This is a genomic window from Blastocatellia bacterium (assembly GCA_035573895.1).
In the GTDB taxonomy this organism is placed as follows: Bacteria; Acidobacteriota; Blastocatellia; order HR10; family HR10; genus DATLZR01.
Map to the genome: position 1 here is coordinate 57,672 of DATLZR010000105.1, position 40,870 is coordinate 98,541.

The following is a 40,870-nucleotide window of genomic DNA, read 5'->3' on the forward strand; positions in this document are numbered from 1 at the left end:
CAGCGACCGAATGCCTTCGGATTCAATGACCGGCCGAAGCGCCTCCAGAGATGGGTCGCTCAAGGCATCAGCCACATGAACCGGTTCGGGGACGACGGACGGATCGAGGTTCCAGGGTGAAAAATGACCCACGGCCTCGAGAAAAGAAGGGGATAGTCCCATCGCATAGGCGCAGACGGAGCGATTCCCCTGGGCGGACAGGAGAAAGATGCTCGTGCGCTGAGCCCCGAACAGGGTGCGGCTGGCTTCACTGACGCTTTCGAAGATATGCGTGAGGTCGAGCGCCGCCGTCAGATCTTGGTTGACCTTTTCCAGCGCTGCGAGTTGTCTGAGGTGTTGCTCAGAGATCCAGTAGAGAGCACGATATCGTTCTTCCGCTTCGCGCGTCAGCTCATACAGTCGCGCGTTCGAGATCGCGGTGGCCGTTGTGGCGGCGATGGCTCCGGCCAGAGCCACCTCTTCCGGAGCGAAGCAATGTGGCTGGCGCGTATAAACGATGAAAAGCGCCGCCCGCAGCCGCCCCCGATCCCAGAGCGGCACCGCCATGTAGGAGCGAATACTCAACTGCCTGACAAGATCCGCGGGGAGGAATTCGTGCTCCTGCGGATCCTCGACGACCAGCGGTTGGTCTGATGCCACGAGAAGCCGGCCGATCGTCAAACTGCGGATTTCAGTCCCGACGAGCGACTCGATCAGGCGCCTGGCTTCTTCACTCGCTCCGTGATTGACGATCCGAACGACGCGCTCGCCCTCATCATCCATGAGGTAAATGGAGCAGCGATCGGCACCGAAAAATTCCGCAACCTTCCTGACGATCAAATGAAGCAGGGCCTCCACGTCAAGCACCGTCCCGCAGGCCTGAGCCATTTCCAGCAGAAACTGCGTCTGCCTTTGGATCACTCGCTCGCGTTCTTCAGTGCGTTTGCGCTCGGTGATGTCGCGGGCCACGACGACCATTCCCGTGAAATGCTGCTCTTGATCTCTCATCGGTTCAAAACTGAGAAGCAGGTAACGGTCTCCGTACATTAATTCCTGCTCGTACCGACGATTGAGGGAGCGAAGCGCCGCGATGGAGACGTCTGGCATTCCGAGAAGCCCCAGGATCTCCTCGGCGGGGCTTCCGATGAGTGATTTCAATTCACGCCCGAGCAGAGCCGCTCCCGCTCGATTCACTCTCTTGAGTCGTCCGGTGAGATCGAACAGGAAGATACCATCGGACATGGCGTCAAACGTCGTGCGCCATTCGAAGCTGGCCCGTGCTGCCCGCTGATAGAGTCGTGCCTGGGTGATGGCCAGCGCCGATTCGTGCGCAATGGTCGCGAGCAATTCGATCTCATCGGGCGAAAACTTATGGGGGGCATGATAGTAGTCAACGATCATAACCCCAAGCGGCTCCCCGTCGGATGATCGCAGGAGCGCCAATCCCACCGACTGGGCGCCGTAACGGGTCACCAGATCCCGGGGCAACAGAGGGTTCTCCCCCGCCCGATCAAATGTGATGACGCCCCGATCAAACAACTGAGACTGCAATTCGAGAACCTGCTCCAGGGGGATCACCGCATCCCGGCGAAAAGCCTCCCATAATTGCCGATCACCAACATCAGAGATGGTGATGGTTGGAATAAGATAACGACGTTGCTCGTCAAACAGAAGGATGTTGCAGCGATCCGCACCGATGGCATCTACAGTGGCCTGGGCGATCCGTTTGAGGACCTCTTTAAACTCAATCTCCGAGTTAATGGTGCGAACGATCTCCAGCAGGGTGGAAGCATGCCGCGCACGTTGACGTTCTCCTTCGATCAGCCTGGCTTTCTGTATCTCCGCACCGACCCATTGAGCCGTGATCTGCAACAGATCGAGGTCGCGGTCAGAGAGTTTCCGAGGCCGATCACTCATGATGCTGACAATAGCGTGAACCGCACCCTCCGGATCAAACGCCGGTGCTCCTGCATAAACGCGAATGCCGCGCTGACGAAGATACTCGTCCCCGGGAAACTCCTCCTGGGACCGAACGGTCAGGTAGGATCTCTTCTCGCGCAAAATGACCTCTGCGGGCGTCCCTTGAAGCGACTCCCTTCTCTCGCTGAAGATCTGTCCGCGGTCGTAACAGGCGCGGCAAAGGATTCCCTGTCCGCTGATCTCGTCAACTCGTGCGATAGGAACACCAAATTGCTCGGCCAAAATCTCAACTACAGCACAGCAGATGGCATTCACATCAACACCAGGCGTCGCTCCCACCTGAGAGAGGCGCTCGAACAATGTGTCTCTCCTTCGCGCGCGACGTTTCCCTGATTTTTCCATACTACACCCTCATCCATAGCGTGACAGTTTTCGGGTAAATCAGAGTGAACGAACTCCCTCCTGCAAGGTCTTCTCCTTCGGATCCTTGTTCGATAAACGCAACCTTCACTTACTGACCCTCTCCGACCGAGCATAGGAGTAACGCCTTTGAGGATTCCTTAGCCAGAACTTTATTCCGGCATATCCTACCCGCGACGACCTGTATCACCACTGCTCAACCCCCCTTTATTCTTTCGCCTCACACTATTAACACATGCGAGAGGATAAATCAACTCTATCTTTCGCTCGTGGCATGCGATCATTGCTGGCTCACCGTTGAGAGAAAAAGGGCTTCAGTCGGCCTCAGAATACTGATATTTGGCGTGAATTTGCTTCCCGACCGATACGCCGGGATCAAGGGAGTCTTACGCTCACCTGATAATCAAATGACGGCCCCCCGAGTCCCTCTGTCTCCGTCACACGGATAAAATATCGCCCGCCAAAAGGAGCAATGAAGACAATCAACGGATCGCGTGAGAGAAATGAGCCGTCGCTTTCCGCCAGCTTCACATTGAGGAAAAAGAGTTCAATTTTGATCGCCGCCGGAGACGGGGGCGAGAGTGACTGGGCATCTACGTCAACCGTGATGAATTGCCCCGCCTGAGCCTCGAACGAGAAAACATCCACATCGCCAGCAGGGTTGATCGTCGCCGAAATCGTCGTCTCGGGATCAATGTCATTGGCTGAGGCGAAGGTATCGTTCGGTTCCGATTCAACAGAGGTTCCGGCAGTCCCCATCAGAGTCACGTCCATCTCGTAGACGAAGGATTTTCCGCCCCGGTTAAAGACATCGCGCAAGGAGACGAAAAACGTTCCGGTTGAGGGGAGCGTAGCTTCGAGGAAGGAATCGCGAGTTCCGCCGCGCGGATCGTCATTATTGGTAGCCAGTTGGCGTCCCCCTGCATCGAGCACGCTCACGACGGTGTCAGCAGGAGACGGAGGCGCCAGCCGATCCGCCCGCGTGACGATCGTCACTCGCTGACCCGCGCGGCCGCTGAAGCTGAAAACGTCAGTGTCTCCGAACTGGCCGAAGCTGCCACTGATGGTGACATTCGGGGTGATGGTATTCGCTTGCTGAATGGTGTTATTTGGTTCTTGCTCGGTCACGGGGAGTCGCCCTCCACCAGGTTCGGTCAAGGTCACAACGGCATTATAGGTGTACGCTGGACCTCCTTTCTGATCAAAATGGCGAATGCGAATGAGGTAGCGTCCCGTCGAGGGAAGGGTGACTTGAAGGCGCGAGTCGAGCGACCCGTCAGCATCGTCGTTCTCCGCCAGTTGATTCCCCCGACTGTCCATGAGCGTCACGACGGAATCGAGCGACGACGGAGGCGTGAGGGTTTGCGCATCAATGTCCACCAAAAGCTGCTGGCCTCGACGACCATCGAAGACAAAGAAATCTACATCTCCGGCGGGATTGATCGTTCCTCGAACTGTCACCGGCGGCGTGATGGGATTGGCCTGCGCCGTTGAATTGTTCGGTTCGCTTTCGGTGTTGATCTGCGGTGGAGGGATAACACCCCGACGGGTGATGACAGCTTCGTACGTGTAAGTGGGGCCGCCCTTGGGGCCGAAATTGCGCACGCGAAGGAAGACTCGTCCCGAAGTGGTGGCGGAAAAATCGAGCCGCGAATCAAGTGATCCACCGAAATCATCATTTTCGGCCAGTTGATTGCCCCGGCCGTCAAACAAAGTGATGACCGTATCCGCATCCGATGCCGGTGTGAGAGATCGGGCCCGAATCTCTACTGTAATCGTCTGACCCGAAGTCACATCGAAGCCGAAGAAATCCACATCGCCGCCGGGATCGAGCGTTCCCGCAACCGTCACGTCGGGCACTACCCCATCAGCCTGAGCAATGGTATTGTTGGGTTCGGACTCGACGTGACGTCCGGGTGGACCACCGCCAGTCAAACGCACCGTGACCTGATAGGTGAAGGCGCTGCCTCCTTTATTGTTGAGATCCCGAATGCTGAAGAAGAAACGCCCGCTTTCGGTGAGAGTAACCTCCAGAAGGGAATCAAGCTGTCCCGGCGCTTCATCGTCGTTCTCGGCGATTTTCTTGCCATTGCTCCCGAAGAGTTCGATGACGGTATCGGCTGCCGAGGGGGGTGTGAGCGTCTGAGCATCCACGTCAATGCGCAGGCGTTGGCCGGCGTTAGCCGAGAAGGTGAAGAAATCCACGTCACCCGTTGGACTGAGAATCCCCCGAACGGTCACATCGGGCGAGATCGTGTTGGCTTGAGGCGGAGTGTTGTTGGGTTCAAATTCGGCATTGCCAGGAGGGGGCGGTTGTGCACCGCTCAGCACGACCTGCGCGTGATAAACGAAGTTGCGCCCTCCCCGACCGTTGAAATCCCGCACGCGGAAGACGTACCGGCCCGTCGTCGGGAGCGTTACAACCAAACGCGAATCGAGCGTACTCGGCCCGGCATCATCGTTCTCACCAATCTGCTGCCCGGTGCTCAGAAAGAGCGTCACCACCGTATCAATCCCCGTTCCGGGGCTGAGCGATTGCGCCGTGAGTGTGATCGTCGCCTGCTGACCCTGCGTCCCCGAGAAGCTGAAGAAATCGGTGTCTCCTGCGGGATCGAGCGTGGCGGTGACGGTCACCGGTGGCGTGATCGGATCGGCCTGGGTGATGCTGTTATTTGGTTCGCTTTCGGAAACAAATTGACTCATCGCGGATTCGGACGCCGTTGTGGACGCCGTCGCCCCCGCATCTTGAGGACTCTCGGTTTCCGTCGCCCCAGTTGTGAACGTGAACGTGAGTACCAAATTCGCATCGAAGATGCGGGTCAGTGGACCGCCAAGTTTGGTGACCTCGATGAGGTACGTCGTTCCCGCCATGACGTCCATCTTGACGCGGGATTTCGTCCCAACGTCATCATCGTCGTTGCACGCTACCTCTCGGAGCATCGAACAGGTGCCGGTATACACGGTGAGCACCGTATCAAATCCAAAGCTGCTGCCGTTTGTTGAAACCGTGATCGTTCCGTTTGAGGGCGGTGTGAAGCGATACCAGACGCTGTGGCTATTGAGGCGATCTTCGGCGCAGGATTGCCGGGGATCGTCTTTGTCCGTGCTGGCTTCGAAGACATTGATCCGATCGGTGAAAGAAGGCCCACTGATGATAGTAGCTTGATCGCAGCGGTCATTCGCGGGCCGAGAGACCCGTGTATTGAGGATGATGTTGATGTTGTCCACGATAGCGCCCGCCGCTACAAAAACCGTCGCTTTGCTTTGAGGCGGATCGTCGTCAGATTCGGAATCACCGCTGTAAAATTCTGGCGGTCCAGGCAACGATGCCGGAGGATCGAGCGGGCCGACGCTGGAGCCGCCGGTGAAACTTCCGTCAAGCTCCTCGATCTCAACCGTATACTCCCCCGGCGGGAGGCCACGAATCTCATAGAAGCCGAGAAGGTCAGGGTTGTCTGATCCGCGATACCTCAGATCCCATTCTTTGTCACTGATCGTCCCGATGTGCTGAAAACCGGATACCGATGAGACCGCAATCCTCTGGGGATCGTCAACCTTACGGGCGATGACGTTAGCGCCCATGAAACCGACACCATCGGGGTAGAGAATTCGCCCGCGGATCGTTCCTGTAGTTCGAGCAAACGACGTCGTCGGATAGAGGCTAGATATTGCGGCAATGTCATCAATTTTCGGCGTAGCCCAGGTCTCGACACGAAAGCTGGAGGTGAAGACCGGGATCATGGTGGGGACGGTGTCGTCGTTACCTGGGTTGCCATCGAAGACCGCATCGAGATTGATCTGGGTATGGTCAAGACCGGCGAAGTGACCGACCTCATGCACCATGATTCCCCGGAGCCGATCCTGCTGGTTCGCAAATAACCCGTTGATGGTAACCGTTCCCTGAAGGATGCGCAGCGATGACAGGACGCGAGGCCCAGCGAACCCGGCGACCCTCCGCCGGGAACCGATCCCGAGAAGGGCATCGGTCACGCTTCCATCGCTATCGAAGATGACAGGATTGACACACCCCCGCCCGGCCCGACAATCCTCGACCAGATCATCGAGAACCGACATGACATTGCTTCCGGTCACATCCGTCGTCAGGAGCTGGCCCGAAGGTTGAAATCGAATGGTAGTTGTCGGGATGCTCGCCCAGATCGAGAAAATTTCCTGGGTGAGCGCAACGGCCTGATCATTGGTCAGGGGGCCCAGCGGGCCTTGGTCAGGTGTGTATGCAATGGGGCGGGAGACATTCCAGACAAAGGCGCGCCCGGTGCGCGTCGTCAGCAAAGGTCCCCCCGCGCGCACGAACCGATCGTCCGGAGAGGACAGGCTGGCGAGACTGAGGATCGCCAGCACAAAACCAGAAGGACGGTAAATTCTCATCGTATTGAACTCTCCTTCCCCGTCATCGAGCCAACGAGTTTTCTCACCAGTGAGGCGAAGACTTCGTAAGAAATGGCGCCGCGCATCTGAGCGGCAGCGGCGCGCTCCGTCCGGGACAGACTGAGGTGCTCCGAATCCAGCCCCCGCAGGAGATTCCAGTTGTTAATGCCATTGACCACCTGACGGGCGCCGGTCTGGCGATCACGCTCGATGATGAACTTTCCCTGTCCTCCGGCAACCGGGCTCGTGAAGCCATACTGACTTTCGGGGTAGAGAAAGAGAACGACCTCCTCTCCCGGCCGGTAATGGGGAAGATCATGGACCGGGAGCGTGCGCGGATTTCCGAACTGCATAAACGTGAGTCGTGATGGACCCGGGGGATTTAACCGAGTAGGACCTGTTGCTTTGAACATCTCAGCAACTTCAAGCGTCACGAATGTCACCACGATATTGTGATACTGCGGGTGCCGCCCTTCTCGGACCTCGACGACGCGGCCGGCGATGATGGTTCCGGCCTCCGCGACAAGCTCAGCAAGCGTCGCCTGTGTCATCTGAGCCTCCGCGTTTGGGCCAACGAGGATAATGCCGAGGGCGAGTCCAAGCGCGATCCGTCGCTTCATGGCTGTGCGCCTCCTCATGCCTGGATCAGTGGATTGCGTCTCTCTCTGTCTCATAACCACCCCTGATGCTATCGAAGTCATCGAGCGTCAGCAAGCAGAGGAAAAAGAGAGCCTCACGTCAAGCGGGTCGTGTCCTCGTCACGTAGCACCCAGAGATGGCGGTGATCGTCACTGTCGGATGTCTTGAGAGAGAAAGGCTCTCCTGAGTCGGAGAGGTCTCACGGCGCAGTGCCGTCGGCCTCTTCGGATCGAGGCCGACCCTTCGCGATCCGTTCCTCTACTAGGGAGAGGTTCTTGAACCGGTAGGTGAGGATTTGGTATAAAGTCCGCTTGGCGATTGGTTCGAGGGACGATAGCAATGGCGCTCATCAACGTACTCAAAGCGAGCAACGGCGAGCGAGTTTTCACCGTTGAGATCAGTCCGCCGGTAAACTATACGACGATGGTGAAAATGAGCGAGGTCGTTGAACAGCTCAAAGACCTGGACATTGACGGCATTGCCGTGACCAACAGTACCGGCGGTAGCTTTCGTCTCAATCCGCTGGCGGTGGTGGATACGATTCGCGCCTGGTTGCGAGACATTCCCATCATCATTCATCTGACCTCACGAGATGAGGGATCGGTGCGAAGTCTCTACACGCACATTGGCGAGATGGGACAGAAACGCGTCTCAGATGTACTCGTCCTTCGGGGGGATCCGACGCCGGGGAACTCGACGGCCGTTGACTCGTACAAGTTTTCGACGGTGGAGCTGGTTGGTCTTATTGCCGACTACTGCCGTCAGAACGGGCAAGCGATAGATATATTCGTTGCCGGGCATCCCGAATATCCGGAGTCATCGCTAGCCAAGCACCTCGCCTATCAGAAACGTAAGATTGACCAGGGCGCGCAGGGGATCATCGCCAACATTGTCACCGATCCCGAACGGTATGTTCGGTACGTCGCCGCGTCTCACCGGGCCGGCGTAACGGTTCCCATCGTCCCGTCCCTCATCCCCTTGACGAGCCTGCGGCGGTGCCTCTTTCTCGAAAGTCGGCTCCACATCCCTGTGCCCGAGGCGATCAAGCGCAGACTGGACGGAGCGAGCCCCGATGATGCGCGAAAACGAGGCGTTGAGATGTCTATTGAAATTGCCCACCGCCTTGTAGCTCATGGTGCTCCCGGGATCAATTTCAACATCATCTTCCCCCAGGATGTGACATCGGTTGCCGAAATTCTCCGCGCCGTGCGGGGTCATGCGACAATCTGGGAAAAATATCGGATCGAGGACCCCGAGGAGATTGACTATTACAACGGATTGCGAAGCTGGCGATCATAGCAACGATCACGCACTCATTCCAAGGTGACCTCAGACGGCCAGATCCATGCGGAAAGACCACTGGCGCAAAGACCCATCAGTGCTTATCTTGAGCTGAGCCAGTCGGAGATGAATCTTTCACCGTCCTTGAGGCAAAAGATGTGCCCGGAGCGCCCCGGTTCGTAATCCCCGGCCTGGGCCGAGCGCCTGTGCCAGGTATTGTCAGAGGAGAGCGATGGCTTCATCAGGTCATGGGCCTCTGTTTTTGGGGGAACGAGTGCTGACCATTGTCCTCGCACTCAATCCTGGAGCGCGGTTGTTTCCCCTGACAGCGGATCGAGCAAAGGCAGCTCTTCCGTTTGTCGGGAAATATCGGTTGATTGATTTCCCGCTGAGCGCTTGTTTGAATGCGGGACTGCGACGGATTTACGTGCTGACGCAGTTCAACTCTGCCTCCCTCAATCGCCATATCATGGAGGGGTATCGCTTCAGCTCATTTGCCGAACCGGCAGAGTTCGTTGAGGTGCTGGCAGCCGAGCAAACCTTCGAGAGCACGGAGTGGCTTCAGAGCCCACCGGATGCGATTCGTCGCGCCTGGCGATATTTCGATCAATGGAAGGCGACGGACTACCTCGTCATTGCCGGTGATGAGATCTGGGACCTGGATCTGGGGGACCTGGTGTGGAGACACTGGGAATCGGGAGCGGAGATCACATTGCCGGTGGTGCCTGTTGACGAAACGCGTGCCCCACACTGTGGACTGGTGCAAACAGATTCGAGCGGACGGGTGATCCGCTTCGAGGAACAACCCAAGGGGCCCGTGCTCGAACTCATGCGTTGGTGCGGAGCGAGCCTGGAGTTTCGCCAGCACAATGGTCCCACGGGAACTAAAGAATCTCCGGCAACGGATGCTGGACGCTCGCCGTCGGCCCAATCCTATCTGGCGTCTCCAGGAGTGTACCTGTTCAAGCGGGAGGTCTTGCGCACATTGTTGGAGGCCGCCCCGATGGCTTTTGATTTCGGCATGGAAATACTCCCCCAGGCCGTCACGTCGTATTATGTGATGGCCTATCTCCATCGGGGAGTGTGGGACGATCTTGCGACGATCGGGGCTTATTACCACGCGTCTATGCGACTTCTTGATCCGCTTCCCCGGATGAATCTCTACGACCCTCAGAGGCCAATCTACGCGCGACCGACCCATCTGCCGCCCGCGAAAGTTCGGGAGTGCTGCATTCGTGATTCGCTGGTTGGCGACGGTTCGATCTTAGCCGAAGCCGAGGTGAGCCACTCGATCCTTGGCTTGAGAACGCGCGTGGGCGTCAACACCCGGCTGGAGGACGTGATCACCTTCGGCGCCAGCTATATCCAGTCCCCTGAGGAGATCGCCGAGGATCGAACACGGGGAGTGCCGGCCATTGGCATCGGAGACAACACGATCATCCGTCGCGCTATTATTGATCGCGATGCGCGCATCGGGTCGCGGGTGAAAATCCTCAATGAAGCGGGAGTTCTCTATGCCAATGGCACAAACTACTATATTCGCGACGGTCTCATTGTCATTCCCCGTGACGCCGTGATCCCCGATGACACGGTGATCTGATCCAGGCAGCGCACATGTGCTCTCCGCTACACAGGGCTTTTGCCCCCGTGTCGGCTCATAGGATCACTCCCGAATCAGTGTGCGAGCACGTTCGGTCGCTCTGACCACCGCTTTGATGAGCGTGACGCGCAATCCTCCCTCTTCGAGTTCGAGGATGCCGTCAATCGTACACCCGGCGGGCGTCGTCACCGCATCCTTCAATTTGGCCGGATGCTCCTTTGTTTCCAGCACCATGAGTGCCGCGCCGAGCGTCGTTTGCGCCGCCAGTTCCGTCGCCACTTCGCGAGCGAGCCCGACTTTGACGCCGGCTTCAGCGAGAGATTCGATGATGATGTAGATGAACGCCGGCCCGCTCGCGCTTAATCCCGTGACGGCGTCCAGATCCCGTTCGTCGAGAACGATCGTTCGTCCCACAGCCCCGAACAATGTTTCGGCCAGTCGAAGATGTTCCCGTGTGGCGTATTGGCCCGCGCAGAGCCCCGTCATGCCCGCGCCAATGATGCAGGGCGTATTGGGCATGGCGCGGATAACCGGCACAGGGCCGTTGAGCGTCTTTTCGATAAAAGATGTGCTCACCGAGGCAGCCACTGAGATCAGCAGATGATGGGACAGCAGACGCAGACGAATTTCCTCCAGTACCTCCGCTACCGTTTGAGGTTTCACGCTGAGGATGATCAGGTCGGACCGATCCACCGCCTGTCCGTTATCGAGAGTCGTACTGATCCCATACTGTTCGGCCAGATAGTCCAATCGGCTGGGCCGTCGTGCGGTCGCGATCAGATTTTCTGGCGAGACAATTCCCGCCGTCAGCATCCCTCGAATGAGCGCCTCGCCGATTTTTCCCGCGCCGATGATGGCAATTTTTCTCTGTCGTAGCATTTTCTCACCTCCGATGACACGAATCGTGCGCGGCGACCTCCCATCCACGAGAAGATCCACCGCACGAAGGGAAGGATCACAGGCTCAAATTAAGGAAAAGGAGAAAAGCGGGAAGGGAAGTGATCCGACGACCGCGTTCCTCCCGGGCCGAGGATTAGCCCCGCAAGAGGCGTGCGCCTCTTCGGGGCCAGCGCGGCCTGGGCGGGTTCACCTCAAAGCTCCACCGACGGATGCGCGATGCGTTCTGGTTCATCATGAGTCTTCATCGTAAAGGACCCGGCGGATAGCGTCAAGACGAGCGTCCACCTCGCGTGGAGAATTTACCAAGCGCCCCACAACAAGCTGACCCGTGAGTTCGTCGGTCAATGTCCTTGTGTGATAGGCAACCGTGTACTCGACATCCTTGAGCGGATGGCCGGTGAGAAGGGCGACGATGGATTCATCAGGACTGATTTTTCCCTGTCGCCGCAATTTGCGAATCCCCGCGAGGGTGGCTGCCGAAGCCGGTTCACACCCAATTCCATCCCGGCCGATGGCAGCTTTGGCATCGGCGATTTCAGTATCGTCAACGACTTCGCAAAATCCTCCCGTCGTTTCGATCACGCGAAGAGCGCGTTTCCAGTTCACCGGATGGCCGATGCGGATGGCCGTTGCCCGCGTTCGTGGCGCGGAGACAGGGCAGATCGTCGGACTGCCGCTCAGAATCGTCTGATAGAGTGGACTCGCACCAGCAGCTTGTACGATCGTCACCCTGGGATAACGGGAAATAAGTCCGAGATGCCGCAGTTCCTCCAGAGCCCGACCGAGCGCTGCCGCATTGCCGAGATTCCCTCCAGGTAAGACGATGTGGTCGGGAATTTCCCACTGCCGTTGATCAAGCAGTTCGATGAGGATGGCCTTCTGTCCCTCGATACGAAAGGGATTGAGCGAGTTAAGCAGATAGATCTCGGGTAACTCCGCGAGCTGACGCACCAGGCGCAAGACGTCATCGAACGAAGCTCCCTTGACCTGGAGTGTGATCGCCCCAAATTCAAGCGCCTGGGCCAGTTTCCCCATCGCCACGTGTCCTTGAGGAATAAGCACGACGGCTTTGATTCCCGCGCGTGCTGCATAGGCGGCCACCGAAGCCGAGGTATTTCCCGTCGAGGCACAGATGACGATGTGGGCTCCGAGAGCTTTCGCGTGGCTCAGCGCCACCGTCATCCCGTAGTCCTTGAAGGAGCCGGTCGGATTCAAACCCAGATGCTTCAGCGTTAGATCCGCCACGCCGGCATAGTCTGCTGCGTATCTCGCTCGATACAGGGGCGTGTTGCCTTCGCGAAGCGTCACGATATCGCTCCGCTTGAGCGGAGGCATCAGCTCGCGAAATCGCCAGACGCCGCTTTGATCAAGGGGATCATCGGAGAACCGACGGGCCCGCCAGAGCGAAATGAAATACGTCGGCGGTAGCGTCTCCGGAGAATACTCCACTGCCACGAGATCACCGCAATAGCGGCAGGCAAACAGTTTGGCATCGAGCGGATATGTTTGCCGACACTCCGGGTTGCTGCACTGTATAAACGCCTCGCGCCAGAACCGGCTCGGCCAGGGCGGCTGGTGTGTTGCTTCGGTCATGTTGTCGTTCTCGCACGTTCGTTGAAGATCGTCCAGCCTAAACATATCACTGCCCGGTGAATCAGAGCAATCGGTGATCCCGAAGATCGTGCCTTTTACCGAACGCGCCTGTGACATCGTGCCAGGCTGATTGGTCGAACGGGATCTCCATCCTCAAATCATCACCGGTTGGGAGGTCCGCCGGCACGAACCCGGCAAAGAAGGAGTCCTCCGATCACGTAAAAAGCAATGACCGAGAGAATCGAGAGCCGTTGATTCCCACCGGTGTGACTGGAGAGCATTCCGAAGACGAGAGGTCCCATAATCGAAGCCGTCTTGCCGCACAGCGCATAGAGCCCGAAGAACTCGCCTTCTCTTCCTGGAGGGATGAGCGAGGCCATGAACGCTCGTGATGCGGCCTGAACCGCTCCCAGGCCTGATCCCGCCAGAACGGCGATGGCGAAAAAGTGCGTCTTCGTCTCTACGAAATAGGCCAGCGTCACAACTGCCGCCCATTGCACGAGCATGATCAGAACAACCCGTTTCGGACCGAGCACGTCCGTTGGCTTAGCCCAGAGCCAGGCTCCAATGAGGGCGCTCAGTTGGACCGTCGCAAAAAGACCGATCAGTTCCGCGAACTGAAAGCCGAGCGTCGTGGCGGCAAAAACGGCAGCCGTGTTGATCACCGTATTGACGCCGTCTTCATAGAAGAAATACGCCAGGAGAAATCGCCGAACCTGTGGAAGATAGCGGAGAGACCGAAGAGTCTCTCGCGTCATGCGCCAGCCCGCACCCGCAACCCCTAGGATGCTCTGGTAATTTGGCCGATCCGCCGGCAACCAGAGAAATGCCGGAAGAGCGAAGACGAGGAATCCCGTGCCCACCAGGAGAAACGCCGGTGCCAGATGACCACCCTGAATGAGCGGAAGTACCATGAGAAGGGCCATCATCGAACCGGCGTAGCCGACGGCAAATCCCCAGCCTGATACGCGGCCCCGGCGATCGGGCGGCGCGATCTCCGGCAAATACGCATTGTAAAAGATTTGTCCCCCCTCAGTCCCGATATAAGAAATCACCGAGAGGATAAATCCGAGAAAGACCATCCCCGCTTCAACGGTCGAAAGCAAACAGGTCGCCGTGACCGCAATAAGCGTGTAGGCGATCAGGAGTCGCTTCCGAATCCCGATAACATCGGCGATCGCACCCATGATAGGGGAAGTCACTGCGATCACCAGCATGGATGTAGAGATCACCCGCCCCCACCAGAGGTCTCCCTGTCCCGATTCGTTGCCGACGATTACCGTGGCGTAGTAGGCCGACCAGATCGTCGCTGGAATGACGGCGTAGTAGATCGAGTTGGCGAAATCGAACAGGCACCAGGCGGCGATGGTTTGCTTGTTCATTGAGCCTCCGGTGAGGTATCGCTTGACGCCTGACGTCCGACCCGCGCCTCCAGGGCATCAATCAGGGTGATGATTTGCTGACGTAATCGGGCCAGATAATCCTCCGCTCGTCGGGCCGTCCGCCCGCTGCGCCGATGAGCAAAAGTTGTCGGCATCGCTTCACCCTTATACCTTTCAAAAAACAATAGCGTGAAACGGGAAACACCATACGCGGTTCGGCCACGGAGACGCTCGGACAGGGGCATCAATGTCTGGTGTCGAAAGGACCCCGCCTGAAAGGCGTAGTGCTGAAGTGACTGAGCGATCGCCAACGTCAGTTCACGGACGGCCTTGTCACGCGCGTGTTGATACCGAATACATTGCGCCTGAGCATCAATCAGTGGGGTGATGGAGATCAGGACGGGCGACCGAGGAATGGCTCCCTGCTCGCCGTTCAACCCCACAGGAATGTTTAGCGTATCCATCCCTCGTTGACAGGGGAGGGAGAAGAGTCGGGCGGCTCCCGTTGACAATAAGGTCATTGCCGGATGAAGAAGCAAACGGCCCTCGGGAAATATGACGACTACGTTACCCGGGGCGGTCGCTTCAACGCATACTGCGAAGAATGTTTGGTAGTCTTCCGGAAGATTGGCGTTTGAACGTCGCATGACCGGACCCCGGAATCCTCCTGACATAAAGCCTAGAACCGGAACGGAAAAAAGCGACGCTTTAGCGACAAATTGCAGACGATAGAGCATGGGAAAAAGAGGAGGACCAGTAGGCCAAGTAACGAGTTGAGATGATTTGCTGCCAGAATCGCTGGACCCCGGGTCGGCAGGTGATGACTCCCCTGGGTCACGATTTCTCGGAAGGAACTCGGCACGAGGATGCGGCAAAAGTCGGTGAGCACGGTGTAATTGCTCCAGGTGAAAAAGAAAATGGCGCGCCCGACTGGATTCGAACCAGCGACCTTCGGCTCCGGAGGCCGACGCTCTCTCCAACTGAGCTACGGGCGCACCCGTCAACTCGCAGCAAGGATAGCACCACACGGGCGCCTCTGTCTAGAACTTCCCTTGGCTGACCTTCCCTGGGGGCTCTCTCGTGTCGCTGGTTCACACCGATTTTCACGCTCGGCGCTCAACGCAACACGTTCCTTCCCGACGAAGGACGCTCTCCATCTCTTCCCCGCCGGTGAGCCGTCAGGGTTTAGTCGCATCGAGCCGAATTTGATTCAACGCATAGGTTTCACGTGGAAGCTCCCGTGATCCCGCCGGGAATTTGTTCACGCTGAGCATATAGGCGAGAATCTCGATCTTTTGCTGCCGGCTCAATCGGTCGGGTTGGTCCGGCGGCATACTGATGCGGAGTCGTTCGAACAGGTCGCCCAGCGTCAAACCATTCCAGTTCGAGAGAAAATCTGCTCCCGCCAGGGGAGGCGCCGATTCTCCGCCGGTCAATGTCGCCAGATGACAGAGTGCACATTCCTGTTGATAGAGCGCCTCGCCGCGTTTGGCTTGCTCTTCAGTATAGACACCGTCCCATACAGAGCGAGATGGTTGCCCTTCTTGCCGAAGGCCAGATGATGCATGAGCGACGAACACGAAATGACGTTGTGCTCTCTTCCGCTCGTTCCTCAGGCAAGAGGACGGAACGGGTGCACTGGGAAGGAACTGCTGCCCGACAGGCTGGGGCTGCATGTCACAGCACCAGTTTGCAGCGAATGCGACCAGTGGCAGAATCAGGCCCGTCTGGAGGATGAGTCTCAACACTTTTCGGTCTCTTTGTCTCATCGTCTGGCAGTCGCTGTCGGTCGGGTCTCCGCATCCGGGAGCCGAAAGGCGATATATTCGCCTGAGTAGGAACCTCCGCTGATAGCAACAACGATGTACTGCTTGCCGTTGTGCATATACGTCATGGGAGAGCCACTTTGAGGGGCGGGCATATAGATAGCACCCACCTCCTTGCCCGTCAGCTTGTCATAGGCTCGCAGCATCGCGCCGCGCGGTCTCGTGGGCGTCGTGGTGAACTGTCCATCACCGGCAATAACCAGCGTCTTTGTCACCAATGGTCCAATGGTATAAACCGCCTGTCCTGTGCGTGGAATGTCGAGTCCTTTCAGTGCCGGATGATTCCGCACGACATCGGGTGTTTCGCCATGGGGGACCTGCCAAACGATCTCACCCGTGTCAAGATTGATGGCAGTGAGCGTGCCATAGGGCGGTTTAAGAAGCGGCAGACCTTGAACGCTCAGGCCCCCGCCTCCTCCCGCCGGACGCTGGGGGGGTGGCGGCGCATCCGCACCGGCGTACTCACCGGGTCCCGTCCTCACGCGGAAAGGTTCTCCCGCGATGCCCGCGACGTATCTGAGGTCGGAATAGCCCTCGGGCGGGGGAACAAGACCAATCGGCGTAATACACGCATTGCATGCAAACAGGTACACAATATGCGTTTCCGGATCGTAAGCTCCTCCGGGCCAGTTGGTTCCCCCGGCAGCCGTTGCCACAGTGAGCGTCGCCAGCGGCCCTTCCATCTTGCTCACGACCGGCGGCGTGTAAATGGGTCCCAGTTTGTATTTGGAGACAATCTTCAATGCTTCCGCTCGCAATTCCGGAGTGAAGTCAATCAAATCATCAACCGAAATCCCGTTGCGAGCATAAGCCGGTGGGCGCGTGGGGATCGGTTGCGTCGGAGAGTACCATTCGCCCGGAACATCGCCTTTTTCCACCGGCCGCTCGATGATCGGCCAGATCGGTTCGCCGGTCACACGATCGAAGACAAAAAGGAAAGCTTGCTTGGTCGGCAAAGCTACCACCTTACGAGGTTTCCCCTCAACCACAACATCCGCCAGAATTGGTGCTGCAGGCAGATCATGATCCCACAGCGGGTGATGCACGATCTGGAAATGCCATTTACGCTTTCCCGTTTTCAGGTCAACGCAGACGAGGCTTTCGGCAAAAAGGTTATTACCCGGTCGGTGTCCACCGTAAAAATCACTCGTCGGGGATTCCACCGGAAGGTAAGCCAGACCGAGTTCCTCATCCACCGTCATCTGGGTCCATACGCCCGTGTTGCCCGTGTACTTCCACGAGTCGTTGAGCCAGGTGTCGTTGCCAAATTCGCCCGGACGAGGGATGGTATGAAAGATCCATAGCCGCTTGCCCGTGCGTGCATCATAGGCGCGAACGCAGCCCTTGTTATTCCTGTAGGAGCGCGGCGTCATGCCTTCGCGGAACGCTGAGCCGATGAGGATGACATCACCCGCAACAACGGGAGCGGCTTGCCACCCGATCTCCCCGGTGGTCAGATCGGGTTGAATCTCATAATCCAGTTCCAGCTTGAGATCCACCACACCATCGGTTCCGAAGCTGCGGATCCGCTGACCGGTTTTGGCATCCAGGGCAATCAAGCGATAGCCGGGGGTGACGTAAAAGATTCGCTCTTCTTTTCCATCGCTCCAGTAGGCCAGACCTCGACCGGATAACTGACGGGGTGCTGCCGCACCACGTGCCCCTTCGCGTTCGCTATGAACCCACAGCAACTCGCCTGTTCCGGCATCGAGCGCAATCACAGCACGGCGGGTCCCAGCCGTCGCGTAAAGAACACCGTTGACCATGAGCGGCGTTCCTTCCAGTTTGTATTCAGGCCGCGTGCCCAGATTGTCTGTTTTGAACCGCCAGGCGATCTCCAGTTTGTTGAAGTTGCTCGCGTTAATCTGATCAAGCGGTGCGTAGCGCCAGCCTCGAAGATCTCCGGTGTAGGTTGGCCATTGACCGTTTCGGGTTCCCTCCGACACCGGATTCCTCACCGGAGTTTGCGTGGGCGGCGATCCTCCAGCCGGCAGTCGCATAAGTGCCACCACCATTATGGGACATAGGACCACGTACCACCGTGTTCTTTTCCTCATTGTTACCTCCACAATACTGCAGACTTTCGAACTAGCGCAGACTTTCCAGTCTGCAGGAGAAGTAGGGCAGTCCTTCTAGTGTGCGAAAGAAGAAATGCGAACCTTCCCATCTGCCATGTGGGCAATTTCTTCGCTGTTATCCCGGTTTCCATTGGTGACTCGGATGAAGCGGGATTTTTCGCATATTTCTTCAACCCTCGAGGGCCGACCTCAGCCCCATAGACATTCCCCCGGGTATCTGCAGCAACGCCTTCAGCCCCACTTGTGGCCAGGGCATCGGGATTGATCACTGGATCGGGAATGAAAGCCGTGACGGTGCCGTCGCGGGCGCTTCCGATCCGAATGCCGCGCTTCCATCCGGGATTGACACGAGCATTTGATTCGGAGTCGGCCACGTACAGGATGTCGTTTTTGTCAATGTACAATCCGCTTGGACGGCCGAACTGCTTCCACTCGGCGAGAAATCGCCCTTCCTGGTCAAAAATCTGAATGCGATTGTTTCCCCGATCGGCGACGAACAACCGTCCTCGTGAATCCATGGCCAGTCCATGAGGCGTCTTAAACTCGCCCGGTCCAGAGCCGAGCTTCCCCCAGGCTTTAAGGAACTTACCGTCTTTGGAGAACTTGACGATTCGAGAAATCGCATGAGGCGGTGCATTGGGATTTTGTCCGCTGTGTCCATCGGCAACGAATATGTCACCGTTGGGGGCGGTCACGACATCGCACGGCTCATTGAGAGCCTCCGGGGGATCGCCGGCCACTCCGGCGCGGCCGAGCGTCAGCAGGACCTTGCCTTCGGGGCTGAACTTGATCACTTGATGTCCTTTGCCTCTAGCCTGGGGAAATCTCTGGATCTCTTGAGCCGTCGCCGCGCGTGCATCGGTGACCCACACATTCCCCTCCCGATCAACATGAATGCCATGAGGGAAAATGAACATGCCGGCCCCGAAACTTCGGACCAGTCGGCCAGAGGGATCGAACTTCAGTACAACAGGCAGGTCGGAACCGGCGCATGAATTCGCCCCGCAACGTTCCGCCACCCAGACGGAGACCCCATCCGGATCAATGTCAACGGCGCTTGTTGCTCCCCAAACGCGACCTTCAGGCAGCCGCGCCCAATTCTCGACGACGCGATAAGGATTCGGGCGGTCGTTGATGGGTTCCACCGCGGGTTGAGTCACGGGGACCCCCGCGACGAGTAGACTCATCAGAAAAGGCGCGATTGTTCTTTGACAGGTGGCGCTCATGATTGTCGCTCTCCCTGGCATCAGCGACGCGTGAGCTAGTCCGCGTGCCTGCGAATTCTCCACCCAAGCAGCGTGGTGGAAAAAGTTCCTAGCGATCTCTCCTCAACCTCGTCTCATACCGGGTTCCCTATACCGGAGATTTGTCGGTCCCCTACAAACATCATCTCCGGATGGCCTGCCGGGATGGCAGGGGAGGGCAAAATGCCAGTGACCCCTTGAGACGATCAGGCTATGCATCTGCGGCGTCGCCACGGGCTCACGCCTCACCGATAATTTCGTACCACCTCACAGGAAGGGGGAGAATGCCACAAGAGCCCTGCTCAAGGCAAGGCCTCCTGTGGCTGGCACCAGCTTCAGGCATTGTTCAATGGCTACGTGGGCGAGCATGGCGCCCCTGAGTCATTAACGGGACGACACCGCTGATGCCGGGAGGTCTCGCCGTAGAAAATCTTTGATCGCTTTGGTCACGGCCTCGGGTTCTTCGATGGGCGAACTGTGCCCGGCACCGGGAATGACGACGAGTTGTGACCCCATAATTCGTTCGTGAATCTCTTGTGACTTCATCGGTGGCGTCGCAACATCTTGTTCTCCAGCCAGAATCAATGTGGGCACTCTGATCCTAGGCAACTGATCGGCGATGCCCTGACGAGATATGACCCCCTTGACGGCGCGGAAGATACCACGCCGGTTGTTCTTCAACAGGCGCTCTCGCCATAGTTCCTGCTCCGGGGTGCGCGCGGGATCGGTGAGGAATTTCTGACCGAAGAGAATCGGCATCACCGTGGGAGCAACGAGACCAAATCCGAACAACAGCGCAATGACGTTCAACATTCGGTAACGCCGAATATTCTCCCTCGGTTCGGGATCGGCCGAAGTGTTGAGCAAGATGAGTGACCGGATTAATTCCGGATATCGTATGGCCAGACGCATCCCGACGAACCCGCCCATTGAGAGCCCGATGAAGTGACAGGGGGCAGCATCGAGTTCGCGCACGAGTGCGGCTGCATCTTCGGTCAGTGTGTCCATGTCGTAGCCCGACGCTGTAACCTCGCTCCAACCCTGACCGCGAAAGTCGAACGTGATGCAGCGATACTCCTCCCGGAGAGCCTGTACCTGGGCTTCAAACATCCGTCCGCTTAGCAGTAGCCCATGTGCGAAGACGAGCGTCTCCGGGCCCGTGCCGTGCTCCTCGTAATAGAGAGTGGCTCCGTTGACTCGGCAGTGAGGCATAGATTCCAATGCTTCCTGGTAGTAATTCGACCTTACATCAGGTCACGACCTGCGGTGACCTTTATGCCTGCCTAACTCAATGAGCGCCGCCCGAAATCCGGCGACAAGCGCTTCAACAGGCCCACGCCCGTAGTAATGCAGGAAGATGATGCGCGGCATCTCTTCGAGCATGTGGTGGTGGAGCGCAACGATTTCCAGATTGTGCCGCCGCAGCGTCCGAATCACGGCATTCACTTCAGGCTCCAGCATGGCAATATCACCGGCAATGTGAGCACGCTCTGGCTCGCCTGCTAGCGTCGCCCATGAGTTCAATCCCATTGTCGTCGTGATCTCAGCTCCCATGGCCCGAACTGTAAGATCAGCCCTCCCCGCAGTGTATTTATATGTCGGTCCGTTGACGACTCCCCGGAAGCCAACGATTCGGTCAAGAGCGACCAGATCGAAGATTTCGTTTGCCAGGCGCTGCGGTGGGTAGGGGGTGGGTTGGTTGCCCGGAAAGAGCGGGGTCGCTTTGATCGCAGTCGCATACCTACGGGCCAGCTCACCAACCGATCCCATCCCGTGCAGATGCAGATAGAAGATACGCGGCTCTTCATAGAAGAAATGATTGTGAAGGGCGCTCACCTCAAGCCCTTGCTCCTGAGCTGACGAAATCAAGGGATTGACCTCTTCCTCGCGCAGCACGGTATCGCTCATCAAAATAGCCCGTCGCCCATCGAGGGTTTTCTTGATGGATACCCATCCAGCGAAACCAAAAGGAATGGGCAGGTCCTCCCCTTTGATGCGGACCACAAGATCATTTCGGGGAAGCGCAATGGTGTAGACCGCTTCCTCCTCAACATATCGCCCCTTTTTCCCCAAAGCTTCCTCAACGGAAGCTATCTCCGCAGGCGACAAGGGGGGCGTCCGACCTCTTCTTTGGGAAGGGCCAGTCATTGCCTCGACTCTTTGAGAGGACACGGCCCTCGATGCAGCTCCCGCCATGATTAGGCCAAGGAAGCGACGACGATTGATAGGACCGACAGCCATACCCTTTCTCCTCCTTTGAAGTCATGTAGATCCCCAAACACAGTTGTCTCTCTGCCTGTTGCTCCTGGATCCGCTCTTATTGGCCTTCGGCGACAGACAATTTTGTTGCATCAGTCGGAAAAACAAATCGCCACCAAGTCTCAAAGCCCCCTCACCGTATGATCCCTCGCCATGATGCTACCTGCGTGCGAAAGGGGGGAGACACCCGGACACCCTTACTCCGCGCGCACGGCCTACCGAAAAGGGCTTGACAGACAGACAGACGGACAGACAGTATAATGCCAGCGATAGATCACCAGCAAGGAGGGTCATTAAGATGAGTACCGCTTGGCGATCTAGCGCCCGAGGAAGTGTTCCGACAATCGGTGCCTTGCTGATCTTGGTGGCATTAATCCTCCCGCCGTTCACACGAGGGCCGCTTCCCGTGTTGGCTTGGTTCTCGACTTCCCCACCGCAAGGTGACTGCCGCTGGCCTTACTTCTACACGATCTATGCCGTGGATACACTGTGCTGTCCGACGGGCGGAACGTTTGCGGAGTTCTTGTGCGAGAATGTCTTTTGCAGTACGATTCCTTTTGGTTCCTACCGATGCTGGCAGAATCTGGCTCTTTGTGGAGTGCTCTATTGTCCGAATCAGGCGATCCAGCTCTGGAGGGAGGCAGGCTGGGCGATTCACTGTGAAGTAGGACCGATCATTACCAGCAAACCGGTGCCAAAGGAGCTTTGAAACAAAGTAGGAGGGGAATATGAAGAGGCAAGGGATCTGGAAACGCTTTGCTGCGTATCTCCTCGTTTGCTTCGGGTTCGGAGGGCAGGTGCTTCTGGCTCAGGAGCGAATCACCGTGCTGGAGCGGAAGATGCTGGATGAGGACTTCCGTCTCCACAACCTGGAGGTGGATCGCACTGGAGCCCTTTATTTCGGTTCCTTCGAGGAGATCGTGAAACTTCAGCCTGACGGTCGGCGCGTGTTCCGAATCGGCGCCGAGGATTACGGCTTAAGGAGGTTTGCCGACTTCCGCGTTGCGCCGGGTGGAGAGCTGATTGCAGCGGGTGTGGCGATGGATCCACAGCCCTCGGCTGTGATGACGCGCGTTCTTGTCCTGAGTCCCAAGGGGAAACTGCTTCGGTCCTTCGAGGTGTCGGGCGTAACCGGGGAGAAGGTCGAGCCAGGGGAGAACGGAGAGATATTCCTGCTCGGCTTCAAATCGGCTGATTCTCCGGCAAGTTCCGGCGTTCATGAGGCGATCTATCGGCTCAGCAGCAGCGGTCAGGTTCTTGCGCAGATTGGGGAGACAGAGCTCAGCGGGGCAGGGCGATCCCTCTCGCGGAATAATCGCCGGCTGGCGGTGACGGGTAGGGGGATCTTCCTGCTCGATCCAGCGAGTGCCGGCGTCCTTCTTCACCGGTTCTCGCACAGCGGGCAGAAACTCGGGGCGAAGAGTTTCATCATCACCTCGGTCAAAAGTCATGGTGAATCTGCGGTAACGCGAGGGGAGCCGGCGGCCGCCACACTCGACTATTTTTCCTCGTTCGATCCTGACCGGTTCGTTCTCTCTCAAGTGACAATGGGCGATCAGTGGCAGAGGCGGATGGTAGGACAGGGGGAGCAGCAAGCGGCGGCATATTACCGACCGTCCAGTTATACGATCTATGTGGTTTCCTGGGATGGAATGGTCCGCACGATTCCGGCGGAGAACATGGGGCTTCTCCGCGCCGTGGGGCGTGACGGCTTCCTCTATTTCGTGAAGAGCGTGAGGACGGCCGGGAAGACACGCACTGAGGTTGTGAAGGCGATTTTGAAGTAACCCCCTTGCCGCTTTGCTTGTCCGAGCGAACGAACGTGGGGTCCTGATGGCCAGTTGAAAAGGCCGTTCGCGCGTCGGAAGATTAATCTCCACGGGCAACGCGAGTGATCCACCCTCCATCTGCGGATCACTCGAATCGAAGGGATTGGCTTGTGTCGTGGCTCGTCCGAATGATGATCCCGCCGACGTACTCAAACGAGACGCATTACATTCCGGGAGGCAAGACGGCTGAAAGCTAAAACCGGCTGTATTCTCCCCCGAATGTCAGGAAAGGATCGGGGGCCCCTCTGAATAGTTTTGCCAGTTTGGGTTAGAAAAAGGCGCGAAAGATGCCTCCTGCCGTTCCATGTCATTACAAGCAGGTTGGAAAGCTCCTGTCTGATGGAAAGGGAACCCCTTGTTCCGGTGTGGTCTACTCCATTCGCCTTGTAGCGCAACCATAAGACGGCCCGCCTACGACAGCTTCCACGAAAGAGATTCTTATTGCTCCGCCTGGGAGGTGGTGATATACTCCTGTTCGTGTTGAGCGTGCAGACATGGCGAAGACCCTTCCGCCTGGTGGTCATCGCCGGGGTCTTCATGCTGCGTTTTACCCTGGGTGGCCCACTGGAGGGAGCGCCTTCCTCGGTCCGGCCAGCGGGGCTCTCTTCGAACGTTCAACCGACCCAGATCATTTTCTTTTCGGCGGTACCTGTTGAGGGGGACCAACTCGCCCTCATTCCAAAGGTAAATGATCTCACCGCCGGATCCCTCCGAGCGCCCTTTGGTCATGGGAGCGCCACGCACTCACTTGCTCCTCTGCCGGTGAGGTTCTCGTCCGCCGAGGCCGAGATTCAACCCCTGTACCGGCTGTTTCTCCCACACGTTTGGAGCGAGAGAAGCCCTCCCGTCGTTATCTCCTAGCCGTACCCCAACTGCCATTCATCCCATAACTGCGTAGATTACCAGCAGAGGTCTACGACTCCCTGCTGGTTTTGAAACGGGAGGGCGTACTATGGAACGCGCTCGACTTTTCGAGACGCTTGAGTCGGAATCTCTCGGAGTTCGACTCCTTCGAGCGCTTCGAGAGAGTTGGCGAGATTTTCGTGAAGACCCAAGAGGGTTTCTTCAGGCCCTCTTTGGTGCGGAATCCGAGCCTCTGTGGAAAAGGTTCGGATATGGTTTCCGCGATCACTGGCGGGAATTTCGAGCTGATCCGCGGAACTACCTCCGGTTCCTGCTGAGTAGCGAGGAGCCCGATCATAGACGGAAACGCGTCCTTCTCGTCAGTTGTCTTCTTTACGTGACGAGTGTCGTCGCGATTGTGTCCCTGGAGAGATTCGCGTCACGACCCATCCCGTCTCCGTTGGAACCTTCGACAATAGCCAAGTCCCCCATCACGTTTGTCGAGCCTTTGACGTCACCACGGCTTTATGCCCCTCGGCAGAAGGAACGCGCCGGAGGAGGTGGAGGAGGAGGGCGGAGAGAGCCGCGTCCTCCCTCTTTCGGACGGCTCCCGAAAGCCGAACTGAAACCGCCCATTGTTGCTCCAAGTCCACACCTGCCCGAGATCAAACAGCCTTCTCTTCCCGTCTTGCCCACGATCATGGCGCAACCGGAACTTCTCCCGAAACTCGATCTCAGTCTCCCGCTTGGAGATCCAACGAGCCGTTCATCTGTTCCCTCATCAGGGCCGGGATCGGGTGGCGGCATAGGGACCGGTCAAGGAGGTGGCGTCGGTCCCGGCCGAGGTGTCGGATATGGCCCGGGGGAAGGGTGGAATACAGGTGGAGGCGAGCCCCGAATCGGTGGCGGGGACATCGCCAGCCGTCCGATCATCACCTTCAAACCCAGGCCGGAGTGGACAGAGGAAGCTCGCCGAAATCGAATCCAGGGAGTCGTCGTCTTGAGCGCCACCTTCGCTGCTGATGGGAGGATCAAGAATGTCCGCATCGTTCGTGGCTTAGGCTATGGCCTCGACGAGAAGGCCATCGAGGCTGCCTTGAGGATCCGCTTCATTCCCGCGCGCGATGCCCGCGGAAATCCGGTGGATTGGCGAGGAACGATCCACGTCGAGTTCAATCTTCTGTGAGAGCCTAATGCCTGAGCCAGAACGTCACCAGCGGTTGAGTTCCTGGGGTGTCCTCTCGTTGCTCGTCGTGGGCGTTATCCTCTATGTCCTCGTCAGAAGCGGCGATTTCCTCCTCCTCTACGGTCTGGCGACGGGTGCCCTTTGTCTCTTTTTGCTCATCGTCGCCTTCGATATTGGCCTGGATGATCAAGAGGAGGAGCGATGAAGCATTCTCAAGAAGGGAGGGACGATGAATGACTTGCCGGTGTTGTCTCAACGGCCAAGGCTCCGACGTGAGGTCACGCTGTGGGGCTCGTTCACATGGGGATATGCAGACGTTGGAGCTGACGTCTATGTCGCCCTTGGTCTCGTCATGGCGGCAGCGCAAGGAGCTACGCCGCTAGCCTTCGCTATCGCCGGCATCGTCTATGTAATGGTCGGCTTGGCGTACACAGAGCTGGCAGCCGCATACCCGTCCGCCGGAGGTGGTCACTATTTTACCTTACGCGGACTGGGAGATTTCTGGGGCTTAGTTGCGGGCGCTGCCCTGGCGCTCGACTACACCATAGACGTTGCCCTCTTCGCCATGGCTTCAGCCGGATATATCAACTTCTTCTTCCCTCGCTTCCGCGAATTCGCAATCTCCCTTGGCCCCTTCTCTGATGTCAATCTCATTTGGTTAGCGGAGACGATCGGACTGATCGCGTTCCTGGCCGTGCTCAATATCAAGGGCATCCGCGAGTCCTCGCTCTTCAACGAAATCCTTGGAGCGCTGGACCTCATCATGGAGACCAGCATCATCGTTCTCGGTTTCACCTTCGCCTGGAGACCGGAACTCCTCGCCGATCAGTGGAGGGAAGCATTCCCCCCACCGCGTGATTTGCTCTATGGCGTCTCGATCGCTGTGATTTCGTACGTCGGTCTGGAATCAGTCTCTCAAGCTGCCCAGGAGACGATTCGTCCCGGCACGGTAATCCCCCGAACATCGCTCACACTGATAGGGGTAGTGCTCCTTTTCGCTCTTGCCTTCCCAACGGTTGCCCTCGGTGTTCTCCCCTGGTCGGAGCTGGCGGCGCGTGAAGGGGATCCGGTCGCGCTCCTGGCGAGCAAGCTTCCGCTTGTCGGGTTCCTCGCTGGCCCCATCGCGGCTGTTTTGGCGGCGACGATAGTTTTGATCTCGGCAAATACAGGGGTCATGGGAGCAAGCCGATTGGCTTTCAGTATGGCCGAGCTGGGACTGATTGGAGAGCGGTTAGCTCATGTGCATCCTCGATTTCAGACGCCCACGCGCACGATCCTTTTCTTTTCGGCAATCGCCATGGTCGAGGCTCTCTTTGCCTTCCTCAGCGGTCGCAAAGCCATGGAGACGATGGCGAACATGTACGCATTTGGAGCGATGCTGGCCTATTTCCTGAGCTGTTTGGCCCTTCTGGCTCTTCGGATCCGAGAACCCCATATTCCGCGACCCTACCGGGTTCCCTTCAATGTGCGCGTGAAAGGTGCGACGCTCCCCATCCCCGGGATCCTCGGCGTCCTGGGTACGGCAGGTATGGTGGCTCTCGTGCTCTGGACGCACGACATCGCTCGGATCGCAGGCCCCTTATGGATAGTCCTCTGGATCGCCTGCTACGTGATCTATCGTCGAGGTCAGAGGCGACCGATTTTCGGCAGCCTTCCCCGGGATTGGGAGGCCGAACATATGCGCCTTCTCGAGGAGGCTGAGGAGTGGGACCTCCTGGAATGGTTCAACGCCGAACGAAGCCGGAGGGTGAAGAGGAGAAGATGAGAATTCGAGCTGCGGCTCCACAGGGTCGGTCGAAACCTCATCTTGGTGTGCTCGAATTCCGAACAAGGAAGGCCTGTTGAGCCCACGTGACCTAAATGATCAACTTCTCAGTCACCCACCTGTCACCGGGCTCGGTGGGAGGGTTATGTTGTCGCATCAGTCTTTGCTCAAGCCATAGAGTGTTGTGACCGACTCCGGCGATCACCCATATACGATTTGGGCGCGGCCTCTATTTGGTGCTTGGTACCTACATGATGCGTCACCGAGCCCGAAGCGTGATCCGGACATTATCAATGTACCAGCCTTCGGCAGTATTCGAGAACCGATCAATTGTGTCGAAATAGAACTGGACCTGGATCGTTCGCCCGGCAAATTCCGAGATGTTGATCTCGCGGTGCTCAAAGGATGCTTCTGTAAAGGGCGGCACCGTTGGTGTGTTATTAGCCGCGATACCTTTTTGCTTCACCGTGCCGGTGGTTGTGTCCACGATCCTCACGAAGCCGCAATCGAAGGGGAGACCAAGAGCGGTGTTCCGCCTCAGGAAGTGGTCGAACTCAAGAACCAATGCACTTGTTCCCGAAAGCGACGGAAGGGCAATTGGCGGTGAGATCAGTGCGCCGAAGTTCGCTGCGCCGGTATCATAGGTGCCCGTGGCTTCTTGACCGTAATACCAAGAGGTTGATCCGCTGGCGCTGCGACGACTCGAGCGATGCCAGAGCGCCGTTTCCGGAAGGACAGTCCATCCACCCGTCGCTGACTCCATGTCGTCGGTAAAGAGAACTTGTTTCACCGGGGGCAGCGGATCGGAGGGCATGTCGAAAGCCTCAAAAATGAGCGTATCGTTGCCGTCAAACGATCTCGCCGAGAAACCCATACCGCGGGCTGCGAAAACTCTCCAGATTGTCTCGAGGTTCGCGCCTCGGTTATTCACCCGGTCCGCTAACAGAATCGCATCACGGGCTTCCAGCATGGAAGGAAAGGGGGGAGTCAACTTCAGCGCATCAGTGATGAGCTGTTCATAAGTCTGACGGCCAAGCGCTGTGCGAAGGTCCCAGAGAACCGTCGCCCAGATCTCCCCATCCCGATGAACCTCCGTCCAGAAGACTCGACCGATTCCGACCGAACCTCCACGGGCGCTGATGGTGCGCTGGCTGGAGTAACGGTTGGCAAAGTCACCGTAGGTGAGGGGGCTGCGATGGTAGGCGACCGTGCGCACGCCTGTGGCTCGATTCCCCGTTGAGTATTCGCCTGTGATCGGATCGTCGGTGAGACTGGCCGAATAGGCATCGCTCCAGCCCTCACCCATCGAGCCACCCTGGAGGGTGTTCAGAGATGCTACCAGGTGAGGTCCCCCCACAAGTCGAGTGGTGAGCCCATGTGCGTACTCGTGATAGATGACATCGGCATCAAAATCTGAATCAACACGTCGGATTGTCCAGAGGAAATAGCGCGTGCGCGGAGGAATCCCGTCTTCCGTAATGCTAAAATTGGCATTGTCAAATCCCGTCGCCTGCGCGTAACCGATCACCGGATCGCCACCGAGTCCTCCCCGACCGAAATTATCCATTTGAAAGTTTCCCGCCGCTTCGTCGAATCCCAGCCGATAGAAATAGTCGTGGGCGAAATTGAGATGGTAGAAAAGATTTGTTGCCGCGGGTTCGACTTCCACCATGGGGAACTGTTCAAAGAAGCTCTCGTCGGATCCCTTGAGCGATGGCGTTTCGCTGAAATCTACGTGCCGCACGGGGCTATTGCCAAGACCCGGGGAAAGACCCACCAAACCGTCGGTGGCCGTTACCCCGTTGAAGCTGATTTCGATGGTGCCGTCGGCCGTCAGGGTGAGTTGTACAGTGTTACTGTTGGTTGTGCTGAATTCAGGCACGGCATTCCAGGTGATGATAGCTTTTGGCGGATTCGAGCTGACAAGTTTGAGATGGAGACTGCCCATTTGGCCGAAATCGAGATCATCCCACAATGCCGCGATCCGGGGCAGGCCGAAGGCAAGACCTTCGACGGACTCCACCGAAGATGAACTGGGACCGAGGAAAGTAACATTTCCGTTCGCGTTGATGCTCAGGGCCGTATAGGTCCTTCCAAAGAATGGAAACGAGAAAGGAAGCGACAAGAAAGCCGATCCTTCATCCCGATTGCTCAGATTGGCCGTGATGTTCGTCCCCAGGTCAGTGTCGAAGCTAAATGGGACCTGGGCGAAATCATATCCATTTCCGTTTGGCGCAAAGCGCAAGGTTTTCCGGTCCAGGTCAAAAGTTTTCGCTCCCCGCAGTTCGTAGAGGTTCCGGAAGGGGAAGGCGAATTGCAGATCGTTGCTCAAAGGAGAGGGCAGAACAATCGCATTGTTCCCCACCAAGCGCACGTTCGGCGGAGGAGCGAGCCAGCCGGCGGGTGACGCTTGAGGGTCGCCCCGAAAGGCGACGAGCATCTGTGGACCGACATCGGGATTAATGGCGAAAATCAATCCCCGGGGTTCCTGCTCGAAGACATAGAGATTGAATCGGTAGAGGAGTTCGCCTGTGTGAGCATCAAGGATGAGATCATACCAGGCATCTCGCTCAGGAAGATGAAGTCGGATCCGCCAGCCGAGGCGGTCTCTGACGGGATCAGGAAAGATTGTCAGTTGAACCGTCACATCGTCGGCGAAGTCGCCCCGGTGAAACACGGTACGTCGTGCGGGCGTTAACTCGCGCGTCTTGATGAGAGGAACGAAGGGAACGTCGGGGAAGGACTCCATCACAGCACGGCGTACAGCGTCTTCAGGGGCAAGGCGGGGTTCAAGCTCAGCTTCCACGTCGGGATCGTAGTGTCCACTCACGGAGATGATCTGCCCGTCCGGCATAAGGTGCACCCGAAGATCGCTCTGAAAGACCTCGATTCCGTCCTTGACCTGTTGAAACGCCAGGTGCCGGACTCCGTTATGTTCGGTCAGGTAATTTCGCACAAGGCGAAGACGGTCAATCGCCTCGGTATCCAACCCAAAGAGGTCAGCGTTCTCCGAGAGGAACCGTCGTGCGATGCTGGCGGGTGGCTCACTACTTGGCCGGCTGAGAAATGTCGTCAGACTGAAGAGGTGTCGCACACCACCCATCCAGGGATCAAACCGAATCTCCACCGGCTGGCCAATTTGCCTCTGGAACCGCTCTGCGGCTGCACGTTGAGCCGCCGTTGGCCGGCCGCGCACCGATGCCGCCACACCAAGTCGAATGTCATAATTTTGTAGCGGAGCTGCCCACGCCTTTTTCCCCACCGCAGCGAATTGCCTTGCCGGGGGACGACCATGATTCGGCTGTGATCCAGACACAAGGGCGGTGAGTGTGAGCGCGATGACGATGACTTTGGGTTTACACCTCATTGGGTCTCCCTCCTTTGTGAATACTCGGCCTAGTCTTACATCAGGATGGGTTATACAGGCTCGATTTCCGGCAAACCGAACGGAGACGACTCCGGTTAGCCCGACGCAATATTCCGAGGCCTTTTCACCGGCCGTCCCCGGCGAAGCGGGCCGATCGGTTCAACTTTCTCAACAATAATTGCCTCACGAGGGATCGCGTGCTTCTTCAGTATGGCGTCCAATCGGGCGGGTGGATCTCCCGTCATTGTCCCGATGAGTACCCGGTTCCGCGCTTCATCCACGTCGGTCAGGACAACTCCCGGCGTGTCCAGCAGGATTGCAGTCAAGCGGTCGTGCCAGGCCTTCAAATCGAGAAATCGGTACTGTCCTCGAACGACGCGAATTCCCTCCACCGGAATGGTTTCGCGACCAAAGACGCTGACGATCGCGGCTTCCGCTTCGGCGCGTGCGTCGGGGTCGAGAAGATAGACAAAAAGATGTCCTTCCGCATCGCTGTACATCCCTCCAAAGGACGGAACGCGGCGAGCGACCTCCAACAGGAGATCATCGAAAGTTTTCTCTCGCCTGGAGGATTGAGGGGGATTTTTTTGACTCCACATGTCGAAGCACGCAAGTATGGCGGAAAGGGCTCGGGACCCGAGTGTAATGACTTCAACCCCCATCACCACGGCAAGCAGGTACGACATCAAGCGAGGGACTGTTGCAGGGCCGCTCGAACTCCCTGCCTTTGCAGCAGAGCGCACAGCGAGCATGACATCATCCTCGCCAGAGGGGGCGACCGATCAGCATAAGTGTTGATCACTCGCCCCTTGTAGGATGTAAATGATGAGCTAACGGGTATCTCAGCAGGAGCCCGACGCGCATGTCGTGAGCGAACCCAGTTCATCCGAGCGCTGGATATTAGAGATCGGGCTGTAGATAAACAACGTGCCGGACTGATTCCCACCCCAGAGAATACCCACCAGCGCGACATCGTTCCCGCTCTGGATGCGAAAGGCAGGCGATCCACTGTCGCCCGGTCCGACGATAACCGAAGATGCCTGCACGACATTCTGGCAGAGCTGAACGATATTGGTTCCCGAGACGCTCACATTGACGCAAGTATTTGTCTGGGACCCTTGTGTCCAACCGGTTGTGCGTCCGACCTTATTGATCGTTTGACCGGTGAGGCCAGAGGATTCGCTGATGATGCGAAAGCTGCCAACGATAGTCAGCGAGCCAATGCCCGATGTCTGTTCGATAAATCCGCGACTGAACTCCGTTGTTGCGAGTCGGGCAAAGGCGCTGTCACTGTATCGGCAGACACGACCTCGCAGCGTCCGGGGGCACTTCGTTCGCGTATAGACAGGATCAACCGTCTCGGTCCCGATGAAGGTGTCACCATTTTGGAGTGGCTGCCAGTAGGGGGTATTCTCTACACCTCCTTGAGTGCTCGTGCAGTGGGAATTGGTAACAAACCCGGCTATGCCCGCGCGAGTGGCGTTGAACCCGTAAGTGCAGAGGAAGCCCGGAAAGTTGATCTGCAACCCGCCCTGAAGGGGGCGCACACGATCCCTGAGCGTCGCCAGGAGAAAGATGGGCTCCATCTCTTCAACGATGACTGCTTCGGAAGGAATGCCCAGGCGAACCAACTCTTCTTCCACTCGTCGGGCTGCTTCGCTATTCTCCACGCCGATACGAAGTCGGTTGCTGGCTTCGTCTATATCGGTCAGGATTGTTCCCGGAAGGGAAAGCACGGGCCCGACAAGCCGGTCGGACCAGGTCTTCAGTTCCGCAAAGCTGAATTGAGCAGGGAGTACACGGAGAGGGATGTCACGAGCGATCCTTTGATCGCCGCGAAAAAGCTTGGGCAACAGGCGTGTCCGCGCCAGGGGAAGTTCTTCCTCTCCCCCTACGAGGTAGATCGTCAGTCGTCCCGTGTCGTCCATAAACAAACCGCCGAAGCCGGGAACATCTTCATTCAGGCGGGCCAGAGCGTCATCGAACGTCTCGCCGGGAGAGACCTCGATGTTCCACACAGGAGAAACCTTCAGACCGTGCTCGGCGTGAGATGTGCTTTGGCTGCGACCTCCCATAAAGAGGGGGAATGTGATCACAATCCCCATGACAATCATCTTGCGCATCATAGACCCTCCTTGCAGCAGTTTGGTCTCATTTGCCCTGGCGGAGGTGATCGAGGAATTCATACATGCCTTCCTCGTCTTTCTGCTCGTCCAAGCCCTTCTCTAACCAGAAGGGAAGGCAAAGGACGCCTCCTTTATACATATCTGCCGGGCCAGCGTCAAGGACAATCCAGCCCGGACTGGGGATTTTCCTTCCCGTGCGGGCGGCAGCCCGGGAACCGCTAGGGGAGGATCCGAGGGATCGCCGGCACCGGTCGGGGGGCACGCCTGACCCTTCGTGGACTGATGAAGCAAAGAGTTTTCCTCGGCCGGTTTGACAGGTGGAGGATCAATGAGTAGCATTCTCAATTTGTGAAACATTTGCCGCACATCAATCGTAAGGAGATCCGGCGGCAGAATCGCCACCACGCACGAGAAAAAATATGAAATCAGGTCGAAAGAAGGGACTGATTGCGCTGCTTGTGATCATCATCATCAGCGTCGTTGTCGGCGTCAGTCTTCGGCGGCAGGGCCAGGACCTGCCTCTGGTTCAGGTGGAGAAGATCACCCGGAGACCGGTGCTGGAGGCCAAGGTCACGGCCAACGGCGAGATTCGCCCCCGTAATTTCTTCAATCTCACGGCGGAAGTCCCCGGTCGCGTGATTGAGATTTACGTGAAGGAAGGAGACATCGTCAAAGCGGGGACCCCGTTACTCAAAATTGATCCCACGCAAATCTCCTCGGAAGTCGAGAGCAGCTCCGCTCAGATTCAAGCTGCTCAGGCCGATTATCAAAATGCTCTCGTCCAGATTGACGCTGCCCGCAACAACGTGCTCAACGTGCAGGCATCACTGGCGGCAGCCCGATACGACCTCGAGCGAGCGAAGTCGGATCTGGCCTTTGCCGAAGAGGAGTATAAGCGGCATGTGAAACTACTTGAAGAAGGAATTGCCTCGCGTTCCACCTTCGAGCGCGTACAGTCCAATTATCGAGCGGCGCAAGCCCTCGTTCAGGCGCAACAGCAAAGGGTTACACAACTGGAGGTTCAACTGCGTGACGCGCAAATTCGTGTCCGTCAGGCCGAAGCTCAGGCGCGAACGGCCGATGCCCGCATTCGTCAGCTCAGGGCAAACTACAGGAGCGCTCTCGACCGGCTGCAAAAGACCGAACAGAAAGCTCCCATTGATGGTGTTATTGCCAGCCTGCCGGTGCGTCCGGGACAGTTCGTTCTCGCCAGCTTTCAAACAACTCCCTTGCTTACTATCGCCGATATGTCGGAGATCAACGTCGAGGTTCAGGTAGATGAGACGGACATCACCGGAGTTAAGCCGGGTCAGAAAGCCAAGGTCAAGGTGGATGCCTTGAGCGACTATGAGCTTGAAGGTGTTGTCTCGGAAGTCGGGCGTGCCCCCATCCCACGACCGGGGCAGGAGCTGGCGGTGGCGTCGGGAACGGGCCAGGAGGCGAAGGATTTCAAGGTAGTGATCCGGCTGGTCAATCTCGCTCAGGACATTCGCGATCGGCTCCGACCCGGCATGTCTGCCACCGCCACGGTTACGACCGATGTACGGGAGAACGTGATCGCTGTTCCGCAGTCGGCGCTAGTGGAACGAGAGCCCGAGAACCCAGGATCGAAACAAAATCAAGCCGCCAATCCTTCGGGGAAGAAAACGGTGACGGGTGTCTTCATCGTTCGGGGCAATCAGGCTATCTTCACTCCGGTGGAAACGGGCATCGCTGGTGAGATGGACGTGGAAATCATCAGTGGCCTTGAGGAGGGCATGGAAGTCATCGTCGGCCCCTATCGCGAACTGCGCACGCTCAAGAATAACGCCCTCGTCAGGAAGGAATATGTCTCCGGTGGGAAATAAGCCGGAGCAGGTCGTCGCATCTTCGGAACGCGGGCGGAGGCCTCCGCCCAACTGCTCGACGAGGCGACCGACTCATCCTGCTGCAGGAGGTCCGAATGGCAAACCCGGTGCTCACACAGACAGTCGAAGAACGACTTGACCGCGAGATCGCGCGTCGTCCGCTCGTGGACGGACTCATCCGGATGGAGAATGTCTGGCGCACGTACAAAATGGGACAGGAGGAACTGCACGCTCTTCGGGGCATTGACCTGACCATTCAGAAGAATGACTATGTAGCCATCATCGGTCCGTCAGGCTCGGGGAAATCCACCCTGATGAACATCATCGGCTGTCTCGATACCCCCACGGCAGGGCGTTACTGGCTCAACGGTCGGCTCGTGAGCGAGATGGATGACGATGAGCTGGCCTACATTCGGAACCGAGAGATTGGGTTCGTCTTCCAGCTTTTCAACCTGCTGCCGCGCGCGACGGCCCTGCACAATGTCGAGCTGCCGCTGATCTATGCCGGAGTGCCGCCGCGAGAACGCATCGAGCGGGCCCGACGTGCCCTGGAAATCGTTGATCTTGCCCAGCGGATGCATCACCGGCCCAATGAGCTTTCCGGCGGTCAGCGACAGCGAGTCGCTATCGCTCGCGCTTTGGTCAATAATCCCTCGATTTTGCTGGCAGATGAGCCAACTGGTGCCCTCGACTCGAAAACCGGAGCCGAGATCATGGCCATTTTCGACCGGCTTCACGAACAGGGCAACACGATCATCATCGTCACTCATGAACCTGAAGTGGCCGCTCACGCGCGTCGCATCATTCATATTCGCGACGGTCGCATTGAGCGGGAGGAGTTCCGGTAGTTTCTTCTCCGCCGGCCGGGGAAGTGGGAGGCCGTCGGGCGGCGAGCTGACCACAAGCGGCATCAATATCTCGGCCCCGGGGCTGACGAATAAAGGTGAGTAGTCCCCCCTCGCGCAGGAGCGACTGAAAGCGTAAGATTCGATCCATCGGGGAGCTCCGATAAGCAAGCTCAGGGGCAGGATTGTGGGGAATTAAATTGACCTTTGCACGCAGACCCCGAAGAAGGCTCACGAGCTGTCGTGCCTGCTCGTCGCGATCATTGATTCCGTCAAGCATGACATATTCGAATGAAATCCACTCGTTTCGGCGCAGGGGATACTGACGGCAGACCTCCATGAGCTGGCCAAGCGGCCACCGCCGATTCAGAGGGATGAGCTGATTCCGGAGTTCATCCGTTGGGGCAGACAGCGAGATCGCCAGCTCCGGTCGAACCGGTTCGCGGGCAAGATCGCGAATGCGTGGCACGACGCCGACGGTGGAGAGCGTGATCCGTCGCTCGGAGATGTTGAACCCTCGCGGATCACATAACAGTTGAACTGCCCGGATGACGTTCTCATAGTTGAGCAGCGGCTCGCCCATTCCCATCAGCACGATGTTGGTTCCGCGCGCGGGACTTCCACCGACTCCATAACGGTCATTGAGGACCAGGGCGACCTGTGAGACGATCTCCCCCGCATCGAGCTGGCGTCGTAGTCCAAGCCTCCCGGTCATACAAAAGGTGCAGGCGATGGGACAACCCGCCTGCGTTGAAATGCAGATCGTGTCCGCATAATCTTCCGGAATCCACACTGTCTCGATGAATGTCGCGTCGGCCAGTCGAAGCAGATAGCGCCGCGTTCCGTCGGAGGACTCGAAGGTTTGGCTCACCTCCACGTCGGTGATGACGAAATCTCTCGCCAGCTCCTCCCGCAGACGAAGCGGTATATCCGTCATCGCCTCAATGGTAGTCACTCGCCGTCGGTAAAGCGCATGAAACACCTGCCGATGCCGATAGTCGGGGGCGTCGTACCGACGAAAGATCTCCGCCAGCTCCGCTGCGGTTTTTCCCATCAGTCGTTGTGTTGCCATTGCAAATCAATCGTTACCGACACCAAAGCTCAAACTGTTAGTATACCAATCCTCCCGGATGGGTGGACAGCACAACGCCGACAATGCAGCGGCTGGCCAAGCGCCATGACTTCCGATCCATCGGTTCGACCCGGTGGAGGGAAGCTTTCGTTCATCGGCTGAACCTCTTGCCTGACGCACGAAAGTTCTGCCATTATGCTTGTCGTGACAACACGAATCCGAGCATCATCGGCGATCTCTTTGGCACTCTGGGGAATGATCATCGGGGGGTATTTCTCTTTGACCCCGGGTACACGCGCAGGCGGCCCGATCTTCGGACGCCCTGCCGTGTGGGATACGAACCGTCCCGTGCCTTTTACGCCCGACCAGGGACCGTTGGGGAAACTGGATAACGAACAGGCGGTCGCTCTGGTTGGCGCTCTCTTCAGCGTATGGAGCGAAGTGGATACGGCTGCCATCACGTTTGCTCAGGCGGGTCAGCTCGAAGCGGATGTGACGGCGGCCAACTATCTTCAGATCCTCAACGCGCTCCCGGCAACCGTCAGCCCGGTGATCTTCGATGCGGATGGGAGCATTACCGATGCTGTCTTTGGCCAGGGGGCGCGTCATCGGGTTCTCGGTTTTGCCGGACCGCGCCTGGCGTCAGGGGACCGAATCCAGGGCGCGATGGCCGTTCTCAACGGAGCCTTCATTGACGGCAGACCGGATCCGACGGACATTCCCTTGGAGCTATTCCGCGCGGTGTTCATCCATGAGTTCGGTCACTACATTGGCCTCGACCATACGCAACTGAACCTCGATGATGCCTTCGACGCTGATCCGACCAACGACGTCTCTGTGCCCACGATGCTTCCGGTGCTGACGACGATCGAGCAAGTGACGCTTCATGCCGATGATCGTGCCGCCGTGTCATCGCTCTATCCGGGACCACGGCGCGCACTGCTAGGGACGATCCGCGGTCGTGTACTCATGTTGGGCGGGCAGGCCGGCGCATTGGGCGTCAATGTCATAGCCCGACGGGTGGATGCCCCGAAGGAGGTGGCGTTTTCAACCGTCACCGGCTATCGCTACGCGACCGATGCCACCGAGTTGCCCGGATTCTTTGAGCTTGTCGCGCTGCCGCCCGGCCGGTATACGGTTGAAGTCGAACGCATTCATCCCGTCTTTAGAAGCGGATCAAACGTCGGCCCATTCTCGCCGCCCCTTGTTCTTCTCGGCCCCCCGGAGTTTTTCAGCGGCTCTGAGGAATCCGATCATGATGATCCCGCCTCAAAGGTGGAGCTAACGGTCGTTTCCGGAGCAGTCATTGAGGGCGTTAATATTATCCTCAACTCAGTCGCCACGCCGGCGGGGAACGATTCCTGTAGCCAGGCGCGAGAGGTGCGAGAAAGCGAGTTCACCGATGTGGTGAGCGTCGCCTCCGCCACTCCCTCACCGGACGATCCGCCAAATTCCTGCTTCCTCGGCCGGGGCCAGAACGTATGGTATCGGTTCGACGCTCCCCTCAATGGAACGGTGACTGTTGACACCTATGGGAGCACCTACGATACGGTCATTGGCGTCTATCAAGGGTCGTGCGGGCGGATGATCGAAATCTCCTGCAATGATAATGCTTCGCTCACCTCACTCGGCTGGTTCACCGAATCCCAGCTCTCGTTCAATGTGAGATCCGGCCAGACCTATTATATCGAGGTGGCCAGGTCGGCAACCGATTCGCGGGAGAGCTTGCTCCGGTTTCATCTTCGATTTCACCCGGCGGTGAATGGGCCTGATCTTGCTCTCGACGATCTTCGCCTTCCTTCGACATCCGTCCGAAGAGGAAGCGAAGCCCTGCTCGGCTTCACCATCATCAATCAAGGGGATCGTCCGGCGTCCGGTGCCGTTCATGAAGTTCGCCTGGCCAATCGTAATTATCGCCTCTCGGTCAGTCCGCCCCTGGCGTCGGTCGTGACCCGTGAACTTCGTCCGGGTGAGACAGTTTTCTTTCAGGTGCCGGTGGTGATTCCTGGCGATCTCCCGCCCGGGACGTACTTCCTGGGCATCGTGCTCGACACGACCGGCGGCGCCGCTGAATCGCTTGAGGGGAACAATATCATCGCCATACCTCTGGAGGTCATTTCCGGATAATAGCGCAGACTTTTCAAGTCTGCGACGAATGCGCAGGCCGGAAAGCCCGCGCCGCTCCTGCTATTTGGGGAGGGAAAACCATGACTGGCGTGATGATCTTGAGAGGAGTAGCAATGACTGTCGCAGCACTCGTTTTCGGTGGACTGATAACGGGGAGCCCACAGGCACAAAACCCAGAAAGTGAGAGAGGATCATATGCGGGCGGATCCCTCAGCCAGGAACTTCGCAACAACCCCCTTCCCGGAGGTGGAACCATGCAAGAAAAAAGGCCGCGCGCGAGAGATCTCGGCCTCAACCCGGGAATCCTGTCCCCCGGACCTCTAAATGCCATCACCGATGTAGCCGGAGTGAAGGTGGGACATGCGACGATCATTCGAGGCGATCAGATCCGCACGGGTGTGACGGCAATTCTTCCTCATGGAGGCAATCTCTTCCGCGAGAAGGTTCCGGCGGCGATCTTCGTCGGTAACGGATTCGGGAAGCTCATGGGATCAACTCAGGTGAACGAGCTTGGAGAGATCGAGACGCCCATCCTCCTCACCAATACGCTCAGTGTGCCACAGGTGGCCGATGCGCTGGTTCAGTATATGCTCTCGCTTCCGGGCAATGAAGACGTGCGATCGGTCAATCCCGTCGTGGCCGAAACCAACGATGGGTACCTCAACGATATTCGTGGGCGACATGTGACACGGGAGGATGTTTTTCGGGCTCTCACCGAAGCTCGGCCCGGGCCTGTCGAAGAGGGGTCGGTGGGAGCCGGAACAGGGACAGTGGCATTCGGCTTCAAAGGGGGAATTGGGACGGCCTCGCGTGTGCTGCCTCAAAATCTCGGGGGCTACACAGTGGGTGTACTGGTGCAGACGAACTTCGGAGGAATCCTGACGATTCAGGGAGCACCCGTTGGTCGTGAGTTGGGCCGCTACTACTTGCGCGAGCAGCTAGAAGGTCGCTCCCACCAGTCACCCGATGGGAGCGTGGATCAGGAAGGGGGCTCGGTGATCGTCGTCGTTGCCACCGATGCTCCGCTCGACGCTCGCCAACTGCGGAGGCTGGCCGCGCGGGCCATTCTCGGTCTGGCGCGAACCGGATCCGTCATGGCCAACGGCAGCGGCGATTACATCATTGCCTTCAGCACCGCCGAGTCCGTCCGCATCCGCAGTGGAGAGGCGGGACGAGAACGATCTCCCCGAACAGTGACAAACGATGCAATGTCACCCTTGTTTCTGGCCGTTATCGAGGCGACGGAGGAAGCCGTCTACAACTCACTCTTTCGGGCGACAACAATGAAGGGACGGGACGGACGGACCATCGAGGCTCTGCCTCTGGAGCAAACGGTGGATATTCTCCGGCGTTACAATGTCCTCCCGCGCCGTGATTGAACGCGGGGTGAGAGTTCCCGTGAGCCGGGCGCATCTTGGTGATCGGCGACAGGGCGAAGCGAGGTCCGCCTCGACCCGTGTCGCCGAAATGCATTCACTCGCCCCTAGACTGAAGTCCCGAAGAAGTCCGATCAGAAGATGAAGCGAATGCCCACCTGTGCCTGGAAGGGCGTTCCCGGATTATTATTGGTGTCCAGCGTCCCATCAGGAAATCGCAGCCGACGGAACCGCGTATCCACGGGTGCGGGATTCCCCGTCGCCGGATCAATGCCGAGACCGTAGATCTGCTGCTGCGAGCCGAAGGTGATATTGTCAGCGTTGAAAAGGTTGAACAGCTCTACCGAGAACTGGATCCGCGACGTCTCACTCCAGAGCGTAAAGGCCTTGAGAATCCGCAAATCCACCGTGCTGACAGCGCGGTTGCGGAAAGAGTTGCGTTTCATCATCACGCCCGGAGCCGCCATCGGCCGATCATTGTTGGCGAAGTCCTCATTGGTGTCGCTGCCGGTTTGCGGATTGAGCGGCCTGGCCGACTGAGCCCGCACGATGCTCGACACCTCGAATCCCCAAGGGAGGCTGACCACCGAGAAGAAAGAGAAGAGATGACGCGCATCCAATCGCGCGAAGTGGAATTCCGGCCTCAGGTTGTAGACATTGACCGTGTCTTCCTGGCCCGTGGCGCTGTGCTCGTTGTCGTCATCCGAGTAGTTCCACGACAGCGTGTAGAAACCCTGCAACTGAATCCGCGAGCGGCGAAGTCCGGCGCGGAAGGTAAATCCCCGATAAAGTGAATGGGCCGTTGATTCCCGCACCCAGATGCTGCCCAGGCTGGGAATCGGTCGGGATTGTGCCCGCGAGCGCAAACCGAAAAATTCCCGGCGGCTGAGATCGTTAGCCCGAATGATGGGGAGCGGGAGATTATAGTCGCGCGTGCGCTGGAGATTGACCGTATTGACGTAGGTGAAATCCACTCCGGT

Annotated in this window: 27 protein-coding genes and 1 tRNA gene (1 of these 28 running past the window's edge); 10 read left to right on the plus strand and 18 right to left on the minus strand. The window is 57.9% G+C overall.

What is annotated here, in order from left to right; all coding sequences use genetic code 11:
* From VNM72_10205 to VNM72_10215, 3 genes are all read right to left on the minus strand, one after another.
* On the minus strand, nt 1-2,301 hold the 5' portion of the coding sequence (locus VNM72_10205) for a GAF domain-containing protein (GenBank protein ID HXF05772.1). 1,671 nt of this gene lie to the left of the window's left edge; 2,301 of the gene's 3,972 nt are visible here — the first part of the coding sequence; its start codon is at nt 2,299-2,301; its stop codon lies beyond the left edge, outside the window.
* A gap of 393 nt (nt 2,302-2,694) precedes the next feature.
* Nucleotides 2,695-6,705 (minus strand): DVUA0089 family protein, encoded by a 4,011-nt coding sequence (locus VNM72_10210; protein ID HXF05773.1) that lies wholly within the window; start codon nt 6,703-6,705, stop codon nt 2,695-2,697.
* Nucleotides 6,702-7,325 carry a hypothetical protein gene (locus VNM72_10215; protein HXF05774.1) on the minus strand — a complete coding sequence of 208 codons (624 nt, stop codon included), beginning with the start codon at nt 7,323-7,325 and terminating at the stop codon, nt 6,702-6,704. Before VNM72_10215 ends, VNM72_10210 begins: the two co-directional genes overlap by 4 nt.
* A gap of 358 nt (nt 7,326-7,683) precedes the next feature.
* Between VNM72_10215 and VNM72_10220 the strand changes: the two genes are divergently transcribed.
* The gene (locus tag VNM72_10220) at nt 7,684-8,643 is read left to right on the plus strand and encodes a methylenetetrahydrofolate reductase (protein HXF05775.1); all 960 of its coding nucleotides are present in this window, start codon (nt 7,684-7,686) and stop codon (nt 8,641-8,643) included.
* Between the two features lie 214 nt (nt 8,644-8,857).
* A complete protein-coding gene (locus VNM72_10225; GenBank protein HXF05776.1) occupies nt 8,858-10,225 on the plus strand; it encodes a sugar phosphate nucleotidyltransferase in 1,368 nt (455 codons plus the stop codon).
* A 63-nt stretch (nt 10,226-10,288) separates the two neighbouring features.
* On the opposite strand, the gene proC is transcribed toward VNM72_10225, so the two are convergent.
* The 10 genes from proC to VNM72_10275 form a co-directional block, all read right to left on the minus strand.
* Nucleotides 10,289-11,104 (minus strand): pyrroline-5-carboxylate reductase, encoded by an 816-nt coding sequence (gene proC / locus VNM72_10230; protein HXF05777.1) that lies wholly within the window; start codon nt 11,102-11,104, stop codon nt 10,289-10,291.
* Nucleotides 11,105-11,356: 252 nt separating this feature from the next.
* A complete protein-coding gene (thrC, locus tag VNM72_10235) occupies nt 11,357-12,718 on the minus strand; it encodes a threonine synthase (protein HXF05778.1) in 1,362 nt (453 codons plus the stop codon).
* Nucleotides 12,719-12,879: 161 nt separating this feature from the next.
* A complete protein-coding gene (locus VNM72_10240; GenBank protein HXF05779.1) occupies nt 12,880-14,100 on the minus strand; it encodes an MFS transporter in 1,221 nt (406 codons plus the stop codon).
* Nucleotides 14,097-14,837, minus strand: coding sequence for a 1-acyl-sn-glycerol-3-phosphate acyltransferase (locus tag VNM72_10245; GenBank protein HXF05780.1), 741 nt, complete (start codon nt 14,835-14,837; stop codon nt 14,097-14,099). The genes VNM72_10240 and VNM72_10245 overlap by 4 nt, the downstream gene beginning before the upstream one ends.
* A gap of 181 nt (nt 14,838-15,018) precedes the next feature.
* Nucleotides 15,019-15,095: transfer RNA gene (locus VNM72_10250), tRNA-Arg, on the minus strand.
* A 183-nt stretch (nt 15,096-15,278) separates the two neighbouring features.
* Nucleotides 15,279-15,680 (minus strand): cytochrome c, encoded by a 402-nt coding sequence (locus VNM72_10255; GenBank protein HXF05781.1) that lies wholly within the window; start codon nt 15,678-15,680, stop codon nt 15,279-15,281.
* Nucleotides 15,681-15,865: 185 nt separating this feature from the next.
* Complete coding sequence (locus tag VNM72_10260; GenBank protein ID HXF05782.1) at nt 15,866-17,983, minus strand: pyrroloquinoline quinone-dependent dehydrogenase; 2,118 nt, start codon at nt 17,981-17,983, stop codon at nt 15,866-15,868.
* 2 nt (nt 17,984-17,985) lie between these two features.
* A complete protein-coding gene (locus VNM72_10265) occupies nt 17,986-19,191 on the minus strand; it encodes a peptidyl-alpha-hydroxyglycine alpha-amidating lyase family protein (GenBank protein HXF05783.1) in 1,206 nt (401 codons plus the stop codon).
* A gap of 441 nt (nt 19,192-19,632) precedes the next feature.
* The gene (locus tag VNM72_10270) at nt 19,633-20,460 is read right to left on the minus strand and encodes an alpha/beta fold hydrolase (protein ID HXF05784.1); all 828 of its coding nucleotides are present in this window, start codon (nt 20,458-20,460) and stop codon (nt 19,633-19,635) included.
* A 42-nt stretch (nt 20,461-20,502) separates the two neighbouring features.
* Nucleotides 20,503-21,489: a DUF1259 domain-containing protein gene (locus VNM72_10275; GenBank protein HXF05785.1), complete on the minus strand. Its 987-nt coding sequence runs from the start codon at nt 21,487-21,489 to the stop codon at nt 20,503-20,505.
* A gap of 746 nt (nt 21,490-22,235) precedes the next feature.
* Here VNM72_10275 and VNM72_10280 point away from each other — a divergent pair.
* From VNM72_10280 to VNM72_10295, 4 genes are all read left to right on the plus strand, one after another.
* The gene (locus VNM72_10280) at nt 22,236-23,294 is read left to right on the plus strand and encodes a hypothetical protein (protein ID HXF05786.1); all 1,059 of its coding nucleotides are present in this window, start codon (nt 22,236-22,238) and stop codon (nt 23,292-23,294) included.
* Between the two features lie 994 nt (nt 23,295-24,288).
* The gene (locus VNM72_10285; protein HXF05787.1) at nt 24,289-25,365 is read left to right on the plus strand and encodes an energy transducer TonB; all 1,077 of its coding nucleotides are present in this window, start codon (nt 24,289-24,291) and stop codon (nt 25,363-25,365) included.
* Between the two features lie 7 nt (nt 25,366-25,372).
* The gene (locus VNM72_10290; GenBank protein HXF05788.1) at nt 25,373-25,570 is read left to right on the plus strand and encodes a hypothetical protein; all 198 of its coding nucleotides are present in this window, start codon (nt 25,373-25,375) and stop codon (nt 25,568-25,570) included.
* A 24-nt stretch (nt 25,571-25,594) separates the two neighbouring features.
* The gene (locus VNM72_10295; GenBank protein HXF05789.1) at nt 25,595-27,130 is read left to right on the plus strand and encodes an APC family permease; all 1,536 of its coding nucleotides are present in this window, start codon (nt 25,595-25,597) and stop codon (nt 27,128-27,130) included.
* A 259-nt stretch (nt 27,131-27,389) separates the two neighbouring features.
* Here VNM72_10295 and VNM72_10300 read toward each other — a convergent pair whose 3' ends face one another.
* The 3 genes from VNM72_10300 to VNM72_10310 form a co-directional block, all read right to left on the minus strand.
* Entirely contained in the window at nt 27,390-30,497 is a 3,108-nt protein-coding gene (locus tag VNM72_10300) for a M36 family metallopeptidase (GenBank protein ID HXF05790.1), read from the minus strand.
* 95 nt (nt 30,498-30,592) lie between these two features.
* On the minus strand, nt 30,593-31,096 hold the full coding sequence (locus VNM72_10305; GenBank protein HXF05791.1) for a hypothetical protein: 504 nt from the start codon (nt 31,094-31,096) through the stop codon (nt 30,593-30,595).
* Between the two features lie 243 nt (nt 31,097-31,339).
* Entirely contained in the window at nt 31,340-32,623 is a 1,284-nt protein-coding gene (locus tag VNM72_10310) for a hypothetical protein (GenBank protein HXF05792.1), read from the minus strand.
* Nucleotides 32,624-33,042: 419 nt separating this feature from the next.
* Between VNM72_10310 and VNM72_10315 the strand changes: the two genes are divergently transcribed.
* Nucleotides 33,043-34,470, plus strand: coding sequence for an efflux RND transporter periplasmic adaptor subunit (locus VNM72_10315; protein HXF05793.1), 1,428 nt, complete (start codon nt 33,043-33,045; stop codon nt 34,468-34,470).
* Between the two features lie 182 nt (nt 34,471-34,652).
* Entirely contained in the window at nt 34,653-35,318 is a 666-nt protein-coding gene (locus tag VNM72_10320) for an ABC transporter ATP-binding protein (protein ID HXF05794.1), read from the plus strand.
* Here VNM72_10320 and rlmN read toward each other — a convergent pair.
* Nucleotides 35,272-36,387 carry a 23S rRNA (adenine(2503)-C(2))-methyltransferase RlmN gene (gene rlmN, locus VNM72_10325; protein HXF05795.1) on the minus strand — a complete coding sequence of 372 codons (1,116 nt, stop codon included), beginning with the start codon at nt 36,385-36,387 and terminating at the stop codon, nt 35,272-35,274. The two genes, VNM72_10320 and rlmN, sit on opposite strands and share 47 nt — an antisense overlap.
* 204 nt (nt 36,388-36,591) lie before the next feature.
* Here rlmN and VNM72_10330 point away from each other — a divergent pair, with 204 nt between their 5' ends.
* Entirely contained in the window at nt 36,592-38,514 is a 1,923-nt protein-coding gene (locus tag VNM72_10330) for a hypothetical protein (GenBank protein HXF05796.1), read from the plus strand.
* Between the two features lie 254 nt (nt 38,515-38,768).
* Entirely contained in the window at nt 38,769-39,893 is a 1,125-nt protein-coding gene (locus VNM72_10335; GenBank protein HXF05797.1) for a P1 family peptidase, read from the plus strand.
* A gap of 131 nt (nt 39,894-40,024) precedes the next feature.
* On the opposite strand, the gene VNM72_10340 is transcribed toward VNM72_10335, so the two are convergent.
* On the minus strand, nt 40,025-40,870 hold an 846-nt coding region (locus VNM72_10340; protein HXF05798.1), incomplete at its 5' end, for a hypothetical protein.

What these genes read in the sequence shown, in the direction of transcription:
- VNM72_10265 (HXF05783.1), bottom strand. Translation starts at nt 19,191, where the DNA reads ATGAGTCTACTCGTCGCGGGGGTCCCCGTGACTCAACCCGCGGTGGAA.
- VNM72_10270 (HXF05784.1), bottom strand. Translation starts at nt 20,460, where the DNA reads ATGCCTCACTGCCGAGTCAACGGAGCCACTCTCTATTACGAGGAGCAC.
- VNM72_10295 (HXF05789.1), top strand. Translation starts at nt 25,595, where the DNA reads ATGAATGACTTGCCGGTGTTGTCTCAACGGCCAAGGCTCCGACGTGAG.
- VNM72_10210 (HXF05773.1), bottom strand. Translation starts at nt 6,705, where the DNA reads ATGAGAATTTACCGTCCTTCTGGTTTTGTGCTGGCGATCCTCAGTCTC.
- rlmN (HXF05795.1), bottom strand. Translation starts at nt 36,387, where the DNA reads ATGGCAACACAACGACTGATGGGAAAAACCGCAGCGGAGCTGGCGGAG.
- VNM72_10220 (HXF05775.1), top strand. Translation starts at nt 7,684, where the DNA reads ATGGCGCTCATCAACGTACTCAAAGCGAGCAACGGCGAGCGAGTTTTC.
- VNM72_10285 (HXF05787.1), top strand. Translation starts at nt 24,289, where the DNA reads ATGGAACGCGCTCGACTTTTCGAGACGCTTGAGTCGGAATCTCTCGGA.
- VNM72_10335 (HXF05797.1), top strand. Translation starts at nt 38,769, where the DNA reads ATGCAAGAAAAAAGGCCGCGCGCGAGAGATCTCGGCCTCAACCCGGGA.
- VNM72_10305 (HXF05791.1), bottom strand. Translation starts at nt 31,096, where the DNA reads ATGTGGAGTCAAAAAAATCCCCCTCAATCCTCCAGGCGAGAGAAAACT.
- VNM72_10290 (HXF05788.1), top strand. Translation starts at nt 25,373, where the DNA reads ATGCCTGAGCCAGAACGTCACCAGCGGTTGAGTTCCTGGGGTGTCCTC.
- VNM72_10315 (HXF05793.1), top strand. Translation starts at nt 33,043, where the DNA reads ATGAAATCAGGTCGAAAGAAGGGACTGATTGCGCTGCTTGTGATCATC.
- proC (HXF05777.1), bottom strand. Translation starts at nt 11,104, where the DNA reads ATGCTACGACAGAGAAAAATTGCCATCATCGGCGCGGGAAAAATCGGC.
- VNM72_10215 (HXF05774.1), bottom strand. Translation starts at nt 7,325, where the DNA reads ATGAAGCGACGGATCGCGCTTGGACTCGCCCTCGGCATTATCCTCGTT.
- thrC (HXF05778.1), bottom strand. Translation starts at nt 12,718, where the DNA reads ATGACCGAAGCAACACACCAGCCGCCCTGGCCGAGCCGGTTCTGGCGC.
- VNM72_10260 (HXF05782.1), bottom strand. Translation starts at nt 17,983, where the DNA reads ATGAGGAAAAGAACACGGTGGTACGTGGTCCTATGTCCCATAATGGTG.
- VNM72_10320 (HXF05794.1), top strand. Translation starts at nt 34,653, where the DNA reads ATGGAGAATGTCTGGCGCACGTACAAAATGGGACAGGAGGAACTGCAC.
- VNM72_10240 (HXF05779.1), bottom strand. Translation starts at nt 14,100, where the DNA reads ATGAACAAGCAAACCATCGCCGCCTGGTGCCTGTTCGATTTCGCCAAC.
- VNM72_10300 (HXF05790.1), bottom strand. Translation starts at nt 30,497, where the DNA reads ATGAGGTGTAAACCCAAAGTCATCGTCATCGCGCTCACACTCACCGCC.
- VNM72_10310 (HXF05792.1), bottom strand. Translation starts at nt 32,623, where the DNA reads ATGATGCGCAAGATGATTGTCATGGGGATTGTGATCACATTCCCCCTC.
- VNM72_10275 (HXF05785.1), bottom strand. Translation starts at nt 21,489, where the DNA reads ATGGCTGTCGGTCCTATCAATCGTCGTCGCTTCCTTGGCCTAATCATG.
- VNM72_10225 (HXF05776.1), top strand. Translation starts at nt 8,858, where the DNA reads ATGGCTTCATCAGGTCATGGGCCTCTGTTTTTGGGGGAACGAGTGCTG.
- VNM72_10280 (HXF05786.1), top strand. Translation starts at nt 22,236, where the DNA reads ATGAAGAGGCAAGGGATCTGGAAACGCTTTGCTGCGTATCTCCTCGTT.
- VNM72_10245 (HXF05780.1), bottom strand. Translation starts at nt 14,837, where the DNA reads ATGCTCTATCGTCTGCAATTTGTCGCTAAAGCGTCGCTTTTTTCCGTT.